Below are 56,608 nucleotides of genomic sequence, written 5' to 3' on the forward strand. Positions count from 1 at the left end.
GACTCGAAGAGCCGCTGGTACGACCGGAGGATCCGTCCGTGGTCGTAGCCGACGAACGCCTCGTTGACCGACGCCGGTTCGTGCGCGGCCGCGGCGGCGACCTCGTCGGCGAGCTCCTGCGGGCTCGTCACGCGCGCGCCGCGATCGAAGTTCTCGACGAGTTCGTGCGCGCTCGATCGCGCCTGATACTCGACGATTCCGACGCAGCCGCAGGCGAGCGCCCAGAGCAGCTCGCGGGCGAACGGCTCGACCGTCGCGGTCTGGGCGAACACGTGCGCGCCCTTCAGAATCGGGACGAACTCGTCGGGGTCGAGATCGCCGAGGAAGGAGACGCGGTCGTCGATTCGGAGGTCGGCGGCGGTTCGCTCGACGGAATCGCGCTCGGGACCGTCACCGACGACGACCGCCCGCCACTCGCGGTCGCGGAGTTCAGCGAGGGCGAGCAGGAACGTCTCCGCGTTGGCGTGCTCGTCGAGCCGGCGCGCGTAGACGAGGTCCGCGCGGCTGTCGACATCGCTCTCGCGGACGAGGTCGAAGTCGATCGACTCCGGGACGAGCGTGATCGAGTCCGCGTCCGCGCCGCGTTCCCGAGCCGCTGTCTTGACCAGCCGCGACGGGGCGATCACGCGATCTGCGCCGCCTGCGGCCCGGCGGGCCATTCGGTCGGTATCGCCCTCGCGCTCGGCCCACCAGTCGACGACGACCGGGACGCGGAGGATTCGTGCGGCCGTCTTGGCGGCGACGACCTGTGACGGCGGACTGTTCGCACAGTGGATCACGTCCGGTGAGACGCGTCGGAGGGCGAACGGCAGCTTCGATGTGAACGATCGAACTGCGGGTGACTCCGTGACAGCGACGTACTCGACGCCGTGCTGCTCGAACGCGTCGACGGGGCCCTCCCACCACTTCGCACAGCAGAAAAACACCTCGTGGCCGCGCGAAGCGAGTCCTTCCGCGACCCGGCGAAGGCGTTGCGTCGCGCCGTCGGAACGCCGTTGATCGGTGTACAGCGAGACGAACGCGACGCGCATACCCGACGGTTTCGTCGCGGTGATAAAAATCTTCGACATTCGACGGGCGGTCCCGCGTCCGTCCCCGGGGAACGGACCGGACGGAGGGATCAGTCCGTTCTCTCAGAGGATCAAAACCGCCGCCGCGGCGGTGGATTCGACGTACTCCCAACTGAAGGCGTGGTTCAAGAGCAGGTAGGTGAGCACGCCGAGCGCGAGCGAGAGCAGCCACGCCGAGGCCGCGATTCTGCCGACGCGCCGGTGTGGCGTCTCGCTCCTGAGTTCCGCGGGCGTGTGCGTGACCCCGAGAACCAGCGCGTACAGCACGACCGGTACCGACACGATCGAGAGCACGATGTGAATCGCCAGCATCGCGAGATACGGGTAGTAGACGAAGGCCGGTCCGACGAACTCCTTCGTCCCGCCGCCGCCGATCTTGGTGAGATAGAGGACTAAGAACACGAGGATGAGAGAGAAGGACGTCACCATCGCCGCGGCGTGCTTTCTCACCTCGTCGCGGCGGATCCAGCGCCAGCCCGCGGCGATCACGAGCACGTTTACGGCGTTCACGACGGCGATGGCGTCCGAGAGGCGGTTCACGGCCCACAGCGACAGGTCGGGGAACACGCGCCCGGGAACGACGCCGAGGAAGGTGCCGACGACGGCCGCGTACCCGACGACCGAGAGCAGGGCGGTCACCGCGAGCGGGTGGCGCTTGAGCGCGTTGTCGGCGCTGGAGGTTGCCATACCCCGCGTTGGCAGCCGTTCCTAATCGGTCCTTCGGATCCGATCCGCTCGGTCGCGTGAGCCGACGGGTGCCAGCCTCAGAGGACGCCGGTGAACGTCGCCGCTTCGAGCGCGGCCGCCTCGCTGACCCCGTCGCCGAGGATCGTGTAGCGGTCCCGGATCGTGTGGGCCGTCGTCAGCGCTTCGAGGAACGTGTCGTCGTCGATTCCGAGCTCCGAGGCGGTCGTCGGCGCGCCCATCTCGCCGAGCGCGTCGCGGATGTCGGCCCACTCGCCGCGCTCGCCGGAGTGGAGGTACTCAGTCACGATGGCGGCGACGCCGACTTGGTGGCCGTGCAGCGCGCGGCCGGGCACGAGTCGATCGAGTTGGTGTGAGATGAGGTGCTCCGCGCCCGAGGCGGGTCGCGAGGAGCCCGCGATCGACATCGCGACGCCCGAGGAGACGAGCGCCTTCGCGACCAGCCACGCCGACTCCTCGAAGCCGGGCTTGACGGCGTCGGAGGCCTCGACGAGCATCTCTGCGGTCATCTGCGAGAGCGCCCCGGCGTACTCGCTGTACTCGACGTTCTTGAGTCGGTGCGCGAGTTGCCAGTCCTTTACGGCGGTGTAGTTCGAGATGATGTCCGCACAGCCCGCGCTCGTGAGCTCCCACGGGGCCTGCGCGAGAATCTCCGTGTCGGCGACGACGGCCAGCGGCGGGTCGGCGGCGACCGAGTGGCGGGTGTCGCCCTCGGGGATCGACGAGCGGCCCGAGACAATGCCGTCGTGGCTGGCGGCGGTGGGCACGGAGACGAGCCCGCAGTTCAGCCGATCGGAGGCCATCTTCGCGGTGTCGATCGGCTTACCGCCGCCGAGCGCGATGAGATAGCCCGCGTCGGCGTCTTCGGCGGCGGCGGCGACGCGCTCGACCGCGTCGAAGCTCGCCGTCTCGACAATGATCGTGCCGGCCGTCTCGATCTGGGCGCGAACGCGGTCGCCGACGAGATCGTTCGGCGTCGGACTCGTGACTACGAGCGGCCGCCCCGAGAGGTAGAGTTCCTCGACCGCCGCCGAGAGGTCGTCGAGGACGCCGTGACCGACGAGGACGTTCCGCGGGAGCTTGATCCACGTCGTCTTCTCGAACATACCGCCCGTTTCGTCGGGTCGCTCAAAGTGTTTCCCGTTCGGGGAGTGAGGACGCACTGCCGACAAACACTGCAGTCGATAAGTGACGTTACAGCAGGATTTGCGCGCTCTGCGCCACGAAGAGGATACCGAACGCGGCGAGGACGACGGCGCTGATGCCTGCGACGATCGGCGCGAAGCTGTCGACGCGGCGTTCGGCACCGACGAGGGCGGCCGGGAACCCGGTGATCCACACCACGATCCCGCCGAAGAAGCCCGCGATGAGAGCAGGAGAGCCGGTTTCGACGACGAGGAGGTCCGCCAGCGACTCGCCGGCGTAGGGCGTCTGCGCGAGGACGTCCACCTGACCCGGCTGAAGCATCCCGACGCCGATCGTGAGCCAAAAGAGGATCTGATACGGGTTGGTGAGCGCGAGCACGAACGCCTTGCGAAAGCCCGTCGCGGCGCGTGGTTCGGGAGCGTCGGTGTCTCCACTTCCCCGGAACGACGACCGGATGTCTGCGATCGCTCCATAGGCGAAATACAGCATCAACCCGCCGCCGAGGCCGATCATCGCCGCGCGGGCGAGGGGGAACCGCTCGACGAACGCGACGACGCCGAGCAGCGCGAGGACGAAGAAGATCGCGTCGGCGGTCATCGCCCCGAGACCGGCCTTGAACCCGGCGAGCCAGCCGCCGAGAACGCTCTCTTCGGCGATGATCGCGTTCATCGGCCCGGGCGGTGCTGCGAGCGCGACGCCGAAGACGAGGCCGGCGGCGAGCGTCACGACGAGATTCGTCATTACACTAACAAAGGTGAACGGACGAGAAAAAAGGTCCGAAACGGCGAGGCGGGTGATCCGACCGGAGTCGGTTCCAGTCGCTAGAGGAGGCCGAGCGCGGCGGCGCTGACGGCGTCGATGAACGAGTCCCACAGCGAGATTCCCGTCAGGATCGACAGCACCGTATCCAGCCCGAAGAAGGCGAACAGCGCGGCCGCGCCGAAGTGCGCCTTCCGCATATCCACCCGGTGGGCGAACGTGTGGAAGAAGTACGCGTTCGCGAGGCTGATCGGGATGATCGCCAGCATCTCGCCGACCCAGATCGCCGAGGTCGCCCCGTACTGAACGGCCAGCCCGATCGTGATCAGCTGCGTTTTGTCGCCGAACTCACCCGTCACCATCAGCGCGAAAATCGGGAGGAATCCCCCGAAGGAGCCCGAGTAGCGATCGAGCGGCTTCGGGAGCGTCAGCGCGTCGAGATCGGCGACCCCGCCGTCGGTCGTCGCCAGCGTGGCCTCCCCGTCGCTCGCCGAGGGGGCCGAGCGATACAGCAGCACGGCGAACGTCAGAAAGAGCGCCGCCGTGACCGCGTCGAGGACGGTCGGCGAGAGCGCCGACTGCAGCGCGCGGCCGAAGAGGATTTCCAGCGCGGTCCAGCCCGCGAACGCCGAACCCGCGGCCGCGACGACGACTTTCGGATCGTACCGGGTCGACAGCCCGGCGATGATGAACTGGACCTTCTCACCGGGGAGCACGGCCAACTGCGCGACGAACGCGATGACGGCGATTTCGAGGTATGTGCTCACGCATCACTCACTCCGCTGTGTCCGTCCGACTCCTCTCCTCTCCGATCCGGTTCGACGGCGGCCGCGTCAGCGATGACGTATATCGCCTCGGCGATCGATTCGGGGAGGCTCTGCTCGCCCCCGTCGTCGGTCTCGACGGTGATCATCCCGAAGGGGGCGACGTCGACGACGTCCAGAGCGGTCCCGGGCGTAATTCCCGCCTCGGCCAGATACTCCAGTTCCTCGCGGTCCCGATCGCTGACGCGGGAGACGACGACGTGATCGCCGACCTCTTTCGTCGACAGCGGCACCGCCTCGTCGTCTTCCAGCGGCGCGAGATCGGCCGACGGGATCGGATCGCCGTGCGGATCGACCACGGGGTCGTCCAGCGCGGCCGCGACGCGCCGCTCGAACTCCTCGCTGATGTGGTGCTCTAAGGCGTCGGCCTCCTCGTGGACCTCGCTCCACGAGTAATCGAGCTGTTCTGCGAGGTAAGCTTCCAGCAATCGGTGGTGTCTGAGCACCTCCAGCGCCACCGTTTCGCCCTCCGGTGTGAGCTCTGCGCCTTTGTACTTCTCGTGGGTGATCAGCCCGCGCTCTTCGAGGTTGCCGAGCATACTCGTCACCGTCGCGGGCGTCTTATCGAGCGCCGTCGCGATCGCGGACGTGGAGACGGGCGGCCCCGAGCGGGCCTGAATCTGGTAGATCGCCTTGAGGTAGTCCTCCATCACGTCGCTCAACATAGCCGGATTTAGATCGGTCTAAAACAATAATCTGACGGTAGTGACTTTCGAGACCTCGGCTCTCGAACCGGGCCAGTGAAGCTCGCTCCGGGCTAGACTCCCTTCCCCATCAGGTGACTCCGGAGCACGTCGGCGGTTTTCACGCCGGACGCCGTGTTGAGGACGACGACATCATCGTCGCTTCCGAACGTCCCCTCGTCGGCCAGCGCCGCCGCGCCCGCGAGCGCGACGCCGCCCGCAGGACTGGCTTCCACGCCCACTCGCTGTGCCGCGAGGACGGCGCTCTCCAGACTGTCCTCGTCGTCGACGGCGACGACGCCCCCACCCGTCGATTGGACCGCGTCGAGCGCGACGTCACCGCCCGCGGGCTGGGGAATCTCCAGTTCGCCGACGATCGTATCGGGCGACTCCCACGGCTCGATCGAATCAGCCCCGCGCTCGTGGGCGGCGACGATTGGCGCACAGCCCGACGGCTGTGCGAGGTAGATCGGCGGCACGTCGTCGATCACCTCGATCTCGCGGAGCTCGCGGAATCCCTTTTCGACTCCGGCGACGACTTCTCCGGTTCCCGCCGGGACGACGACGCCGTCCGGAACGGACCACGAGCGCGACTCGGCGATCTCGAAGGCGACGGTCTTGATCCCGTCGTGACGGTGCGGGTTGTCGAACGCTTCGAGAGTGTACCACTCCGACTGCAGTTGCTCGTGCAGGGCGGCCTCGGCGTCGGGATAGCGCCCCCCGACGACGCGCATCTCGCCGCCGTGGACGTTGATCATCGCCTTGTTCGAGAACGGGGCCCGCGACGGGACGAACGCGTACGAGCGCAGGTCGGCCATCCCGGCGTACGAGGCGGCCGACTGCCCCGCGTTCCCCGGTGAGGCGAGCGCGACGAGGTCCGCGTCGGCCTCGCGCGCGGCCGTCACGGCCGGGGCGAGCCCTCGATCCAGCACCGTCCCGGTCGGATTGCGCCCCTCGTCTTTGATCCAGAGAGATCCGAGATCAGCCTCTTCGGCGAGCGCCGGCGCGGAGACGAGCGGGGTTCCCCCCTCGGCCGCGGTGAGCGGGTCCGCGAAGGCCAAGAGGTCGGCGTAGCGCCACATCGAATCCAGCTCGTCCGCGAGCGCATCGCCCGCGTCGCCCGCCCAATCGACGGCGTCGTAGTCGTACGCCGCTTCGAGCCGCGCGCCGGCCCCGCTGCGGCCCGTCGCGGTCGCGTCGTCGCGTTCGCCGGTCCCGGTACAGACGAGTCCGAGAAACGCCTCGTTGGTCGACATACTCCCCGTTACGATCCGACGAACAAATCCCTATTCACTTCGCGGCAGGGACACAGTCTCTTTGTGGCCACCGGCCGAAGTCGGCGTATGGCCGGAGATTCTGTCGTGGTCGTCGGGGCGGGGCTGGCCGGTCTCGTCGCCGCGCGTCGACTCGCGACCGCGGGCGCAGACGTGACCGTCGTGGAGCGACGCCGGACGGTCGGCGGGCGGGTCCGTACCGAGCGGCGGGACGGCTTCACCCTCGACCGCGGGTTCCAAGTGCTCTTCACCGCCTACCCGGCGGTCCGTCGCGAACTCGATTTGGAGGCGCTCGACCTGCGGTTCTTCCGCCCCGGCGCGGTCATCGCGCGTCCGGGGTCGCGATCGGTGCTCTCGGACCCGCTGCGCGACGTTCGCGCCGCCGGGGCGTCGCTCCGGAACGGCGAGGTGACGCTGAGCGACAAACTTCGGACGCTGCTTCTCAGACAGCACGTCGGGACTCGGACGGAGTCGGAGGTCTTTCGATCGTCGGATCAACCGATCCGGTCGTACCTCCGAGAGTGGGGCTTTTCCGATGACTACATCGACAACTTCATCGCGCCGTTCTACGGGGGCATCACGCTCGATCGGTCGCTCTCGACCTCCAAGCGCGTGTTCGAGTACACGTTCAAGGCGCTCTCTGCGGGTCGGATTGCGGTCCCGGCGGCAGGGATGGGCGCGATCCCCGAACAGTTGGCCGAGCGGGCCCGCGACGCGGGCGCGTCGATCCGACTCGACGAGCGGGTCACGGCACTCGACGACGAGGGCGACGGGAACGAGAACCGCGACAACAGCGGGCGCGAAGACCGCGACAACGACGGCGACGAGGGCCGTGACAGCGGCGACGTCACCGTCGAAACGGAGTCGGAGACGCTCGCGGCCGACGCGGTCGTCGTCGCGACCGATCCGAAGGAGGCTCGCCGGCTCACCGGCGTCGACTCGATCCCGCGGGAGGCCCGAAGCTGTGTGACGCAGTACTACCGACTGCCGGCTGCATCGGCTCCGCGGACGGGGCGCAAGCTCCTGCTCAACGCGGCGGATCCGTCGCCGAACACCGTCGTTCCGATCTCCGGGATCGCGCCCGAGTACGCGCCGGAGGGGTCGGCGCTTCTCAACGCGACGTTCCTCGGCGATGCCGCGCTGGACCGGGACACCGACGCGTTGGCCGAGGAGACGCGGCTGACGCTCGAAGCGTGGTACCCCGCGCGCGACTTCTCGGAACTGGAGCCGGTTCGGACACATCGCATCGAGTTCGCGCAGTTCGCACAGCCGCCGGGCGTCCACGAGACGCTGCCGGACGCGCGCGCACCGGGCGATGCGACGTATCTCGCCGGTGACTACACCGCGTGGTCCTCGATCCAAGGCGCGCTGCGAAGCGGTCGCGAGGCCGCGCAGGCCGTCGAGCGCGACCGCTGAAGCGGCCTTTTGACAGCGCGTAGCCCCGCAAGCGACCGTCGATCGCTCACAACAGCAGACGGAACGATCCCAACGGCGGGAACGCCAGCGCCTCCTCGCGGCCCTCGTCGTAAACGACCGGTCGAACGTCGTCCAGATCGTCAAGCAGCGGCGACAGCAGGTCGTCGGCTCGGGCGTCGTTGATCTCGACGCCGGGTGCGAGCCGGGAGAACGCGGGCAGCATCAGGACGTCGGCTCCGCGGTACGCTTCGGGCGCGACGAGCGCGCAGGGGCGGCGGCGGCCCTCGATCCCGATCGCCGGGTGGTCGTGGCCGATCACGTAGCGATCGGCGTCGACGGTTGGCTCCTCGTGCCCGTGACAGACGACAGTCCGCGGCTCGTCGCAAACGACGTAGTACTCGCGGATGTCGTCGACGGCAGTATCGAGCGCGTTGTCGTGGTTCCCGCGGACGAAGACGGGGTCACTCTCCGCGTCCGCACAGCATCGTCTGAGCGCCTCGACGGTCTCTCGGCTCCGCTCGGTGACGGCTCCGAACCGGTGAAGGAGGTCGCCGGCGAAGACGGTCGTCGCCGGGTCGGTCCTCGCGAGCAGCGCTTCGAGTCGCTCTCGGAGGTCGCGTCGCTCGCCGACCGGGAGGGTCACGTTCGACGCGTCGCCCCGACCGACGTGGAGATCCGCGAGAACGAGCGCGTCGGCTCCTCGGAGGTAGACCGCCCGCGGGAGGACCTCGATGTCGTCGGCGACGGCAGTCGGGGCGATGTCGTCGTCCACGACCGTCGTTGGGGCGATACCGTGAAATCGCTGACGGCCCGCGATCGTGCATCGTCTGCCCTTCCGGGCGTGCACGGGCAGCGCACACTGCCCCATCTCGCGCCGTGATTCCGTTGGGGTTTTTCTCGACGGCGACCGAGGGGCCGGTATGAGCGGCGCGCTCGAAGACAAACGAACGGCGACGCGGTTCCGGATTCTCGTCGAGATCGCCGACCGGCAGCCCGCAGTGAGCCAGGGCGAGATCGCCGAGGCGGTCGGCGTGACCAGCCAAGCCGTCAGCGAGTACATCCGTGCGCTCGTCGACGACGGCTACGTCGACAAGGAGGCGCGCTCTCGCTACCGGGTGACGAAAGAGGGCGTCGACTGGCTCTTTCAGGAGGCGAAGGGGCTCCGACGGTTCGCCGAGCACGTGACCGACGACGTCTTAGAGAGCGTTCAGGAGGACGCCGCCATCGCCACCGAGCGGATCGAGAGCGGCGACACGGTGACGCTATCGCTCCGTGACGGACTGCTCCACGCCACGCCGAGCGACGCCGGACCGGCGACCGGCGTGGCCACTACCGCCGCCGACTCCGGCGAGGACGTGAGCGTCACCGGCTTCGAGGGCGTCATCGAGATCGATCCCGGGCGCGTGACGGTAATCCAGATCCCCTCGGCGCGGTCCGGCGGGAGCCGAGCCGTTTCGGCCGACGAACTGGCGGCGCGCTGCGCGGACGCGGACGTGGTCGTCGCCGCGGGCGTCGAGGCAGTGGTCGCGCTGCGCGCGGCCGACGTCGAGGTGGAGACCTCCTTCGCCGCTGGCGACGTCGCGGCCGCGGCCGCCGCTCGCGGCGTCGACAGCGTCGTCGTCGCGACGGCGGATTTCGTGGGACGGGTGACCGACGCGCTGCGCGACGCGGAGGTGCTGTACGAGGTGACCGAAACGACGGACGGGGCCGATGGTGTCACGGCCGAGCGCTAGCGAGAGCCGGTCGCGTAGTTCGGGTCGAGCGCTGGGGCGAACAGGCGGCACTGGGTTCGATCACGACGCGGTGTGCCACACAACCGCTTTCGCGCGCCGTGGCGGGGGTCAAATCACAGCGGGGCTGGCCCCGTGATCCGATAAAAACGCTCGTGTCCGCTCCGTCACTCCGCGGCGTGTTCGCGCGCCGTCGCGTACGCTTCTTGGAGCCGCTGGAACTCTGATTGCGACCCGCCGTGGTCGGGGTGAACGGATTTCACGCGCTCGCGGTAGGCGTTTCTGACCTCTTCGGGAGCCGCCGTCGGAGCGAGATCGAGGTAGTCGAACGCCTCGGGGACCGGACCGGACCGCTCGGTCCGCCTGCGGCCGAACTCGACGCTCGGGACGTCGAAGGGGAGCCGCCGTCCGAGCGCGTGCGCGGGCATCTCGTGTTCGCAGAGGACCGTGTAGGTGCCGGCGCGTTCGAGCCGGAAGTACGCCTGCGCGTCGAAGGTGAGCGCGACGCCCCGTTGCGGGAGGTAGAATTCGACGGTCTCGTCGCCGATCGAGTGGTCCTCGACGAACGGTTCGGCGATCGCTCGGAGGTAGCCGCGGATCTCCAGTCGACGCCGCGACGGCCCGCCAATACGGTGGGCACTCGACGTCGGCGCGTTCGGGAACAGCCGGTCGCCGACGAAGAACACGCCGGCGACGACGACCGAGGCGAGGCCGCCGCCGAGAAGCCCGAACACGAGCCACGGCGGCAGCGAGGAGACCCATTCCGGGAACACGGCCGAACGAAGGGCTCCGGCGGTAAAGAATGTCTCGCTGGCATCCGATTTCACCGCTCGTTTCCGGCGTGTCACAAACGGTGTACTCAGTTCTGAGTACGTTTTATTCATCGTTGCACCCTCCGGAAAGTACTTTAAGGATATCCGCGGAACTTCACACGCTAATGGCTGTAGCTTGGCTGGACGACGTACGGTCCGCCGACATCGATCGGGTCGGTGGCAAGGCGGCTTCACTGGGCGAACTCACAGGTGCAGGGCTACCCGTGCCGTCGGGATTCGTCGTGACTGCCGGAACCTACCGCGAGTTCATCGAAAACGCGGGTATTGACGAGGAGCTGTTCTCGGCTGTCGACGTCGACCACGAGGACACCACGGCGCTCCGCGAGGCGCACGAGCGCGCTCACGAACTCATTATGGAGACGCCGGTGCCCGACGAAGTCAGAGACGAGATCCTCTCGGCGTACGGGAGCCTCGGCGACGGCGAGCGCTTCGTCGCGGTCCGGTCCTCCGCAACCGCCGAAGACCTCCCGGACGCCTCCTTCGCGGGCCAACAGGAGACGTTCTTAAATATCCAAGAGGGCGCGCTCGTCGAGCGCGTCAAGGAGTGCTGGGCGTCGCTGTTCTCCCAGCGCGCGATCTACTACCGGAACCGTCAGGGGTTCCCCCACGACGAGGTCGACATCGCGGTCGTCGTACAGGAGATGGTCGACGCCGAGAAGTCGGGCGTCCTCTTCACCTCTCACCCGTCGACGGGCGAGCCGCAGATCATCATCGAGGCCGCGTGGGGCCTCGGCGAGGCGGTCGTCTCCGGTTCGGTCTCCCCCGATAACTACGTCGTCGACAGAGAGAGCGCCGAGGTGCAAACGGCCACCGTCGCCGACAAGAAGATGATGATGATCAAAGACGAGGCGACGGGCGAGACCGTCGAGCGCGAGGTTCCTGACGAGAAACGGAGCGCTCGGGTGCTTTCCGACGAGGAGATCGGAGAGCTGGTTGAGATCGGTCGGCGCGTCGAGGAACACTACGGGACGCCGCAGGACGTCGAATGGGCGATTTACGACGGCGATGTGTATATGCTCCAGTCGCGTCCCATCACGACCATCGACGACGAGGAGGCCGAAGAAACCGCCGAGGCCGCGACCAACGGCGGTGACTCCGACAGCGGCGACGTGCTCCTCCGGGGGCTCGGCTCCAGCCCCGGGATCGCCTCCGGCAAGGCGCGCATCGTCACGAAGCTCGACCACCTCGATCAAGTCGGCGACGGCGACATCATCGTGACCGAGATGACGATGCCGGATATGGTCCCGGCGATGAAGCGCGCCGCGGGGATCGTCACCGACGAGGGCGGGATGACCTCCCACGCCGCGATCGTCTCCCGCGAACTGGGCGTCCCGGCGGTCGTCGGCGTCGGGTCGGCGACCCGCGAACTCGAAGACGGCCAACCGATCACCATCGACGGCGACAAGGGAACGATTCGCGAGGGTGTCGAACCCGAAGACGAACAGCACGAACCGATCGAGGAGGCGCGCCCGAAGACGCCGGTCAAACCGATGACCGCGACCGAAGTGAAAGTCAACGTTTCGATTCCCGAAGCGGCCGAGCGAGCCGCCGCGACCGGCGCGGACGGCGTCGGGCTCCTCAGGACCGAGCACATGGTCCTCTCGCTCGGCAAGACGCCGACGAAGTACATCGCCGACAACGGCGAGCGCGCGTACGTAGACGAGCTCGTCGACGGCATCCGAACCGCGGCCGAGGAGTTCTATCCTCGTCCGGTCCGCGTGCGGACGCTCGACGCGCCGACCGACGAGTTCCGGCAGCTCGAAGGCGGCGAGGACGAACCGCGCGAGCACAACCCGATGCTCGGCTACCGCGGGATCCGCCGCTCGCTCGACAACCCGGGGCTGTTCAAACACGAACTGGAGGCGTTCCGCCGTCTCTTCGATATGGGCTACGACAACGTCGAGATTATGTTTCCCCTCGTCAACGACGCCGAGGACGTCTCGCGCGCCCGAGAGCTGATGAAACAGGCGGGAGTCGACCCCGAGAAGCGTCAGTGGGGCGTGATGATCGAGACGCCCGCGGCCGCGCTCGAAGTCGAGTCGATGGCCGCAGAAGAGATCGACTTCGTCTCCTTCGGGACGAACGACCTCACGCAGTACACGCTCGCCGTCGACCGGAACAACGGGCGCGTCGCCGACAAGTTCGACGAACTGCACCCGGCCGTCCTGAAGCTGCTCGGAGATACGATCGAGACGTGTCGTGAACTCGACGTGAAAACGAGCATCTGCGGCCAAGCGGCGTCGAAGCCGCGGATGGTCCAGTTCCTCGTCGAGCGGGGCATCTCGTCGGTGTCGGCGAACATCGACGCCGTTCGCGACGTCCAACACGAGGCCAAGCGGGTCGAACAGCGGCTCCTCCTCGACTCGGTCCGCTGAACAGGCGGCTGACCGCAGTGGATGACCCGTCCCCAGCCGCGGACGACTCGTCCGTTTTGGGCGGGCTACCTTCGCACCCGCCCGTGCCGTAATCGACGATGCGCGATCGAGAACAGGCGACGCGACCACGAAGAGACTGCACGACCGAGAACAGAATGACTAAACGCGACCGGACCCTAACCGACGCTATGCAGCGGGCGGCCCCGCAGACGTTCGAGCGCGTTCTCTCCTCGATGTGCACGGAGCCACATCCGGACGCCCGCGAAGCCGCAGCGCGGTTTCTCGCGACGAATCCCGGCGATCCGGCGACGTACGCCGAGATCAGCGAACTCGAAGCTCGCGCCGTCGCCGGGCTCGGCCGGCTCGCCGGGTTCGACGTGCCAGAACCGGGCAGTGTGACGGTCGATACGGGGTCCGGTATCCGGACGACGGCCACGCCGGACGCCCCGAACGGCTACATCACAAGCGGCGGGACGGAGGCGAACATCCAAGCGGTCCGCTCGGCGCGAAACCGCAGCGACGCCGCCGACCCGAACGTCGTCGCCCCCGAGAGCGTTCACTTTTCAATCACCAAGGCCGCCGACGTTCTCGGCGTGGAGCTGCGGACCGTCCCGACCGACGAGGACCACCGCGTGGACGTCGACGCCGTGTCGGCCGCGATCGACTCCGAGACCGTCCTCGTCGTCGGCGTCGCCGGCACGACCGAGTACGGTCGGGTCGATCCCATCCCGGCACTCGTCGATCTCGCGCACGACGCCGGCGCGTACTGTCACGTCGACGCCGCGTGGGGAGGCTTTCTCCTCCCGTTCACCGACCACGAGTGGAACTTCGCCCACGCGCCGATCGACTCGCTGACGATCGACCCCCACAAATGCGGGCGGGCGGTGATCCCCGCCGGCGGGCTGCTCTTCCGCGACGCCGCGGGGATGGACGCGCTCGCGGTCGATACGCCGTATCTCGAATCCACCTCACAAGCGTCGCTGACGGGGACCAGAAGCGGCGCGGGCGTCGCGAGCGCCGTCGCCGCGATGGACGCGCTGTGGCCCGACGGCTACCGCCGCGAGTACGAGCGCGCAGATCGGCTCGCTCGGTGGTTCGCCGCGAAACTCCGTGAGCGGAGCGTGGACGTCGCCGACGTCGAACTCCCGATCGTCGTCGGCGACCTCGACGGACAGACCTTCCACGCGCTCCGGGATCGCGGCTGGCGGCTCTCGCGCACGGGCGACGGGCTCGTTCGGGTCGTCGTGATGCCGCACGTGACGCGGGAGATGCTTCGGGCGTTCCTCGGCGATCTCGACGCGGTTCGGTAGCAGTTCCGACCGGAATGCCCGATCCGCTCGGGACACTGGGTCAACGCGGGGCGCTCTCGATCGGTGCGCTCGCCGCCCCGTCGACGGCGACTCCGAATCAGCGGGATTTTGGTGCCGCCGCTACGAGTGTGCCCTATGAGTCACGAGGAGTTCCCCACCGGGGACCCGGCGGTGGTGACCTGTGGGCTGCCGTACGCCAACGGCGACCTGCACATCGGCCACCTCCGGACGTACGTCGGCGGCGACATCTACAGCCGCGCGCTGAAACGACTCGGCCAGGAGACCGCGTTCGTCTCCGGGTCGGACATGCACGGCACGCCGGTCGCCGTCAACGCGGCCGAGGAGGGCGTCACGCCCGAGGAGTTCGCGCTCCGACACCACGAACAGTACGAGCAGACGTTCCCGAAGTTCGACGTCGAGTTCGACAACTACGGGCACACCCACGACGCGACGAACCTCGAGACGACCCAAGAGATGGTCCGCGCGCTGGAGGAGGCGGGATACGTCTACGAGAAGGAAATTCCCGTCGCCTACGACCCCGACGCCGACCAGTGGCTCCCGGATCGATTCGTCGAGGGGGCCTGCCCGTACTGCGGCGAGCACGCCCGCGGCGACGAGTGCGACGAGGGCTGCGGCCGGCACCTCGAACCCGGCGAGATCGAAGACCCCGTCTCGACGATCACCGGTAACCCCGCGGAGTACCGAAACAGAGAGCACAAGTTCTTCGCCGTCTCCGACCTGCAGGAGTACCTCGGCGAGTTCATCGATCGCCTCGAAGGGACGTCGAACGCGCAGAACCAGCCCCGCGAGTGGATCGAGGGCGAACTGCAGGACTGGTGTATCACCCGCGATATGGACTGGGGCGTCGACTACCCCGGGGAGGAGGACCTCGTCCTCTACGTCTGGGTCGACGCGCCGATCGAGTACATCTCCTCGACGAAGCAGTACACCGAACGCGTCGGGAGGGACGTCTTCGACTGGGCGGAGGCGTGGGGTGCGGGAGGCGAAGAGGGCGGCGAGATCGTCCACATCATCGGCCGCGACATCATCCAGCACCACACCGTCTTCTGGCCCGCGATGCTCCGTGCTGCGGGCTACGCCGAACCGCGGGCCGTGATGGCCTCCGGCTTCATCACGCTCGAAGGCAAGGGCTTTTCGACCTCGCGGGACCGCGCGGTCTGGGCCGACGAGTACCTCGACGAGGGCTTCCGGCCCGACCTGCTGCGCTACTACCTCGCGACCAACGGCGGCTTCCAGCAGGACGTCGACTTCTCGTGGGGGCGCTTCCGCGAGCGCGTGAACAACGAACTTGTCGGCACCGTCGGGAACTTCGTCTACCGCTCGCTGCTGTTCGCCGCCCGCGAGTTCGGCGGCGCACCGGACGTGGACGTCTCCGACGACGTCGAAGCGCGCATCGAGCGCGCCATCGAGGAGTTCGAAGCCGGCGTCAACGAGTACTCGGTGCGCGAAATCGGCGAGAGCGCGGTCAGGCTCGCGCAGTTCGGCAACGAGTACATCCAGCGTAACGAGCCGTGGAAGCTCGACGACGACGACCCCGAGAAGGCGCAGGTCATCCGCGACTGCGTCCAGATCGCGAAGGCCGTCGCCGTGCTCTTCGAACCGATCACGCCCGAGGCCGCGGAGAACATCTGGGGCGATCTCAACGAGGACGGCGACGTCCACGCGGTCGGTGTCGACGCCGCGCTCGACGTCACGACGCGGGAGTTCGAGGAGCCGACCGAACTGTTCGAGAAGATCCCCGAAGCGCGCGTCGAGGAGCTCAACGAGAAGCTCGAAGCGCGCGTCGCCGAGGCCAGCGACGATGAGGACGCCGACGCGTCGGCTGCGGCAGACGACACGGCCGCCGATGCGGGTGAAGCGGCCGCCGACACCGGCGGCAGCGTCGACGCCGCGGCGGCGGACCTCGAACCCATCGCCGACGAGCGCATCGGCTTCGAGGACTTCCAAGAACTCGACATCCGCGTCGGCGAGATCCTCGCCGCCGAAGGGATCGAGGGCGCGGACAAACTCGCGAAGCTGACCGTCGATATCGGCGTCGAAGAGCGCCAGATCGTCGCCGGGATCAAACAACTGCACGACCTCGACTCGCTTCCGGGAACCAAGATCGTCGTGGTCGCGAACCTCGAAAAGGCCGAACTGTTCGGCGTCGAGTCGAACGGGATGTTACTCGCGGCGGGCGAGCAGGCGGACCTGCTGACGACGCACGGCGACGCTGAGCCGGGCACGAAGGTCCAATAGGGGCTACCGGCACGACCGGTACGACCACAACGCTTTTTGTATCAGACAAGAGAGTTGTTCCGAATGTACTTCGGCCTCACGAGTGCCGACGTGGCACTCACACGTGGTCCGCCGATTCGGCTCTCACCACGTCTCGCAGTGGCAAATTTCCGGTTTATCTCGAACGTTCCCAAGGGCATCCGTGACGGCGTCCGCCGCGTCGCCGTCCACGATCAGGGAGACGGGTCGTTCGAGCTTCGGTTCACCGGTCGGACGGACGGCGCGTACGTCGTAGACCGCGGCGTTCTCGCGGACGTCGTCCGCTCACTGGAGGACGAAGACGAGTACGGAGAGTGGCGGGCCGACTGGGAGGGCACGCGTCCGGACTGGATCCCCGCGACGATGCCCCAGCAGTGAGACGACGTCGGAATCGGACGAGCCCCCGCCGATATTTTTACCACGATCGTAGTCCCCTGTCGGATCCTTTTTACCCGCTCGCCTGTAGACCGGGTTATGCGCAAGGCCAAGATCGTCTGTACGCTCGGCCCGGCCTCCGACACCGAGGCCACGATCCGCGGCCTCGCGGACGCGGGAATGAGCGTCGCGCGGCTCAACGCGAGCCACGGGACGCCGGATCACCGCCGCGAGGTGATCGACCGTATCCGCGCGGTCGATAACGCGATCGACCGGCCGCTGGCCGCGATGGTCGACTTACAGGGACCCGAAGTCAGAACAGCTCCCCTCGAGGAACCGATCACGCTGGAGACCGACAGCGAGGTCCGGTTCGTCGAGGGAGCGGAGGCGACGCCCGAGACGGTCGGGCTCTCGTACTCTATTTCCGCCGCCGAACCGGGAGACACGATCCTGCTCGACGACGGCCGGATCGAGGCCACGGTGCGACGCGTCGAGGACGACACCGTCGTCGCGCGGATCGACTCCGGCGGGAGCCTCGGCGGACGCAAGGGCGTCAATCTCCCCGGTGTCGACTTGGACATCGACCTCATCACCGAGAGCGACCGGGCGGAACTCGCCGTCGCCGCCGAGACCCGAGCGGACTTCGTTGCGGCCTCCTTCGTCCGCGACGCCGAGGACGTCTACACCATCAGCGACGCGCTCGACGAACTCGGAGCCGACATCCCCGTCGTCGCGAAGATCGAGCGCGCGGGCGCGGTCGAGAACCTCGACGAGATCATCGACGCCGCCTACGGCGTGATGGTCGCCCGCGGCGATCTGGGAGTAGAAATGCCGCTCGAAGACGTCCCGATCATCCAAAAGCGGATCATCCGCAAGTGCCACGCGACGGGCACGCCCGTCATCACGGCGACGGAGATGCTCGATTCGATGATCCACGCCCGGCGGCCGACCCGGGCGGAGGCCTCGGACGTCGCCAACGCGGTCCTCGACGGGACCGACGCGGTGATGCTCTCGGGGGAGACCGCGATCGGCGACGACCCCGTCCGCGTCGTCGAGACGATGGATCGGATCGTCCGCCAAGTCGAGGCCAGCGAGGAGTACTCCGAGGGGCGCGAACAGCACATCCCGACCGCGGACGCCGACTCCCGAACCGAGGCGCTCGCCCGCTCGGCGCGTTACCTCGCCCGCGACGTCGGCGCGAGCGCGATCGTCGCCGCGAGCGAGTCCGGCTACACCGCGCGCAAGACCGCGAAGTTCCGCCCCGCCGTCCCGGTCGTCGCCACGACGCCGACCGACCGCGTGCGGCGACAGCTCGCGCTCTCGTGGGGGGTCGTCCCGAAGTACTCCGCCTATCGGAAGGGCATCGACGCGATGATGGAAGACGCGGTCGACGCCGCCCTCGACGCGGGGGTCGCCGAATCCGGCGACACCGTCGTCGTGCTCTCGGGGATGATGACCGAACTGGAGGGGACGAACACGACGAACATGCTGAAGCTCCACGTCGCCGCCGAGACCGTCGCCAACGGGCGAAAGGTCGTCGGCGGCCGCGTCGCCGGACCGCTGGCGGTCGTCGACGACGGCGACCTCTCGGCGGTCCCCGACGGCGCGATCCTCTCGCTTCCGGCGCACTTCGAGGGCGAGTTCGAGGGCGACACCTCGAAGATCGCGGGGATCGTCGACGCGCGGCCGGGAATGACCGGTTACCCGGCGCTCGTCGCCCGAGAGCTGGGAATTCCGATGATCTCCGGCGCGCCGCTGCCCAGGCGGCTCTCGGACGGCGCGACGCTGACGTTGCACGCCGAGCGCGGCGTCGTCTACGAGGGCGACCTCATCAGACACCGCGGGCAGTCCGCGGTTGAGGAGTGACTTCGAGCCGCATCCGATTGCAGCGGCAGGTCTTTTTCGACGCGGATCGTACCGCCGCTAATGACTGCGCGAGACGATTCCGGCGGGGTCGACCGAGAGGGCTCGGACGAGGTCAATCGGGAGGATTCCGGCGGGACTGTCGTCGAGAGCGACGATGGCAGCGACGGCGACTCGGCCCAAGAGGACGGCGAATCGGCTCAGAAGAGTAGCGAGTCGACCTCAGAGCGTGGAGAGGTGATCCCCCGGCCGCGAATTGCCGGCGAATCGCGGACGCCGGCGACGGATTCCGATGTCGCCGACGAGCGCGAGTCGGCGTTCGTTCGCCCCCCGATCGAACCCGAAGAGCCCGCAGCGGAGAACGCGCTGTTCGTCGTCCTCGGCGTGATCGGAACGGTTCTGCTGTTCGTGAGCGCGGTCGTTCCCGGCGTCATCTGAGAGCGACCTCCTGCGCGTCGTCGACGGAGAACCCCCGACGCGAACGAATCTGTTATCAGATTTGATGGTTTGACCGCAGTGCTTTATGTAGCGTGGTTGGTACCGTGGACAACGCACCCGCCGATGCCTCACGCGCCCACTTCGCTGGTCCTCGTCCTCGCCCTCTCGCTCCTTCTCGGGACCGCGACGCCCGTCTCGGGTGTCGCAGTCGCTCCCGACAGGGAACGGCCAGCAGCGGTTCTCGACGACGCTTCGCCCCCCGCGTCGATTTCGGGGCCGGGAACCGCTGGCATCGGCGTCTCTCACCAGGTCGACGACGCCTCCGGGTCGTTCCCCGAGGGCAACGTCAGCGTGACGCGCGGCGACGAAGTGACGATCACCGTCTCACATTCGGACGCCGCGACCGTCACGATCGGCGGCCCCGAGTACGGGTTCCACGTCACCGTCGACCTCGGCGGCAGCGGGACCGACGAGATCGTCATCGACACCCGAAGCACGACCGATTCGGACCCGAACGCCTTCATCGAGGGCGGGTCGGCGACGCTGCACTCTCGGCCGCTCGACGAGCCGTTAGAGCCCGAAGACTACCTACTCCGCCTCGACGTCGACGGCGTCGAGCGCGACGTCGGCACGCTCACGGTCGAACCCCGTGGCGAACTGCGCGCGGAATCCTTCCGTGCACCGGGCGCGTTCGAGCCCGACGAGTACCTCGGCGGCGGCGAGGACGGCGACGCCGACGTCGGCCCGTTACAGTCGACGATGACAGCCGGGACGACCGTCGCCCGCGGCGACTACGCCGTGATGCGTATCGAAGAGAGCGGCCTCGAGACGGCGCTGAACACGAGCGATCTCACGGGGAGCGCCGCGGCCAACGGCCTCGAGGTGAACTTCACGCAGACGGAGCCCGGACCGAACCACGCCGCTCGCGCTCTCGTCGCGACCGACTCGGCGAACGTCACGGTGTACCCGAACTTCGCGAACGACGAGTTCTACGTCATCTGGGATACCTCCGGCGTCGACATCGAATCCCAGTCGGAGCGAAACCGCTACCGCGCGACGCTGACGCTCACAGAAGAGAGCGGCCTCTCCGAGGGGTCGACGACGGTCGCGACGACGACGTTTACCCTCCAACGCCAGTCGGTTTCGCTGTCCCCGACGAACGACTCTGTTCACTACCCGTGGGACGACGCGACGTTCGCCGTCGAGGGGTCGACGACGCGCGCGCCGAACACGGAGTTCGAGGTGCGGTTGCGCTCGACGGACCCGAACGCCTTCCTCGAACTCGCCGATACGACCGTCGACGAGGACGGAAACTTCGAGGCGTCCTTCGATCTCTCCGACGTCTCTCGCGGGACGAACGCGACGCTGTGGGTCCGCGATCACTTCTTGGAAACGGCTCAGGAGGTGCATCTCGTCGCGCCGGATCCGACGGTCCGCATCGAGAACCAGACGGTGACCGGTACCACTGTCGAAATCGAGAGGGCCGAGGTCCCGAACGGCGGGTTCGTTCGAATCGAAGACGAGAGCGGAGAGTCGGTGGGACGGAGCGACTACCTCGAACCCGGCCGGCACGTGAACGTGTCGGCGGAACTCGGTACGCCGTTGTTCGAGACGCAGCGGCTCCGCGCAGAACTGGTCCGCGCGGGCGACGAGGACGCCTACGACCCGAGCGCGGCGGCCTACGCGATCGACGGGAACGTCGTGAACGACACCGCCGTCGTCGACTTCCCGGAGGCAACGACCGAGACCGTAACGCCGACGCGGACGGCGACAGAGACAGAAACGAGCACGCCGACCGCGACGCCGTACCCCGTCGTGACGCGGACGCCGCTCGCACCCGACGGGGCGTCCCAGTCGAGTCTGCCGCTGTCACCCGGCGTCGCCATCGCGGCGGTGCTCGGCGCGGCTCTCCTTCTCGCCCGTCGGGGTGACGCATCGTGATCCCCGAGTTGGAGCCGCCGGCGTTCGTCGCGTTCCTCGCGGACCTGTGGGACGCGCGCGGCTGGGAGACGTCCGTCCGAGAACGCGCCGACGAGACGCGCTTCGTGATCGGCAAGCGCGGCGACGGCAAGCGCGGCGTCATCTACGTCTTCCCGACGACGACCGCGACGGTCACCGAGCGACATCTCAAGCAGTTCATCGGCTTCTGCCGAAAGCGCGGTATCGACGTCGCCGTCGTGGCGACGCAGGGTGCCTTCGCGGAGGGTGCAAAGAAGATCGCCGCGCAGCGGAGCGTCCACCTCCTCGACCGATCGAAGCTCGCAGGCACGGTCGAGGAGGGCGGGCTCGACGACGTGTTGGCGCGGTACACGAAGACGGGGCCGGTCGAGTCCGCCGTCGCGCGACTCCGGGGGCTCGGCCTGCCGCTCCCCGAATCGCTGCTCGAGCGCGCGTCCGACGCCGACGAGTCGCTGGCGTCGCTTCGAGCGAAACTGGGACGCGGCGACGACGCGAGCGGGGATTCGGACGGGGGTGCCGGCAGCGACGATCCGACCGACGGGGGGGATACGACGAGCGGCGACGACGGGTCACGGTTGCCGAGTTCCGTTCTCCCCGTCTCGGCGCTCCGCGGGCTCTCGAACCGCTCGATCCCCGCGGTCGTGCTGCCGGTGATTCTCGCCGTCGCGTTCGTGTTCGGGGCGACGATGGGGCCGGCGGTGGGTCTCGGCGCGCCCTTCGGCGTCGGAAGCGATAGCGGACTCGACGTCTCGGCGATGTCGACCGCGGGCGAGAACGCGACCGTCGACGTCCGCTGGAACGCGCGGACGACGGGGTCGATACAGGTCAACGGTACGACCTACGACGCGCCCGAAGGAGAGACGTTCCTCCTCGTGCGGATGAACGTCACCAACGGGGCGGAAAGCCCGACGCAGTTCGATCAGCCGTCGCTGAGCGTCGAGGTCGCGGGCGAGCGCTACGGCCACCAGCCGCTCGACGGCGTGACCGGCTTCCCGAGCGCCGGGTTGTTCGAGCCGGGCGAGACGCGCGAGGTGTGGACGGTCTTCAGCGTCCCCGCCGACGGCGAGAGCGCGACGCTGTTGACGACTAGCGAGGCGAGCGTTCGCTTCGCCCGAGACAGCGCGCTCACGCCGGAAGCGACCGTCGCGAGCGACGAGAGCTGATCGATAGCCGCCGTCTTCACCGGATGAACGGGATTCGGGTCCGTAATTTTATACCGGCCACGTCCTTCCTGAGTGACGTCCGTGTTCTCCTCGTTCCCGTGGTTGGCGGCTGTCTCCTTGCTCTCGGGGGTGATCTCGCTGGGATTTATGTGGTATCTCTGGCCGTACCGGAACCGCTTGGGCGGTCGGTTCTTCATCGCGACGATCGCCTGTGAGGCGCTGTGGGCGCTGTCGTACGGCGTCGCACTCTTTGTGTTCGATCCCGCTCTCCGAGAGCTGTTCGAGATCCCGATCTGGTTCAGTATCAATTTCATCGGGGTGCTCTTTCTCGCGTTTGCGCTGGAGTACACCGGCCGCCAGAACGTCCTCCGTTCGAAGGCGATGGCCGGCGTCGTCGGCCTACAGGTGTTGCACACGCTCGTCGTCATCACGAACTCGCTGCACCACATCGCGTGGAGCGGATACCGGATCGAGCCGACGCTCGGCGCGGCCACAGTCGTCTACGCGCACCAGCCGTGGCTGTTCGTGAACGCCGCGGGATTCATATTGATGATCGCCGTCGGCTCGTTTCTCCTCGCGGATACGGTCTTCAGCTACGGCCCGCTGTACCGATCGCAAGCGGCCGCCATCGCGGTTTCGCCGATCTTCCCGGGGGTCCCGTTTCTCCTCTGGTTGGCGGAAGTCGGCGCGACGCCCCCGCTGAATCTCACCCCGCTCGTGTTCCCGATTCACTTGGCGTTCGATATGTACGCCTTCTTCTCGCGGGAGATGTTCGAGATGGTTCCAGCGGCGCGTCGAACGGCCGACCGCGCCGCCATCGAGAACCTCGGCTCACCCGTCATCATCGTCGACAGCGGCGGCCGGATCATCGAATGCAACGACGAGGCCGCTCGACTCGTGGACGTGAAAATCGGCGACCTGCTCGGACGGCGCTTCGAGGAGGTCCTCCCGGAGATCGATCCGGCCGGTGGCAAACAGACGTTGTCACGCCAGCTAGACGGACGAAACCGGACGTACGCGGTTACGACGGCCCCACTAACCGATGCCACCGGAACGTCCGTCGGCGACACCGTCGTCTGTCAGGACATCACCGAGGAGCGACAGCGCGAGCAACGGCTCGCGGTGCTCAATCGCGTGCTCAGACACAACCTCCGGAACGATCTCAACGTCGTCCAAGGGTACTTGGACATCGCGGCGGATCGGACGGAAGACGCCGAGACGACGGAGATGATTCGGACCGCCGCGGAGAACACCGCGGGCGTCGTCGAACTCGGCGAGAAGGCGCGGCAGATCGAACAGGCGCTACGGGCTGACGCCGCGACGGAAGCCGTCGCGTTGCGGCCGCTGTTGGAGACGATCCGTGAGGAGCTTGCGGCGACGTATCCGAACGCGAGCGTCGACATCGACGTCCCCGAATCCGCCGCGGTGCGCGGGACTCGACCGCTCGTCGACGTCGTGTTTCGGAACGTCCTCGAAAACGCGCTCGAACACGCCGACTCGGCGTCGCCGACAGCGACTGTTCGGGCTGTCGATTCGGCCTCCGACGGACCGTCTCTGACCGTCGAAGTCGGCGACGACGGCCCGGGAATCCCGAAACACGAACTCGCCGTTCTCGACGACACCGAGGAGACGGCGCTCGAACACGGCAGCGGCCTCGGGCTGTGGATCGTCACGTGGGGTGTCGACGCGCTCGGCGGAGGCGTCGAATTCGACGTCTCCGAGCGCGGGACGCGCGTCTTTCTCGAACTTCCGAGGGCCGCTCTCCGGTCTGGTGGGGCCGTCTCGGACGGGGATGCGTGACAACGCTTAATCCGCCGCCAGCCTAACCTCGCGTATGATCGACGGACTCCTCCCGGTCGCCCTGCAGCTCTCGATTCCGCCGGAGACGCTGCCGCTGCTGCTCGTCGCCGCCGGGCTGGGACTGAGCGTCCTCGAAGCGCTCGCGCCGGGGGCGCACTTCGTCGTCCTCGGGGTCGCGCTGCTCGCCGCGGGACTGGTCGGCCTGATTCTCGGTCCGCTGGCGTCGCCGGTCGTCCTCGGTGTCCTCGTCCTCGTCTTCGGCGCGATCGCGCTCTACGGCTACCGCGAGTTCGACTTCTACGGCGGAAAGGGAGCCGGACAGACCAGCGACTCGACGAGCCTTCGCGGTCGCACCGGGCGGGTTACAGAGCGCGTCACGCCGACGGCGGGCGAGGTCAAACTCGACGACGGCGGGTTCAATCCCCTCTACGCCGCCCGCTCGGTCGACGGCGAGATCGACGTCGGAACCGAGATCGTCGTCATCGACCCCGGCGGCGGCAACGTCGTGACCGTCGAGTCTCTGTCGACGAACTACGACGAGATCGACCGCGAGCTCGCGCGGGGACGTACCGAGGAGGAGGTCGACGACAGCGAGGCCGCGGGCGATGGACCGGAGTCGACGACGGAAGACAGCGAGACCGACGCTACCGACGACGAGACCGACGCTACCGGCGACGGGACCGATATCGACCCCAACGACAGTGGCCGAGACGAGGACGTCGAAACCGAGACCGAGCGAGCGTAGTCGGGAGCCAAACCCGGGCAACCGCACTCAACGTAGGCCGTAGGTTGTCACTCGATTACTGACTGGATTCTGCTCCGGGTGGGACTGGAAGGGGTCGCGCGCTCGTCAGCCGAGACGAAGTAAGCACGTGAGCGGAGCGAACGCGCGCAGCGAGTCGCAGACAGCGAGGAATCCGGATTCCTCTGGCAGTCGGCGCTTAGCGCCGCCGACGACGAGCGCGCGGGGGCTTCCGAGGGCATCTCTCCCACAGTACCCGGTGTCTCCTCAATATCTGAACAACACTCTTCGTATAGGGGCCAACCCTTATGAGAGCGACACACTAAGGCCGAATATGGCACTTGGTCCCATATCGCTACAGGCAGGTATCGGTATCCCGACGATCGGGATACTGGTTCTCCTCCTCGCGATCGTCACCGTCTATCAGATGGTCGAGATCGTCGACGCCTACGAGAAGAAGGCGCTGACGGTGTTCGGCGAGTACCGCAAACTGCTGGAACCGGGTATCAGCTTCATCCCGCCGTTCGTCTCGCGGACGTACGCCTTCGATATGCGGACGCAGACGCTCGACGTCCCGCGACAGGAGGCGATCACGCGCGACAACTCCCCGGTCACCGCCGACGCGGTCGTCTACATCAAGGTGATGGACGCCAAGAAGGCGTTCCTCGAGGTCGACGACTACAAGCGGGCCGTCTCGAACCTCGCACAGACGACGCTGCGCGCGGTCATCGGCGACATGGAGCTCGACGACACGCTCAACAAGCGCCAAGAGATCAACGGGCGGATCCGCCGCGAACTCGACGAGCCGACCGACGAGTGGGGCGTCCGCGTCGAGAGCGTCGAGGTCCGCGAGGTCAACCCCTCCCAAGACGTCCAGCAGGCGATGGAGCAGCAGACGTCCGCCGAGCGTCGCCGCCGCGCGATGATCCTCGAAGCCCAGGGTGAACGCCGCTCCGCGGTCGAGCAGGCCGAGGGTGAAAAGCAGTCGAACATCATCCGCGCGCAGGGCGAAAAGCAGAGTCAGATCCTCGAAGCCCAGGGTGACGCCATCTCGACGGTGTTGCGCGCGAAGTCCGCCGAATCGATGGGCGAGCGCGCGATCATCGAGAAGGGGATGGAGAGCCTCGAAGCCATCGGGCAGGGCGAGTCGACGACGTTCGTCCTCCCGCAGGAGCTCACGAGCCTCCTCGGCCGCTACGGGCGGCAGTTGACGGACTCGGACGTGCAGGAGTCCGCCGGTCTGGACAGTCTCGAATTCGACTCCGAGACCCGGGAGCTGCTCGGCCTCGACGACATCGAGGAGATCCTCGGGCAGATCGACGCGGCCACCGAGATGGACGTCGAGGAGCTCGAACAGGAAGCGGAAGCGATCAAGCAGGGCGGCGGCACCGACATCAGGAGCCCAGAGGAGGTCGTCGCCGAGGCCGACGCGGCCGACGAATCGACGATCAAAGACCCCGACGACGTCGTCGGCGACGCGACGGACGATGTCCCGCCGAACGACTCCGCCGAGAGCAACGACGCCGCGAGCGAGGAAGTCGAGAGCGAAGACGCCGGAGAGGCCGACCCCGCGGTCGAAACCGAGAAAGAGTAGCACGACAGCCGCCGCGGCACAAACCGGTTTCTCTCGCGTTCGACGCACAGCGTCGACCACCCCCGAAACTGACCCGAACGAAGCGCTTTTGACTGAATCGGCCGTTTACCGAAACGTAACAGATGGGGGATCGCAGGATCGACGAGGAGAAGCGGGCAACGCTCAGGCGCTTCGCGGCGCTGGGGGCGGCGTCGCCGCTCGCGGGACTCGGTGCGAGCGGGAGCGCCGCGGCCGATACCGACACGACGAGCGACGCTCGTGACGCGATCGTCGGCTACGTCACCTCCACGCCCGGTGCGCACTTCTCGAAGATCCGCGACGACCTCGGCCTCGGAACGGGCGAGACGCAGCATCATCTCGGGCGACTCGTCGACGGCGGGGTGCTCGTGTTCTCTCGCGACGGCGACTACAAGCGCTTTTTCGCCGCCGATCGGTTCTCGGCGTTCGAGAAAACCGCGCTCGGGTACCTCCGCCGTCGAACCCCGCGCGGGATGTTGATCGAACTCCTCCGCGACCCGGGAACGTCGGGGTCGACGCTCGCGGACCGACTCGACGTGTCGCGGGCGACGGTGAGCGGCTACGCCCGCGAACTCGACGAGGCCGGACTCCTCTCCAGAGACGACGCGTACGCGGTCGAACGGCCGGAGACGGTGCTCACGCTCGTCGTCAGGTACGCCGACTCGTTCGGCCCCGAGGCCGTTTCGCTGGCCGCAGACGCCGATTCGCTCGTTCGATACGATCCCTGATCGCCGAACGAGGAACGCCATCGGGATTCTCGTACGTCCGCTAGCGTCCCCGCCGGACGGTGTGGCGAGAATCGATAGACAGGTACGATACTCCCGCTCAGTTGGCCGTTTCCTGCGTCGACTGCATCTGCGCGTCGAGATCGGCCTTCGAGACCAACGCGCTCACCGACTCCGCGTCGAGGATGCGCAGAACCGCTCGCGCGTTCCCGCTGACCGTCACCGCCCCCAGCGAGCGGTACTCGTCGTCGACAGACACGCCCTCGGTCTCTTCGACCGTCCCGGTGAGGTTCGTTATCGCCTCGCCGACGTACTCCTCCTGCAGCGTCGAGAGCTCCTCGCGGGCCTCCTCCTGCGTGAGATTCCCGTTCCGGAACTCCTCCTGTAACTCCGCCTGTTCTTCCTGCAATGCGGCCTGATCGACCGCGACGATGGCCGCGACACTCGCGGTGCTCCCGTCAGATCCCGCAGTCACTTGCTCGTTAGCGTCGCCGCCCTCGCTACCGACATCGAGTTGGTCTGTACAGCCGGCGAGAAGGGTCGCGCCGCCAACGCTCACGCCCTCGAGGAATCGTCGACGGTTTGTCGGGGTCGGATCGTCCATTAACGCAAAACAGTCACACTCCGCGACGGATAACGCCTGCTGTTCGTCGCCTCCGTCGTCGGGGTCCGCGAACTACCCCGCCGTTCACGGCGGGGAGGATGTCATCGCGTCACTTTCCACGTCGTCCCCGAGGAGTAGCCCCACTTCTCGACGCTGAGGCCGATGTCGCCGTCGAGAAGCGCGCGCATATTCGCGCCGACCTCCTTCGCCGAGAGGCCGAGGTCCTCGGCGATCAGCCGCGATTTGAAGTAGGTCCGATCGTCGACGTTCGACCGGAGGTACTGCAGGATTCGGCGCTGCTTCTCGCTGAGGTTCGGTGCGGTCGTCGCGGTGGCGGTCGCGCTCATACATCCCGTCACGGGAGATCGACCTAAGAGCGGTTTGGTACGGGAAGTTAACACCGCGCAGTGATGCGTTCTCCGGGGGTTCCCCCGAGAGATCGTCAACCCTGAACGCGGCTGGGGGTACGGTCGCCTAACGCGAGGTGGTCGGATCGAAAACGGTAGCCGTCCGAGAAAGCGCCAATAAACGAGACAGAAAGTTCATACCGTCCGATGCGTCAGATACGCCTAATGACTGGTCCCCGACGCGAAGCGGCGCACGAGACGACTTCGGAGCCCGGGGACCCGGAGAACGGCCGATCACCGACGCCGGATGGCCAGCCCTCGTGTGCGTCTACGGCCGTGAGCGTCGTCCTCCCCGCGTACAACGAGGAGGCGACCATCGAGGCGACCGTGGAGACGACGCTCCGGACGCTCGCGGCGTTTCTCGACCCCGGGACGTTCGAGGTGATCGTCGCCGAAGACGGCTGCGACGACCGGACGCCCGAGATCGCCGACCGCTTGGCCGATATGGACGACCGCGTCCGACACGTCCACAGCGACGAGCGTCTCGGGCGCGGCGGCGCGCTCGAACGGGCGTTCGAGGCCGCCCACGGCGACGTGCTCGTCTACTTCGACACGGATCTAGCGACCGATATGCGGCACCTCGAAGAGCTCGTCGAACGGATCCGATCCGGCGAGGCCGACGTCGCAACCGGTTCGCGGTGGATGTCCGAGAACGTCGCAGACAGACCGGCGAAGCGAGGGATTCCGAGCCGCGCGTACAACGGACTCGTGCGCACGTTCCTCGGCTCGGACCTGAGAGACCACCAGTGCGGATTCAAGGCGTTCAGCCGCGAGGCGTTCGAGACGCTGCGGGAGGACGTCGAGGACGAACACTGGTTCTGGGACACCGAGATGCTCGTCCGGGCGCAGCGACGCGGTTTCGAGGTGGCGGAGTTCCCCGTCGATTGGACGCCGAAGGGCGACACGAAAGTCGACCTCGTCCGCGACGTGCTCGGGATGGGGAGTCAGATCCTCCGGACGTGGTGGCAGCTGTCGGTGCGCCCGCGTCTGTCGCGTCGCGTCGGGATGGTCGCCGGAGCCGGATTAGCCGTTCTGGCGCTCGTCCTGATGACGCAGTACATCGATTTCGGCGCGGTGCTCTCGGAGATGGGCGATGCCGACCCGGTGCTCGTCGCCGCGGGCGTCTTCGTGTACATCCTCTCGTGGCCGCTCCGCGGACTCCGCTACCGCGACATCCTCTCGGAACTCGGATTCCGCGAGCGGGTCGGCTTCCTGACCGGCGCGGTGTTTATCAGCCAGACCGGGAATCTCGTCTTCCCGGCGCGGGCCGGCGACCTGATCCGCGCCTACGTGGTCAAAGCGCGGCGCGACATCCCGTATCCCTCCGGGTTCGCGTCGCTCGCCGCCGAACGGGTGTTCGACCTGCTCACCATCGCCGCGATGGCCGGCGTCGTCCTCATCGGCTATACGGTGACCGGGCAGACGGCCCAGCTCGCGGAGACGATCGTCGGTGCCGACGGTGCCGGTCGCGTGGCCGTCGTCGTCGCAGTCGCCGTCAGTCTCGCCGCTCTCGGCGCGGTCGGCGTCATCGCGCTCTCCGCTCGGAGCGACCGGGATCTCGTCACGGCGTTTATGCACCGAATCAGCACGGATTCGTACGCGGACTTCGTCGCCGGGATCATCGGTCGCTTCGTCGGCGACCTCCAGACGGTGGCCGGCACGCGCGAGGGGTTCGCCCGCGTCGGCGCGACGAGCGTCCTCATCTGGACGCTCGACGTCGTGACCGCGCTGTTCGTCCTCGCAGCGTTTTCACCGGGACTGCCGGTCGTCGAACTGGTCGCAGTGAGCTTCTTCGCCGTCAGCGTCGGCAACCTCGCGAAGGTGCTTCCGCTGTCACCCGGCGGCGTCGGTCTCTACGAGGGCGCGTTCACGCTCCTCGTCGTCGCGCTGACGCCGTTGGGACCGGAACTCGCGCTCGGTGCGGCCGTCCTCGATCACGCGGTGAAGAACATCGTCACCGTCGTCGGCGGGTACGGGTCGATGCTCGGACTCAACGTCTCGCTGACGACCGCGGTCGAGGAGACACGAGACGTGCGCGAGGAAGCGAAAGAGCCCGCCAAGCTCGACTAGCTCCAGTCACACCCGACTGAGCCGCTGACCGCGTTCAGTACAACTCGCTGAGAAACGGCGATGCGGCCGCGGTCACCGCGGCGTCGAGCGCGTCGGTGCGACTCATCAACCCGCTGGTGAACGCCCCGGCCGCGCCCTGCTTTTTCGCGACGTTCGACTCGCCGAGGACGTCGTCCATCACCGGTCCCAACTCCTCGCCCGTTCGGACTCGCGCCGCGATCGAATCCGGGAGGAGAAGGCTCGGACCCGCGCCGACGCCCCAGCGCTTTCCGTCGGTGACGGCGGCCCACATCACGAGGAACAGGTCGTCGGCGTCGGCGACCCCCGACCCGCCGAACGTCGCCACGCCGCCCTCGATACCGACGCCGAGGTCGTAGGCGTCGGCACCTAGCGCCGCATCCGCTCGGTTCCGTGCGCCCGTTTTCGTCTCCTCGTGGCCCATCGGTTGCTCGGCGACGCCCGACGGAACCGACTCGGCGATCACCGTCGACTCGGCGAAGACGCGCGCGGTCGCCTCGCGCTTGACCGGGTTGCCGCTTCCCACTGCGATCTGCATACCTGTGCGTGTACAGCGCGATGCAAACGTGTGTCGCTTCCGGATGCCGGTGCGCTCGTCATTAGTACTCGTCTGAGCGACGCTATCCGTCGCCGTACAACAGCGCCGCGAGCGTCTCGATCCCGTCGCCGAGCGCGGGACTCGGCTGATTCAGGAGGTCGTCGTCGAGGACGTGGATCGAGGCGTCCAGCTCCCAGCCGCGCTCGGTCAGGAGGTCGGAATCGACACGGTCGCCGCGCCCGCAGTGGTGGACGACGACGTGGTCTGGATCCGCTCGCTCGACGCGCTCGCGGGTGACTTCTCGTGAGCGCGCCCCGGGCTCGCAGAACGGGTACCGCCCGCCCGCGGCGGCGACCGCGTCGGGGACCCAGTTTCCGGCGGCCATCGGTGGGTCGCCCCACTCCTCACAGTAGACGACGGGACGCTCGCGGCCGTCGGTTTCTACCGCTGCCTCGACGCGGCGGCGGACCGCGTCAATCCGCTCGCGGGCGTCGACCGCGAGGGCCGACCCGGCCTCCCGGAGGCCGACCGCGTCGCCGAGCGTCTCGAAGGAATCGATGACAGCGTCGAGGGTGTCGGGCTCGACGTGGCAGACGTCGTAGCCGCGATCGCGGAGGTCGTCGCGTATCTCCGCCTGAAGGCCATCCGCCGTGCAGACGAGGTCGGGGCCGAGGTCCGCCAGCCGGTCGTAGTCGGGGTTCAACCACCCGCCGACGACCGGGCGGTCGAGCGCGCAGTGGGCGGTTACGCCCTCGATGCGCTCCCCCGCGCCCAGCGCAGCCAACGTCGCCGTCGCGCTGGGAGCCAGCGAGACGACCGTCGTCTCGGCCGCCGAGCGTTCCCCGACCGATGCTGCCGTTCGCCCGCCCTCCACAGTCATACACGAACCCGCGCTCGCGACGACAAAATGCGTTGTGGAGGAGTTCGTCCCACGCGTGAACGAGTTCGCGTGTGAACGAGTTCGTCGCGTACGACCGTCGTCGCGCATCACTGGGCTTCGTCGCGTGTGTACGATTTCGTCCCCCGTGTAAGCGAATCCGTTCGAGTCGGCGGGAGCGTTCGCCCCGATATATAAATCCTAACGGTTGTTTTCGAAAGATGCCTCATATCGGGGCTGTGCGTCCTCTTCGCGCGAGCGATTCCGAACCGCTTTTATATTCTCCGTCGGTGGGGATGATACGGACCGCTCCGGGCCTCTCTTACCCGTATCTGTGGCACGGAGCATTCGTCGCTATACCGATGAGCGAGAAGAGTACGTATACTCGCGTGAACGCGAGAACGAGAGACGAATCGCAAACGAACGACCGAAGCGGAACCTCGGCCGGTCAGCGGTGGGTTCGACCCGACCAAGAGGAAGAAGAAACCGAGACCGAATCCGAGACCGCCGACGAGGAACTGGTGTGCCCCGAATGCAGCGGTAACGTCGTCGTCGACGACGAGCACGGCGAGACAATCTGTGACGACTGCGGCCTCGTGATCACCGAGGACTCCGTCGACCGCGGGCCGGAGTGGCGCGCGTTCGACGCCAAAGAGAAGGACCAGAAGTCCCGCGTCGGCGCGCCGACGACGAACACGATGCACGACAAGGGGCTGTCGACGAACATCGACTGGCGCGACCGCGACGCCTACGGCAACTCGCTGTCGTCGAACCAGCGCCAGAAGATGCAGCGCCTCCGCAAGTGGAACGAGCGCTTTCGAACGAGAGACTCGAAGGAGCGCAACCTCAAGCAGGCGCTCGGCGAGATCGACCGGATGGCCTCCGCGCTCGGCCTCCCCGAGAACGTCCGCGAGACCGCCTCGGTCATCTACCGCCGCGCGCTCGACGAGGACCTCCTCCCCGGCCGCTCCATCGAGGGCGTCGCCACCTCCTGCGTTTACGCCGCGGCGCGAATGGCCGGCGTCCCGCGCTCGCTCGACGAGATCTCGGAGGTCTCGCGCGTCCCCAAGAGCGAGGTCGCGCGCACCTACCGCTACATCGCCCGCGAACTGTCGCTGGAAGTCAAGCCCGCCGACCCCGAGCAGTACGTCCCGCGCTTCGCCTCCGAACTCGGCCTCTCCGACGAGGCGAAGCTCCGCGCGCGCCAGCTCCTGAAGAACGCCAAGGAGAAGGGCGTCCACTCCGGGAAGTCGCCGGTCGGCCTCGCCGCCGCTGCGGTGTACGCCGCGGCGCTTCTCACCAACGAGAAGACGACGCAGGCGGCCGTCAGCGACGTCGCGGACATCTCCGAGGTCACGATCCGAAACCGGTATCACGAACTGCTCGAAGCCGAAGAGAGCATCGGCCTCGCGTAACGCCTGTTCTCACCCGGCGGGCGTTTCGGATTTCTCCCCGCCATCCGGCCGTTCTGACCCGCCGTCACCGATTCTGGGACGAGATATCCGATTCCAGAGATTTATACACCCCCACGCCGTCGTCACCGGATATGACCGGAACGCGCCGTCGTGCGATGATCACGGCGCTCGTCGCCGTCCTCGGAGCGAGCCTCGGCGTCGCCGGTGCCGGACACCTCTACCTGCGTCGCTGGCGTCGCGCCGCGGCGTGGTTCTCGTTCGTCATCGGCGCGGCGATTGTGCTCCTCTGGGCGTTCGTCGACGCCTCGACGATGGCGACCGCGGACCTCGCGGCGCTGGCGTCGCTCGATCCGGGTTCGTTGCCGCCGACCGTCACCGCGCCGATCTTCGGACTGCTGATGGTCAGCACGTTCGACGCTTACCGACTCGCCGTGCGGGGACCGCAGGTGTCCGACGGGCCGCAGTGCCCGAGCTGCGGGGGCGAGCTCGATCCCGAAATCGACTTCTGTCCGTGGTGTACGATCGAGTTGGAGTGGGAGTATCCGGAAACGGAGCAATAGAGCGACTCGTACGGGCGGTGTCGTCGGCGTCGCCGACACCGCGCTGACTCCCCCCGACTACTTCTCGATGATACTCTCTTCGACGGCCTCGCCGAAGTGCCGCGCGGTCTGCTCGTAGTATACTCGCACCTCATCGCCCGCTTCGAGGTCGGTGACCGACTTCCGTCCGTCGCGAGTCGGGACTTTGATCGTCTCGGCGTTCTGCAGCAGGGTCTCGATGCGGTCGTCGCCGATCTCGGCCTCCACGCGGAACATCGGTCGCTTCTCGATCTTCACGCGGCCGACGACGGCCTCGCGGGTCTTCCCGTCGGCGTCGACGATCTGGACCTCGTCGCCGCTTTTGAGCTCTGACAGGTACTTCGTGCCGCCGTCTGGCGTTCGGACGTAGGCGTGGACCGCCCCGGCGTTGACGCGGAACGGCCGGGAAGCGACGTACGGCGACTCCGCGGTCTCGGCGTGGACGAAGAACAGCCCGCGGCCCATACTGCCGACGAGCATTCCCTCGTCGTGTTCCAGCAGGTTCCCCGTGTCGACGCAGACGCGGTCGGCCATCCCGGTGCGTTCGACCGCCGTGACCGTCGCCCACTCGAGGTCGAGGGTCTCTCGCTCGGCCTCGTCGCGGATCTCAACTGTCCGCCGGATCTCGTCGGGATCGTCGGAGTCCAGTAGAACGCCGTCGGACCCGATTTCGAGCGTCTCGAAGGCGGTCTTTGCCTCTTCGGCGCTGGTGACGCCCGCGATGAGGTCGGTCTCCTCGCCGATGCGCGCGATGAGGTTCTCGAGGGGGATGATCGTCCAGTCCTCGCCGACGACGATGGTGTAGTCGGCCTCTGTGGCGGCCTCCTCCGCGAAGGACTCGTACTCTTTCGAGAGGATCCGGACGTACGCGCCCTGCGCGCGCTCGTCATCGCGGCGGAGCGTCGTCAGGTCCGCCGAGCCAGAGAAGTCACCCGGCAGGTCGACGGTGCCGTCGCCCTCGCCGTCCTTGCCGACGATGTAGGCGTCGGCCGCCGTTCGCTCCTCGTCGCTCTCGTCGGCCTCGACGTCGTCGATGAGGCTGCTGTCGGCGTTCCTGCGGAACGCGGCCACCGAGACGTCGCCGAGCGATCGCACGCGGTCGACGTCGGCCTCGTCGACGAGCACCCAGTCGACGCCCGCTTCGAGGCCGGTCGTGATCCGTCGCTTCCGTGTCTCCCAGTCGCCGACCGCATCGTCGGCTTTGAGCCAGACGCTTCGTGTCATCGTTGTCGGCTCCACTCGGCCGGAGCGCTTGAACGTGGCGACTCTCCGGAGGTTTGCCGGGGTGACGGGCTACCCCTCGGCCGGGCCGTCGGCCTCAAACGCGCTGTCGACTGCAGAGACCGGCCGCGGGTCGTCGGGTTCGCCCTCGGGGTCGCGCAGCCGTCTGTGGTACCAGACGACGTCGTGCCACTCGCCGAGTTTGAACCCGGCGGCGGGGAACGTCCCGATCCGCTCGAAGTCGTAGCGCTCGTGGAACGCCTCGCTCTCGGGGTTCGGCATTCCGAGGGCGGCGTACGCGCCGCAGTAGCCCTGCTCGCGGAGCGTGTCCAACAGACGGTCGTAGAGGAGCGTTCCGATCCCGCCGCGGTGCGCGTCGGGGTCGACGTAGATCGACGTCTCGACGGCCCAGCGGTAGGCGCAACGACCGCGGAGCTGACTAGCATAGGCGTAGCCGAGGATTCGATCCTCCCCACTTCGCTCGTCGACGGCGACGTACCACGGATACCCGTCGTCCGCGCGCTTCTCGCGGATCTCGTCTTCGATGTGTTCGACGGGGGGGACTTCGGTGCGGAACGTCGCAGGAGTGTCGCGGACGAAGGGCGCGTAGATGTCGCGCACGGCGGCCGCGTCGGCCGGACGGGCAGGGCGAAGCCGGATATCGTCGGTGTTGTCGGTCATATCTGTCGGGTCGGTATCGCTGGTAACCGGTCTTACGATTCGGGGGGATACTCAAAAAATATAGACGAACCCTTGTGGGTTTCTCTTAGCGGCGTGGGCCACGAGCCGTAGGCGACCGCTGTGAGTGATATCAGATCGGTCCAACCCGGGTCAGTGCCGTCCGATTCGAAGGGCTTGGGAGCGACTCGGAATCGACTCGGAGTCAGTACTCCTCATAGGCGAGGTTCATCAACCACTGAGAGAACGCGTCGCTGTTGTGGTTGACCTCCTCTTCACCGATGAATGGCGAGAGCATATCGCCCGCCATCAAAAGCGAGAAGTCGAGGTCGCGCGCAGCGGGTTCGAGGTGGTAGGTGTTGTGCCCGTCGTACACCGTCTCCTCGCGTTCGATGAGGCCGAGTTCTGCGAGTTTCTCGGCGATTCGACTTCCCTTTCGGGAGGAGATGTCGAGCTCCTTCCAGAAGTCGCTCTGGTGGATCCCTCCGGTCTCTCGGATGAGTTCCAGTGCTTCGTGTTCGTCCTCCGAGAGGTCCGCTTCGGCGGCACCTGCGCTCATACTCGCTCCGATGCCCGCGAGTCGTTTAAAGGTGACCTTCGACCGGTCGGAACGGCGTCTCACACGGCGGGCCGTCGGCGAACTGAAAGTCTGACGTCCCGTCGGCGAACAGCGTCACGAGCGACGACGACCGAGTCCCGAACCGCCGCTCGGGGTCGTGCACGCAGACGCCGTAGTCGTGATCCGCGAGGACGTCGGCCGCGCGGTCGCGCCACGACTCGGGCCCCTCCGTCGTCCCCGGCGCTAACGCCTCGCGAACCCGTTCTGCGTTCTCCGCCTGTTCGGCCCCCCGTTCGGGACCACTCTCGGGCTCGAAGTTCTCGCCGTCGACGCCGACGTTGACGACGACGTGAACGCCCGGTTCCAACTCGCGGACCCGAAGCTCGCCGTCCCACTCGAAGAGGTAGGCTCGGGGCGTCCGACCGCTCTCCCCCGTCCCCGTGCCGTCTCGAACCGCCGCTCCGCGCTCGGCGACGACGAGGTTGAACCCATCGTAGGTGTCGGCCTCGACAGCGGATTCGACGACCCGTCTGGCTTCGTCGGCACGCTCCGCTTCGAGCACGTCGCGCACGAGCAGCCCGCGGGATCGCTCACCGCCGCCGGGGACGTCGACCCAGCGGTTCGTGACGCCGCAGAATATGCCCGATTCGTTGTAGCCGATCCACGTCCCGCCCGCCTCGAGGTCGCGCGGGGCGACGAACTTCGGATCTCCGTCGCGAACGGCGGGGGCTTCCGACTCGCGGTCCAGCAGTTCGTCGCGGTTCGCGGCGACGACGACGGGGGCGTCGGCGAAGACGCGCCAAGCCAGCGTCAGTGTGCACACGCTCGGGTCTTAGTGTGACGGAGAAATAGTAGTAGCGTTTGCAAGTCTTTTCTCGCCCCGCGTCGAGCGGGTCGCCGTCGCCATCGAGGCCGCTCCCGAGAGCCGGGAAACCGTTCAAGAGGGTTCCGGACGAAGGCCTCTCCGTGATGTACGACGACGTACTCGTTCCCACCGACGGCAGCGACGGCACGATGCAGGCGCTCGAACACGCGCTCGACATCGCCTCGACGCGGGACGCGACGATTCACGCCCTTTCCGTGATGGACAGACGGCTCTATCTCGCCGCGGGCGACGAGCAGAAAGCGGAGCTGAAAGAGACGATGAAAGCGGACGCGCAGTCGGCGGTCGAGCGCATCGCCGAGGCGGCCGACGAGGCGGGCGTCGACTTCACGACCGCCGTTCGCGACGGGATCCCGTACCGCGAAATCCTCGAGTACGCCGACGACAACGGCGTCGACTTGGTCGTGATGGGGACGCACGGTCGGTCCGGTCGGGACAAACTCGCGAACCTCGGCAGCGTCACCGAGCGCGTCGTCGAGAACACCGACAAACCGATTTTAGTCGTCCGGATGACCGACGAATAGCGTCGTTATCGTCGTCGACGTCGGCGGCGACGACAGCGACGAGCGTTTATATATGAGGGCGGGGACACACCCCGCGTGCGCTGAAAACTGTCCCGCGTCGGGCCGCGGTTGTTCGGCACGTCGACGCGGGGATAACGGCGATCTCGGGGTGGTTGACTCCGACGACGTCGCCGACGCGGGTGCCGACTGTTCGCTCTCTGCCTCCAAGCGATAGCCGCGGCACCGGTCGGGGCTGCCGTGAGTTTCCGTCACTCCGGTCAGTCGTGCCGGAAGTCGCGTGAGACTCACTTCGTTCGTCTCACTGACTTTCGGCACTCCTTCGCTGCGCTCAGTCGTGCGGAAAGCACCACGTCATCGCTGCGCTCAGTCGTGCGGAAAGCACCACGTCATCGCTACGCTCAGTCGTGCGGAAAGCACCACGTCATCGCTACGCTCTGCCGCGAGTTTCAGACAGATTTCGCTTCGCTCAATCGTGTCTGAAACACCGCCGCCCGGTGAACACCATCGGAATCCCGCGCTCGTCGCAGGCGGCGATCACGTCCTCGTCGTTGACGGACCCGCCGGGCTGGATGACCGCCTCGATGCCCGCTTCTGCGGCCTCCACGACGCCGTCGGGGAACGGGAAGAAGGCGTCCGAGGCCATCACGGCCCCCTCGGCGCTCTTGCCTTCGGCATCGGATTCGGCCTTCATCGCGGCCAGTTTGACGGCGTCGACGCGCGACACTTGGCCCATTCCGACGCCGACGGTCTCGGTGCCGTCGGCGAAGACGATGCCGTTCGATTTGACGTGCTTGAGCACCTTCCAGGCGAACAGCATCGTCTCCAGCTGTTCGTCGGTCGGCTCGGTCTCTGTGGCGACTTCGACGTCCTCGCGGGTCGGTGCCCAGAGGTCGCGCTCTTGAACGAGTCTGCCACCGACGAGCGGCTTCTCCGTCAGTCGGTCAGTCCGATCGGCGAGGTCGCCGACGGCGAGGATGCGGAGGTCCTCCTTCGCGCAGAGGACGTCGAGCGCGGCGTCCGTGTAGCTCGGCGCGACGACGACTTCCTTGAACGAGTCGACGATCTCCTCGGCCGTGGCCGCGTCGCAAGGGCGGTTTAGTGCGACAATACCTCCAAAGGCGCTCATGGGATCCGTCGCGAGCGCGTCGGCGTAGGCGTCCGCGAGCGTGTCGGCCGTCGCACAGCCCGCCGGGTTGGTGTGTTTGATGACCGCGGCGGCGGGTTCGTCGAACTCCTTGATCAGGTTCAACGCGGCGTCGGCGTCGTTGTAGTTGTTGTACGAGAGGCCCTTCGCGCCCTCGTTTCGCTGCGGCGCGTCGACGACGCTCGCCTCCTCGGTCGCGGCGTCGGCGTACACCGCGGCTGCCTGATGGGGGTTCTCGCCGTAGCGCAGCTCCGCGCGGCGGTCGTCGGAGACGACGCGGCGCTCGGGGAAGTCTCCGCCGTCGTCGCCCTCGACGGTCACGGTCAACTCCGTTCCGTCGTCGGTCTCGCGCTCCTCGACGGCCAGTCGGTCCTCGGCGAACCACCGGACTGCCCGCGGGTAGGCGGTGAACTCCGCGTCGGAGAGCACGCGCGATTTCAGCGAGTCGAGGTCGTCGTCGGCGTACACCGGCACCGATTCCTGCGTGACGACCGGTCCGTCGTCGACCGCCTCGGTGACGACGTGAACGGTACAGCCAGTGACGCTGACGCCAGCGTCGAGCACCTGCTCGTGGGCGTCGTCCCCGGGAAAGGAGGGGAGCAGCGACGGGTGGACGTTCAGCGTCGTCGGCGTCGCGTCCAGAAACGTCTCCGTGAGGACGCGCATATACCCGTCTAGACAGACGAGATCGAAGTCGTAACTCGACAGGGCGTCGAGGATGCGCGCTTCGTGCGATTCCCGAGACTCCTCGGACTCGCGCTCGACGACTTCCGTCGGAATACCGCGTTCGGCGGCGGCGTCGAGAATCGGCGCGCCCTCGCGATTCGAGAGGACGACCGCCAGTTCGGTCCCGCCCGGTCCGCTGTCGTGGATGTGTCGGAGGTTCCGTCCTCGATTGCTCGCCAACCCGGCAATCTTGGTCATACCCGTGACCCCTCGCGCAGACAGTAAGTCAGTTGCGGTCTCCTCGGCGTTGATATACACGATCGAGGATAGGTTGGGTGACAAAAGCCACGATACGGACCTTATCTATGCACGGGAATGAGTCTCGCCATCGACACGCTTTTTTAGCGCCTCGGGGAGGGTTCGCGTATGGACGATCTCTCTCGCTCCGACCCACTCGCCGCGGTGTCGCCACTCGACGGGCGATACGCCGGCCGAACCGAACCGCTCGTCCCCTACGCCAGCGAGGCGGCGCTGATGCGGGGGCGACTGCGCGTCGAGGTCGAGTACCTGCTCGCGCTGGACGACCTCGACGCGACGCCGCTGTCGCTCTCCGAGGCCGAGCGCGACGAACTCCGCGCCGTCGTCGACGGCTTCGACGGCGACGACGCGCGGCTCATAAAGCGCCTCGAAACTGAGGGCGCGGCGGGCTACAGCGCGACCAACCACGACGTGAAGGCCGTCGAGTACTTCCTGCGCACGGAGACCGACGAGCGGATTCACCCGTGGATCCACTTCGGGTTGACCTCCGAGGACGTGAACAACCTCGCGCACCGACTGCTCGTGAAGCCGGCCGTCGAGGAGGTGCTGTTGCCCGCGCTCGCGGCCGTCAGAGACGAACTCGTCGACCTCGCCCACGAGCACCGCGACACGCCGATGATGGCGCGGACGCACGGCCAGCCCGCGACGCCGACGACGTTCGGCAAGGAGATGGCCGTCTACGCCGCCCGTCTCGGGACGACGATGGGACGCGTCGACGACGCCACGGGCGATATCTCCGGCAAACTCGCGGGCGCGTCCGGAACCTACGCCGCGCACGTCGCCGCCTATCCCGACGTCGACTGGCGGGCGTTCTCCCACTCGTTCGTCGCCGACTTGGGGCTGGAACACGCCGCGCTCACGACGCAGGTGAACCCCTGCGACGACCTCGCGGCGCTGTTCGACGCGCTCCGCGGCGTCAACAACGTGCTCGTCGACCTCGATCGCGACGTCTGGCTCTACGTCTCGAACCGTTACTTGGGACAGGAGGCCGACGCGGGCGAGACCGGTTCCTCGACGATGCCGCACAAGGTGAACCCGATCGACTTCGAGAACTCGGAAGGGAACCTCTCGAAGGCCAACTCCGATCTGACGTTCCTCGCGGACTACATCACTACCTCGCGACTCCAGCGGGACCTCTCGGACTCCACCGTCAAGCGGAACATCGGCGCGGCGTTCGCACACTGTCTCATCGGCTACGGGAAGACCGAGGCCGGACTCGGGAAGGTCGTCCCGAACGAGAACGTGATGCGCGAGGAACTCGACGCCCACCCCGAACTGATCGGCGAGGCCGTCCAGACGATTCTCCGGCGCGAGGGCGACACCGATGCGTACGAGCGCGTCAAAACACTCACGCGCGGACAGAACGTCACACTCGAAGACTTCCGCGATCTCTTCGCGGACCTCGACGTCGACGATGCGGTGAAAACGGAACTCCGCGCGCTTTCCCCGGCGACCTACGTCGGTCTGGGCGACGACCTCGTCGATGAACTCGACGCCGACCTCGGTGAGTGATCCGCACGCGAAGAATTAACTCAAAATAGAATAAATCTTTTATCGCGCGGTGACATACGTCCGCGTATGCAGGCCATCGCAGTCGAGCGCGGGACGAACCGGCCGGTTCTCGTGGATATCGCGCGACCGGACCGCGCACCCGGTGAGGCGCTCGTCCGCACGCTTCGGGTCGGCGTCGACGGGACCGACCACGAGGTAATCGCCGGCGGCCACGGTGGCTTTCCCGACGGCGAAGACCGGCTCGTTCTCGGCCACGAGGCCGTCGGCGTCGTCGAGGACTCCGGAGACACCCGGTTCTCTCGGGGCGACGTCGTCGTTCCGACGGTCCGTCGCCCGCCCGGGGAGACGAACGAGTACTTCGAGCGCGGCGAGGCCGATATGGCTCCGTCTGGTGCGTACTACGAACGTGGCATCGAGGGCGCACACGGGTTTATGGCCGAGTACTTCACGAGTCCCGAGGAGTGTCTCGTTTCCGTCCCCCGTTCGATCGCCGACATCGGCTTCCTCATCGAGCCGCTCTCGGTCGCCGAGAAGGCGCTCGAACTCGCCGCCGCGTCGCGGTCGTCGTTCGGGTGGACCCCCGAATCCGCGCTCGTACTCGGCAACGGCAGTCTCGGGCTGCTCGCGCTCGCACTGCTCGATGAGCGCGCCGACTACGACCGACTCTACTGTCTCGGCCGCCGCGACCGACCCGATCCGACGATCGACGTAATCGAGGGGTTGGGCGCGACGTACGTCGACTCTCGGCGGACGCCGCTTCCGGACGTCGCCGACGCGCACGAGCCGATGGACTTGGTTTTCGAGGCGACCGGCTACGCGAAACACGCCTTCGAGACGATCGAGGCGCTCGCGCCCAACGGCGTCGGCGCGCTGCTCGGTGTCCCCGGCCCGTGGGAGTTCGAGATCGACGGCGGCGATCTCCACCGGGAGTTCGTGTTGCACAACAAGGCGCTCGTCGGCAGCGTCAACTCGAACGTCCGGCACTTCGAGGCGGCCGCGGCGACGCTCGATCGCCTTCCGGCGTGGTTCACCGACGCGATGGTCTCCGGCGTGTACGGTTTCGACGACTTCGAGGCGGCGTTCGACGACGACGACACCACTATAAAAACTGCCGTCCAATTCAGCGCGTATGAAGAACGTCGATGACCTCATTTCGAGTGCGGCGGAACTCGCCGAGCGGGGCCTATCGAAGGGCGAGATCGCCGACGAGTTGAACGTCTCCCGCGAGACGGCGAGCTGGCTCGTCGAACGAAGCGGCACTGACAGCCACGAACCCGACCCCCAGCCGGTCACGCCGAACAGCAACGACAGCAGCGGTCCGCACGACATCCACGTCGACTGGAGCGCCGTCGGACGCGACTCGCGACGGCTCGCGCACATCGGGCGCGCGATGGCCGACCTGCTCGTGAAGGAGGGCGAGGAAGTCGACCTCACGATCGGAATCGAGAAAGCGGGCGCGCCGCTCGCGACCGTCGTCTCGACCGAGCTCGATACCGACCTCGGGTCGTACGCGCCCGCGAAGCACCAGTGGGAGGAGGGCGATATCGAGGAGCTCGGGGGGTCGTTCTCGCGGAACTTCGCACAGATCCGCGACAGAGAGTGCTACGTCGTCGACGACACGATCACCTCGGGAACGACGATGAAAGAGACGATCGAGTCGATCCGCGAGGAGGGCGGCGAGCCGGTCGCCTGCGTCGTCATCGTCGACAAGCAGGGCGTCGACGAGCTCGACGGCGTGCCGGTGCACTCGCTGATCGACGTCGTCCGCGTCGGCAGCGAGTAACCCACCCCCTCGAACGTCTTCGTCAGGCCACGAGCGCTCGCGCCGCTCGCGCTCCGACGCAACCCATTTCACCGGTGATCGCCTACGGCCACCTATGACGTTCCAACCCGGCACGGATCTGAGCGAAGAGGAGGTACAGGAACGAGTCGACGACGCGATCGAGTCGAACGACGTCGTCCTCTTTATGAAGGGGAACCGACTGATGCCGCAGTGCGGCTACTCACAGCGCGCGGTGAATCTCATCTCCCAGTACGTCGAGGAGTTCGAGACGATCGACGTGTTGCCCGCGCTCGATCAGTACCGCGGCGCGCTCGAGGCCCACAGCGGCTGGGAGACCATCCCGCAGACGTACGTCGACGGCGAGTTCGTCGGCGGTAGCGACATCCTCGCGGAGCTCGACGAGCGCGGTGAGTTGGAAGCGACGCTGCAGGGCTAATCGACGACATCGCCGCTGCCGCGGCGGACGCGCGACCCGACCGACAGCGACGCGTCCGCCTCCGCCTTGCTCTCGGTGGCACGAATCAAAGAGCAGACCCTATAAGGCCCCGGTGCGTACCAACACGCAGGTACCGGCGTCCCGTTGCGTCCGGCTCGTACGGGTACCACTCAAAGTAACTATGTCAGGCCGCGTATACCGACTTCACTCGACACTGGAACTGCCCCTCGAAGAGGTCGAAGAGTACCTGAACGGTGACCCGGACCTGCCGCCCGAGGTCACGGACGTCGAGGTGACCCGTCGGAACAACACGCTCATTCTGAAGGCCGTCGCGGCCGAGGACAACCTGAGCAAGTACACTCCGACGGCGCAGTTGAAAGCCAGTATCACGGAGAACCGCGTGTACGAAGAGGAACCGCCGCGCGCGGGCGCACCGCGCTGGGACGAAGAAGAGGAGGAAATCCCCTCCGAACTCGTCGAGTTCGCCTGTTTCAAGGGCGACCGCGAGACGGTGTTACAGAACACCGCGCTGCAGTACCCGATGTTTCTCGTCCTGCGCGAGATCGCTCTCCTCGCCGAGAAGGGCACGCTCACCGCGATCACCGAGATCGACGGCGAACTCACCGCCCACCGCATCGTCGAGGGCGAAGAGCGTCCCGCGAGCATCGAAGTCGTCGAGAACCCCTCGAAGAACGATAACGGCTCGAACGGCGTGAACTGGCGCGATAATAAATTCATCTCGGACTGACGATTCTCGAATCGGCGACGCTCTTCGATCGAACTATCGTCGCGTTTGCAACTGATTACTCATCCGATCGCACGCAGTCGTGCGAACGAGCGAGCGAAGACTTGCAAGCGCTACTACATTGTTCTCGAAAACAGCTTTTCGCGGCGCTCTACCGACGGTCCTGCTTGTACGGCGCTTTCGCGACTGTCGCGGTGATTTCGGTCTTCTCGTGGCGTTCGACGCTCTTGTTTCGGGTCCCGTCGGCCTCGCCCCACGTGAGCGTGACCTCCGTCCCGGGCTCGGCGTACTCGGTGTCGACGAGCGCGAGCGAGAGCATCTCCCGGTGGTTGTAGATGTAGCTCATCCACTTCGAGACGCCGACGACGTCGCCGTCGGCTTTCACCTCGTCGTAGTGACACGCCGAGGAGCGCGGTGCGGGCATATTCATGAATTTCTTCGTCTCGCCCTCGCGGAATAGCGAGGCGAACACGTCGACGACGTCCTCGTCGTCCCAGACGAGCGTGACCTTCTTGCGGTCGGGGTCGTCGATCTCGGCCTCTAACGCTTCCTTGCCGACGAAGTCGTGATCGAAGTCGACGATGTGGTCGTAGCCGACCTCGATCGGCGTGACGTAGTAGTCCTCGATGTCGTCGGAGTCGTAGCTGCCGCCGATCGAGATGAGCCCGCGGCGAAGCGAGAGCCACTCGCGGAAGTCCGCCATCTCCTCGCCGGAGTAGATCGCCGGGACCGGCAGGGGAAGCCATCCGAGGACGGTGTTGGCGCTCTGGTAGCTCTTCGATCCGAGGCGTCGGATCCCGTACTCCTCACCCGCGTCGAGGATCGACTCGCGGACGTCGTCGGCGTCGTTCCAGTCGCCCCAGAACTCGAAGCCGGCCTCGCCGGCCATCCCGTGTCGCAGGAGGAACATCTCGGTGCCGTCGACGGTCACTTCCTCGAAGCGGAAGAAGCCGAGATCCGGAATATCGCCGTCGATCGCCTCCTCCATCACGGCGACCGCGTCGGGACCCTGTACCTGATAGCGGAAGTTGTTGGGATCCTCGCCGGTGCCGACGGGGCGGGGTTGGTACTCCGTCTCGACGTCGTACTCGCCCCGCTCGGCCTGATACAGCAGCCAGTTGTGCGCCGCGGCCGCCCCGACGCTCAGGAAGGAGTCTTCGGCCTCCCGAAAGAGGATCGCGTCGCCGATGAGGTAGCCGTCGGGGTTGGCGACGACGAGCTGTTTCGCCTGTCCGACGTCGAACTGTCGGAAGTTGTTGACCGCGTAGTCCGAGTAGAGGTCGATCGCGTCGGTTCCGTCGATCCGCAGATCCGTCATGTGGTACGACTGATCCGCGAACGCCACGCTCTCGGCCCACGCGCGCTGCTCTTCGATCCAGTGAGTGAACTCGTCCGGCAGGTCGGTGAACCGCGCGAGTCCGAGATCGCGAAGGAGGTCGACCGTGCTGTCGGCGTCGTCGAGTGCGTCCTGTAACGTCGTGGCTGACATACGTGTACGTCAGTCAGTGTGTGCAGATCGAGATAATTCTTTACAAAAAATTGTTTACTCTATTGTGGATTGTTATTTTCAGATGTCTTCGCGATCGGCGGCACTCACGTTCGTTTGCTCGCGGGCGAACCCGACAGTATACTTATTTCGATCCCGTAGGTTGATGTCACTATGCACACGTCGACCGGGGGTCGATCTACCGATGAGTGACGTACAGACGGACGTTCGTGCGTACACGCTCCGGTTAGAACTCGTCGATGAGCCGGGGGAGCTCCTCCGTTCGCTCCGTCCGATCGCCGAAAACGGCGGGAACCTATTGTCTATCTTTCACGAACGGGGGAACGTCACCCCGCGCGGGCACATCCCCGTCGAGGTCGATGTCGAAGCGACGCCCGCTCGGTTCGAGAAGATCATCGACGGGCTCAGAGACGCCGGAATCAACGTTATTCAGGCGGGGACCGAACGGTACAGCGAAGGCCTGACGGTGATCCTCTCGGGACACGTGATCGACACCGATCTCTCCGATACGCTCTCTCGGATTCAAGAGTCGGCGAACGCGTCGGTGACGGACCTGTCGCTCGCCGCACCGGAGGGGACGGCGAACGTGTCGAGCGCGCGGATTTCGATCGCGGCGGAAAAAGGTGCGACTGACGTGGTACTGGACAAAATCCGAGCCGTCGCGGACGAGAAAGAGCTTCGACTCGTGGAACCGCTCGCGAATTGACTCTCGCGTCCGACGCCGACCGTCGCGGAGAACAGACTCAGTTCGGAAGCGTCAGTTCCGAGGGCACGGCGACGTCGTCTTCGATCGCACCGATCCGCTCCAGTTTCGTTCCATCGATCCGCGTCGCCTCGATGAGCGCCCGGAGTTTTCCAAGCGAAATCTGTCCCGGCGCGTAGTCGCTGTCGTCGTCCAACAGCGGGGCGTAGCCGAGTTTCGAGCCGTAAATGTGGCCGACGACGCGGGTGTGGCTCCCGGTCTCACCCATCGCGATTCCGGCGGCGTCAATGCCGGATTGGGTGGATTCGTGAAGCGCCGAGAGGAGAACGAGCGTGTCTGAGAGATCTTGCGGGTACGTCGCTACCTTCGCGATGTCGCCGTAGTGTGCGCACTGATCGATGATCGCCGTGAGAATCTCTTCGTCGGGCGTCGAATCGAAGTCGTGATGAGAAATGATGAGGCCGACGTCGTTGTCGCGGAACTCATCGAGGATCCACTCTTTCGCTCGGGCGGTCTCCAGTTCGATGTCAACGTACGCGACACTGTCGAAACGCGATGCTGCGAAAAGCGTATCCAAGCGTCCGGTGTCTTTCGCTTTCCCGCCGAACCACTGGTTTCGGTTCGTCGCGATTATGGGAAGTTCGCCGTCGTAAGATTCGAGTTGTTCGATCGGGTTCTCTGCCTTGTCGATCCGAAATTCGACGATGTCCGCCGCCTCTCGGGCGTCTTGCTCTCGTGTTAGGTCATTTGTTGTGGCCGCGAGAGCGAAGTCGTCGATCCTCATTGTCACGCGGTAGCATCCAAGCGCATATAAATTTGGTTATCGGTTCGAGCGGAATATCGAACTACATACAGACCAGAATTGAACGGACAGAATATCTAGAGGTTTTCACAAATATCTTAAATATTATCTAAATAAACGAGAAAGAGGATACGCTGCTAGCAACTATTAATATCATAAAATAATCATTAAACAGGAATACTTAAACCTATAATTGAAATAGTTTAAATAGTTTATGTATGATCTGAATTAGCACGGACAGACTACAACCTCGAAGCAACCAAATATTACATAAGAAATCATACTATGTGCTATTTCAAAGTATTCTTGGAAAAGAGCGGTGGGTGCTTCAAAAAATAACACTATTGTATTGTTGGAATTACTCACTCTTTTTCTCTTGGCCGGCCCATCGGACCAGTGTCTATCCGACCGACCACAGACAACTTCGATCGAACAGGCGAGCGTGACGGTCTTCCGCCGGAACTGACCAGTGTTTACTCGAAAATGGGGAGTGTTACATCATTATTGAAATCACAGAGTCCCGCGGTGACTTGACATCGCATTCGGCGAGTGATAGTCTGAAAGTTGCTACTTGATGTGGGGACAGTTCTCACATCAGGTCTGCGAAAACGCTTGTCACCTGCCGCTGATACCGTTAGTTGATACTGACGCATCGAGAGTGTTTTTAACAGTAGTGAAACGAAATTGGACCTTTTGGATAGATATAACGTATGTACCTCTGTTATCCGTCCCACATCTAGAGGGATACTGAGACGGCGTTTCAATAATATTGAAACAATTATTCGAAGTGGTACCATTCACCATATTTGCAGCCGTACGAACGTTTCTGACGGCAGGTGGTTTCGCCCGTTGAATCGTCGACCTTTCTGACTGCGAACACAGTTTTTATATATCACTACTCCCGATTTTCACCCAAGGTATGAGCGTCAGCAACGTCGTCGAAGGTATCGACCAGATACAGTTCGAGCACGTTCGCGTGTTCGTGTTAGAGGATATGCCGGTCGAGGGGCAGATCACGCTCATCGACACTGCGTTCGACGAGAACGCCGAGGAACTCGTCGAGACGCTCCGCGAGGAGTACGGAACCGTCGATCGAGTCATCCTCACGCACGGCGATCACGGCCACCACGGCGGCCTCGCGCACGTCGTCGAAGCGTTCGATCCCGAGATCGCGATGCCAGCCGACGAATCCAAACTCTACGCGCATTTCGAGGAGGCCGGTCTCGATATCGAGCCCGACGTGGCCTACGAGGACGGCGACGTCCTCGACGGCAACATCCGGGTCATTCAGGTACCGGGCCACACAGAGGCGACCTCGGCACTCCTCCTGCAGGACCGCGATATTCTGATTTCGGGAGACGTCCTCGACGGCTCGGACCGCGGTGGACTCCCCGCCGGATACCTGCTCCCGCCACCCGCGCTGTTCAACGATAACCACGCGGACGCGGAGCTGAATCTCTACAACCTGCTCGACTTCGACTTCCACACGCTGCTCGTCTTCCACGGCTCGCACGTCTTCGAGGATCCAAAAGGGAAACTCGACAACTACCTCGTCGAGCGAGAGTGGAACGAGTGGGATCCCCGGAACAACTGAGTCGGGCCTCAGTGCAATTGAACGGCGGAAACCGTCCTTTTGTCGGCCGTAACTGCGGACGCTGATCGCTGCCTCCTGAACCTACGCGACACCGGTTATTGACAGCGACACCAGTCGCCGATAGTACCACCAGTCGCGGACGGCGGTCGTTACTCCCGCAGAACCGAGATATCGAAGACGGGTTTGCAGGTCTCGCCGGCGAGGAACGCCTCGAACGCCGCTTCCGGGTCGAGGAGGCTGAACCGGTCGTCGAGGAACGTTTCGTGATCCAGATCGCCGCTCGCCATCAGTCGGAAGGCGTTGTGGAAATCCCGATACAGCGCGCTGTAGGAGCACTGGAGGTCGACTTCGGCGCGGACGAGCGGGGTGTAGTCGAGCGACGCTTCTCCGGGCTGACCGACCAACACGATCTGACCGCCCTTTCGGACCTCCTCGGCCGCCATCGAGAGACCCGAGGGATGGCCGGTCGTATCGAAGACGACGTCGAAGCCGATGCCGTCGGTGTGTTCCTCGCGATAGGCTTCGAGATCGGTCTCCTCGATGTTGAGCGCGGTAAATCCGAGTTTCTCAGCGAGCGGCAGTCGATATGCGGTGTCCGGTCCGATCCCCGCGACGGTGACTGTAGCACCCTGCGCGTCGGCCACCTGTGCGGTGAGGAGGCCGATCGGACCCGGACCGGCGACGAGCACGTTGTCGCCGGCTCCGACCCGTGAGTTCTCGATCACGGCGCGTGTACAGACGGCGGTCGGTTCTGCGAGCGCCGCGTGACGGGGATCGACGTCATCGGGGACGGACTGCAACGAGTCGGCGGGAGCGGCGATGTACCCCGCGTACGCGCCGTCGTGATCGATGCCGGTCAACTCGATGTTTTCGCAGATGTTCTCCATCCCGCTCTGGCACTGATAACACTCGCCGCAGTTCCGGATCGGTCGCTCGACGACGCGATCGCCGGGCGAAAACCGCGTGACGTCGTCGCCGGTTTCGACGACGCGGCCCGTGTACTCGTGGCCGATGATGGTCGGCGGATCCATCCGCTCGAACGCCGGTTTAAACTGGTAGATCCCGGCGTCGCTGCCGCAGAGGCCCGCATAATCTACTTCGATCAGCGCTTCGTCCGATGCAGGAGCCGGTCGGTCGACGTCGACGAGCTCCATACTCCCGGACTCGCGCTTCGTCTTTGCTAGTCCGCGCATACGGATGGGTGGCAACTCTCGTATTATAATCTTTTGGAAAACGTGATCCCGTTACGGTCGCTCGGCCGTCGCGAGTCCCGCGGCGTGCATTTGCTCGTGGCTGTGCGAGTAGATCTCGATCAGATTCCCGAACGGATCGCGACAGTACGTGAGTCGGTATTTCTCGGAGTCCTCGTAGAGTCGCCAGACCTCGGCGTAGTGATCGCCCCCGGCGCGGTCGATCCGCTCAGCCAAGCCGGCAACGTCGGGGTCGACAACGCCGACGTGAAAGAGTCCCGGTCGTTTGGGATCGACCTGTTCGGACGGTTCTGCGGGCTCGAACTCGAAGAGTTCGACAGCAACGCCGTTGCTGGTGATTAGGTGTGCAACCGTCATCGAATCGAATTCACCGAGGAGATCCGTGGCGCGCTTCGCGGCGTAGCCGTCGCCTCTGGTCGCTGTGCGCGGACCTTTGAGCCGCCGCCAACCCAGAACGTCTTCGTACCACTCGAGAGCCGCCTCGATATCTGGGACCGTGAGGCCGACGTGTGCAAACTGCCGTGGATAGTGGGACTCGTCCATACCACGGTCTCGACTGAGTCGGTCTTGAGTGTTCGGGTGCACTGGAGACGCTGGTGCCGTGCGAATTCGGTGGTGTGTGCTGGTCGAAAAGGCTCCTAAAGGCGTTTGCAAAGGGTTTATGATAGTTGGTGATTTTTACCCGAATATGGGATCGGACTGGTTTGACAGAGTCACCGTCGGGATTGGTGTTATTATGCTGAATATTATGTTGGTGGTGGGCCTCCTCCAAGTAGTCAGTCGGTACGTCGACCTCCCCGCATCGCTTCCGTGGACGTACGAAGTCGCCAGAACCACGCTCGCGCTGATGACGATCATCGGACTGCCGTATCTGTTCAAGAACGATTCGGACATCTCGTTTCTCCCCGTTCTCCAACGAATTACGACGCGCACTGACCAGCTGCTCCTCGCCAGAAACGTGCTGATGGCGTTCCTCTCTGTACTCCTCGTCTGGTCCGCGTACGTCGCGGCCCAAACAGCGGGAGATACCGGCCTGCCACTGATCAGTTGGTTCAAAGTCGGCTGGGGCTACCTGCTCTTCGGCGCGTCCTCGGCGGTCCTCTTCGTCGTCGTGGTGAACGATACGAGAGAGCGAGTGGGTGACATTCTCGGAGGGAACAATGTCTGAAGTACTTCTCGTCGCGTTCATCGGACTCCTGATGGCACTGTATGGGATCGGCGTCCCCGCCGCGTACTCGCTCGGGCTGACAGTCATCTTCATTATGTTGCTGCCGATCGGCCCCGAGTTGAACTTCATCGTCATCACCCAGCGGTTCTGGGCGGGGATGAACTCGTGGGTGCTGCTCGCCGTCCCGTTCTTCCTGATGGCGGGACGGATCATGAACATCACTGGAATCACCGACGATATGTTCAATTTCGCGACGGAACTCGTCGGGCCGATCCGCGGCGGGTTGGCGCAGGTGAATGTCGTCGTGAGTCTGATATTCTCCGGAATGAGCGGCTCCGCGGTGGCGGACGCCGCGGGCATCGGGAGTGTCGAGTACGAGGCGATGACGAACAACGGATACGAGGGCGACGATGCCGTGGGTATCACCGGAGCCTCCTCGATAATCGGGCCGATCATCCCTCCCAGCATTCCGATCGTCGTGTACGCGGTCTTAGCGCAGGAGTCGATCGGGACGCTGTTCATCGCCGGTGTCGTCCCCGGTCTGCTGATGGCGCTCGCGATGGCCGGAACCGTGTATTACCTGGCCCGCAAAGGCGACTGGCCGACCGAGGGGTCGTATGACTTCCCGCAACTGTTCGAGTCGTTCATCAAGGCTGTTCCGGGGCTGATGGCTCCGCTCATCATCATCGGTGGCATCCTCGCGGGCGTGTTCACCGCCACCGAGGCCGCACTCGTCGCCGTGGTGTACGCGATCTTCTTGGGCTTCTTCTACTACCGTTCGATCACGCTGTCGGACCTCTACCACGTAAGCAAAGAGACGTTCGAGGACACAGTCAGCATCGTCGTTATCTTCGGATTCGCGAACCTCTACGCCTACTGGCTAACGCTCGCCGGAATTCCGGATATGATCGGTAGCATCGTCACCGGACTCGGGGCCAGCACCGTCGTCACGATGTTGATCTTGGCGTTCGTCCTCTTGGTCCTCGGGACGTTTATGGAGGGGATGGCGGTGCTCCTCATTATGGTCCCGATGTTGGTCCCGCTGTATCCCGAGCTCGGCATCGACCCGATCCACTTCGGCATCGTGATGGTGGTGACGTTGATGTACGGGCTGATCACGCCCCCGTTCGGACTCATCCTCTTCGTTCTCGAACGGGTAACGGACGAATCGCTCGATAAAATAATGCGTGCCGTGCTGCCGTATTACTTCCCGCTGGCAGTCGTCATACTGCTACTCATCGTCTTCCCCGAACTGTCTCTCGCACTCCCCCGCACGTTCGGTCTGCTCTGAGGGCGCAGTCGTTTTCGCTCGGGATTAGATAACGAGTCCGGACTTCAGTAGCGTGACCGCGACCGTCACCACCGGAATCGAGACGAGCGTCGTCACGAACACGTTCGCCGAGACGAACTCCGGATGCGTCACGCCTCGGACCGTCTGTTCGCTGGCGAACTCGACGACGAAGATAATCGGGGCCACTGCCACCGGCATCGCCGTCAATAGGACGAACACCTGCGCGACGTCGCTGTTTTGAAACCCGAGTGCGAGCGCGACAGCGATGCCGACGAGCGGCGAGACGAGAAACCGAAAGATCGTCGGCGTGATCGTCATCGAGAGGGCACCGCCGTACTCGGTCTCCGACAGTTGGATACCCAAGATGAGTAACATCACCGGAATCGACGATTCACCGACGAGTCCCAGCGTCCCCATCAACGCCGAATCGGCCGACGGCACGACACCGGCGGCGCGGGCGACGACGGCGACGACGACGGCGTACACGAGGGGGTACCGAAAGACCCGCTTGAGGTTGCCGTAGCCCGACTGCTGATCGGACCGCAGGGCGATCAAGAGCCCGATGGTGAACACCAACGCGCCGTGGACCGCGGCGAAGAGCACCGCCGTCTGCCGACCGATGTCGCCGTACGCGAAGTCCGCCAACGGGATTCCCAGCGCGCCCGTGTTCCCGAAGACGGCAACCAGAACGAAGGTGTTCTGGACCGGTCCGGTCTTTCCGGTGAGACATCCGAACAGACGCGCCACGACGAGAAGACACAGGACGAATCCGAGCACGCCGAGCGTCACTTTCACCAGTGCGTCCGTGCCGAGTTCGGTGAGTGTGATACTGTGGATGATGAGTGCGGGCGTCAACACGAACAACGAGAGGGTGTTGAGCGGCCCCGGATCGATTTCCTGAAATCGGTTCAACAGAGAGCCTGCTCCCAAGATCAGAAAGATCGGAAGGATAGAGGACGTGATAATCGACAGCGTAGATTCCATCGTGATCGGGAATCATCTACGAGTTGTAAAAGCGTTACCGTTAGCGTATCTTTCGGATCGAGGCAGTTAGGCGACCGCGGGCGGGAGAACCCCATCTAACCCTACTGTCGCGGTCGCCAGTAAAATTATATGAATGATGAGGTTCTACGGTGGCGTATGGTTATCGTGGCTGCAGTCGACCGTTCCGATCAAGCGAGCGCTGTACTCGAAGAAGCCGACGTTCTCGCACAGCAGTTCGACGACGTCGTGCACGTGCTGCACGTGATGAAGCGGTCGGAAGCGATACAGGCCGAAGAAGATAGCGTGGGTCACGGTGACGACGGCATTCCGGTTTCGAAGCTGCGAGACAGAGCGGCACAGATTGCATCGGCGCTCGTCGACGACCATCAGTTCGGAGCCGAGGCGAAAGCCGTCGGCCGTGTTGGCGATCCCGCGGCCGAGATCGTCGATTACGCGGAAGCACAAGATGCGCGGTACGTCGTCGTGAGTCCGCAACAGCGCAGCCAAACCGGGAAGATTCTCTTCGGAAGCGTCGCCCAGTCGGTTCTTTTGAACGCGCACTGCCCGGTCGTTTCGCTGCGCGCAACGTCTCTCGAGTAGTAACGAGCGCCGTTCGACTCAAAAGAGAGTCAGCGGAGAAGGCGAAACGAGAGCTCCGGGTTCAGGTGGAACACCCGGATCTGGCCGGTGGATCGAACGAAGGGATTCCTCGCAGACAGGCCCGCGTCTCTACGCGAGGTCTTGGATGTCGGCGATGTTGACCGCCCAGTTGGTCTCGGAGAGTTCTTCGAGCGCGGGCTGACCGGCTTCGACGAACGCGTCACGGTCGACTTCCTCGGCGGTGACGACGGTCGTGCCCTCCTCGCGGGCCTGCTCGTACAGCGACTCCTCCTCGGTCTTGATGTCCTCGGTCATCGACTGGACCGCCTCATTCGCGGTCGTCGTGATGAGGTCGCGGTCCTCGTCGCTGAGCCCTTGGAAGAACTCGTCGTTGTAGAGGAAGTGCTTGGTGTCCAGCAGGTGGTTGGTGACACTGAAATGCGACTGCACCTCGTAGAGGCTCACCGACAGGAACTGCGAGATCGGGCCCTCGGAGGCGTCGACGACACCGGTCTGCAGCGCCGAGTACAGTTCGTCGTAGGCCACAGGCGTCACGTCAGCGCCGATCTCGTCCCAGACTGCGGTCCACGTCTCGTACTGCGGGAGACGAAGTTTGAGCCCCTGCACGTCTTCGGGAGAGGTGACCGGCGTGTTGCTGGTGAAACAGCGGTTGCCGACGTAGAAGGCCGGACCCAGTCGAATGCCGTTGTCCAGCAGGATGCCGTTGAGCCCGTCTTCGGGCATCAGGAACTCCTGATTCACCGCGCGGTAGTGTTCCATATCCTCGATGACGAACGGGTCGCCCGCGAACGAGTACTCGGAAGCGAACCGCTGGGACAGTGCCGTCGGGCTCTCGTTGAGGACGTCGACGGTTCCGGCCTCCAGCGCGTCGAGGTTGTCCTCGGTCCCCCCGAGCGTCGCCGCTTGGAGATCCACGGTGATCCGGCCGTCCGTCTCCTCCTCGATGGCGTCGATGAAGTATTCCTGTGCCGTCTGCACGGAGATGTTCTCCGGCGGCTGAGTCGTCGCGAAAGTGAGCTCGAACTCCTCTGCGTCACTTCCGCTACTCGTGGTCGCACCTCCACTGTCACCGTTGCTATCGCCACTGCTGTCTCCGCTGCCGTCGCCGTTGTCCCCCATACAACCGGCGAGGCCCATTCCGACACCGAGGGCGATACCGCCGCTTTTCAGTACACTTCGACGTGACGTTGGCTTGTGCTTACGAGCCATACTTGCACGAATCTGACTAATTAGTAATAAAGATTGTGTTGTATTAGCAAGGTTCTGCGCGCGTAGTACGTACTATACATAACCTACAGCCGGATCGAACCGGAACGTATAACCTACCCCAGCGAAGTGTTCACCAGCGTATGTTAGTCGAGGGAAAGGTAGCAGTCATCACCGGTGGAGCCTCGGGTATCGGCGAAGCGACGGCGAAGACTTACGCCGAGCACGGGGCCAGCGTCGTCGTCGCTGATATCGACGAAAACGGCGGCAAAGAAACCGTAGACGACATCGTCGAAGGCGGTGGCGAGGCGACGTTCGTCCGGACGGACGTGTCCGATGAGAACGATGTCAAACGGACGATCGAACTCGCCGTCGAGGGGTACGGCGGACTCGATGTCCTGTTCAACAACGCGGGTACCGAGGGTGCGCTCGCCGATTTCGCAGAGTACGAGACCGCGGATTTCGAGCACGTCGTCGACGTCAACCTCCGGGGGACCTTCTACGGAATGAAGTACGGCATCCAAGCGATGCTGGCCGACGGCGGCGGTTCGATCATCAGCACTTCGTCGGTCGCCAGTGCCACCGGCATAATGGGTCGCGCGGGATACAGCGCTTCAAAGGCGGGCATCAACGGGATGACTCGGGCCGCGGCGATGGAGTACGCCGAGGAGGGGATCCGAGTGAACGCGATTCTCCCGGGCATTGTCGCCACCGCGATGCAGGACCGCGTGGCCGTCCAGCGACCGGACACGACCGACCGCTACGAGATCACGGAGGCGATGCCCGGACGGGCGGCCCCCCGTGAGCTCGCGAACGCGGTGCTGTTCTTGGGCTCTGATCTCGCCTCGCGCATCACCGGTGTTGCGCTCCCGGTCGAGGGAGGGTTCCTCCTGCAACCGTAGGCGGTGAAACCATAGCCCACGCGGACGCTTCGTGAGGCTTTATATCTCGCCGGGTGAGCAACCGCTATGATCGACCGGAACGCCACGCGGGACGCAGACCCGGCCCACGAGGTCGCCCTCGATGCCGTCGAAGCCGGTATCGGGGCCGCCCAGCCGCGCGCGGTCCTCGAACGAGTCATCACGGTAGAGGGAGGGACCCTACGGATCGCCGAGGAGGCATACGACTTGGCCGCGTACGATGAAATCGTCGTTCTCGGGGGCGGTAACGCCGCCGGACAGGTCGCGACCTATCTCTCGGAACTGCTCGACGGTCGGCTTGACGGGGGAGTCGTCGTCACCGACGATCCGGAGCCAGCGGATCCGATAGAGGCGGTCGTCGGCACTCATCCCGTCCCGAGCGAGGCGAACGTCGACGGGACGCGGCGCGTGCTCGACCGAGCGCGCGCAAGCGACGAGAACACTCTCGCAGTCGTTGCCGTGACCGGCGGCGGGAGCGCGCTCTTGGCCGCCCCCGTCGAGGGCGTCTCGCTGGCGGACCTGCAATCGCTCACCGACGGACTGCTC

At 65.7% G+C, this 56,608-nt stretch carries 54 protein-coding genes (2 of these 54 cut by a window edge); 30 read left to right on the forward strand and 24 right to left on the reverse strand.

Annotated elements, in window-relative coordinates; translation table 11 throughout:
• The 7 genes from U5919_RS03705 to U5919_RS03735 all read right to left on the reverse strand — a co-directional run.
• Window positions 1–1,031, reverse strand: partial view of a glycosyltransferase gene (locus U5919_RS03705; protein ID WP_336022193.1) — the 5' portion only. The gene continues 28 nt to the left of window position 1, outside the view; only the first 1,031 of its 1,059 coding nucleotides appear in the window; it begins with the start codon at window positions 1,029–1,031; the stop codon falls past the left edge of the window.
• 102 nt (window positions 1,032–1,133) lie between these two features.
• Window positions 1,134–1,757, reverse strand: coding sequence for a DUF420 domain-containing protein (locus U5919_RS03710; protein ID WP_336022194.1), 624 nt, complete (start codon window positions 1,755–1,757; stop codon window positions 1,134–1,136).
• A gap of 77 nt (window positions 1,758–1,834) precedes the next feature.
• Window positions 1,835–2,881 carry an NAD(P)-dependent glycerol-1-phosphate dehydrogenase gene (locus U5919_RS03715; protein WP_336022196.1) on the reverse strand — a complete coding sequence of 349 codons (1,047 nt, stop codon included), beginning with the start codon at window positions 2,879–2,881 and terminating at the stop codon, window positions 1,835–1,837.
• An 88-nt stretch (window positions 2,882–2,969) separates the two neighbouring features.
• Entirely contained in the window at window positions 2,970–3,662 is a 693-nt protein-coding gene (locus U5919_RS03720) for a LysE family translocator (protein WP_336022198.1), read from the reverse strand.
• An 80-nt stretch (window positions 3,663–3,742) separates the two neighbouring features.
• Entirely contained in the window at window positions 3,743–4,447 is a 705-nt protein-coding gene (locus U5919_RS03725; protein WP_336022199.1) for a TMEM165/GDT1 family protein, read from the reverse strand.
• Window positions 4,444–5,169: a metal-dependent transcriptional regulator gene (locus U5919_RS03730; RefSeq protein ID WP_336022200.1), complete on the reverse strand. Its 726-nt coding sequence runs from the start codon at window positions 5,167–5,169 to the stop codon at window positions 4,444–4,446. The genes U5919_RS03725 and U5919_RS03730 overlap by 4 nt, the downstream gene beginning before the upstream one ends.
• Window positions 5,170–5,261: 92 nt before the next feature.
• The gene (locus tag U5919_RS03735) at window positions 5,262–6,443 is read right to left on the reverse strand and encodes a pyridoxal-phosphate dependent enzyme (RefSeq protein WP_336022203.1); all 1,182 of its coding nucleotides are present in this window, start codon (window positions 6,441–6,443) and stop codon (window positions 5,262–5,264) included.
• Window positions 6,444–6,530: 87 nt separating this feature from the next.
• Between U5919_RS03735 and U5919_RS03740 the strand changes: the two genes are divergently transcribed.
• The gene (locus tag U5919_RS03740) at window positions 6,531–7,877 is read left to right on the forward strand and encodes an NAD(P)/FAD-dependent oxidoreductase (protein WP_336022204.1); all 1,347 of its coding nucleotides are present in this window, start codon (window positions 6,531–6,533) and stop codon (window positions 7,875–7,877) included.
• A gap of 46 nt (window positions 7,878–7,923) precedes the next feature.
• Here U5919_RS03740 and U5919_RS03745 read toward each other — a convergent pair whose 3' ends face one another.
• Entirely contained in the window at window positions 7,924–8,649 is a 726-nt protein-coding gene (locus tag U5919_RS03745) for a metallophosphoesterase (RefSeq protein WP_336022206.1), read from the reverse strand.
• A gap of 148 nt (window positions 8,650–8,797) precedes the next feature.
• Here U5919_RS03745 and U5919_RS03750 point away from each other — a divergent pair, with 148 nt between their 5' ends.
• Window positions 8,798–9,610 (forward strand): DUF7839 domain-containing protein, encoded by an 813-nt coding sequence (locus tag U5919_RS03750; protein WP_336022208.1) that lies wholly within the window; start codon window positions 8,798–8,800, stop codon window positions 9,608–9,610.
• A 164-nt stretch (window positions 9,611–9,774) separates the two neighbouring features.
• Here U5919_RS03750 and U5919_RS03755 read toward each other — a convergent pair whose 3' ends face one another.
• Window positions 9,775–10,380, reverse strand: a complete 606-nt coding sequence (locus tag U5919_RS03755; RefSeq protein WP_336022210.1) for a J domain-containing protein — start codon at window positions 10,378–10,380, stop codon at window positions 9,775–9,777.
• A gap of 164 nt (window positions 10,381–10,544) precedes the next feature.
• On the opposite strand from U5919_RS03755, the gene ppsA reads away from it, so the two are divergent.
• From ppsA to U5919_RS03815, 12 genes are all read left to right on the forward strand, one after another.
• Window positions 10,545–12,815 (forward strand): phosphoenolpyruvate synthase, encoded by a 2,271-nt coding sequence (ppsA, locus tag U5919_RS03760; protein WP_336022213.1) that lies wholly within the window; start codon window positions 10,545–10,547, stop codon window positions 12,813–12,815.
• A 188-nt stretch (window positions 12,816–13,003) separates the two neighbouring features.
• Window positions 13,004–14,125, forward strand: a complete 1,122-nt coding sequence (gene mfnA / locus U5919_RS03765) for a tyrosine decarboxylase MfnA (protein WP_336022215.1) — start codon at window positions 13,004–13,006, stop codon at window positions 14,123–14,125.
• Window positions 14,126–14,260: 135 nt separating this feature from the next.
• A complete protein-coding gene (gene metG / locus U5919_RS03770) occupies window positions 14,261–16,384 on the forward strand; it encodes a methionine--tRNA ligase (protein ID WP_336022217.1) in 2,124 nt (707 codons plus the stop codon).
• Window positions 16,385–16,447: 63 nt separating this feature from the next.
• Complete coding sequence (locus U5919_RS03775) at window positions 16,448–16,780, forward strand: hypothetical protein (RefSeq protein ID WP_336022218.1); 333 nt, start codon at window positions 16,448–16,450, stop codon at window positions 16,778–16,780.
• Between the two features lie 96 nt (window positions 16,781–16,876).
• Window positions 16,877–18,643: a pyruvate kinase gene (gene pyk, locus U5919_RS03780; protein ID WP_336022220.1), complete on the forward strand. Its 1,767-nt coding sequence runs from the start codon at window positions 16,877–16,879 to the stop codon at window positions 18,641–18,643.
• A 60-nt stretch (window positions 18,644–18,703) separates the two neighbouring features.
• Window positions 18,704–19,078, forward strand: a complete 375-nt coding sequence (locus U5919_RS03785; protein ID WP_336022222.1) for a DUF7312 domain-containing protein — start codon at window positions 18,704–18,706, stop codon at window positions 19,076–19,078.
• 123 nt (window positions 19,079–19,201) lie between these two features.
• Window positions 19,202–21,019 (forward strand): DUF7282 domain-containing protein, encoded by a 1,818-nt coding sequence (locus tag U5919_RS03790; RefSeq protein WP_336022223.1) that lies wholly within the window; start codon window positions 19,202–19,204, stop codon window positions 21,017–21,019.
• Window positions 21,016–22,200: a restriction endonuclease gene (locus tag U5919_RS03795; protein WP_336022224.1), complete on the forward strand. Its 1,185-nt coding sequence runs from the start codon at window positions 21,016–21,018 to the stop codon at window positions 22,198–22,200. The genes U5919_RS03790 and U5919_RS03795 overlap by 4 nt, the downstream gene beginning before the upstream one ends.
• An 81-nt stretch (window positions 22,201–22,281) precedes the next feature.
• Window positions 22,282–24,000: a histidine kinase N-terminal 7TM domain-containing protein gene (locus U5919_RS03800; protein WP_336022226.1), complete on the forward strand. Its 1,719-nt coding sequence runs from the start codon at window positions 22,282–22,284 to the stop codon at window positions 23,998–24,000.
• 34 nt (window positions 24,001–24,034) lie between these two features.
• Window positions 24,035–24,745, forward strand: a complete 711-nt coding sequence (locus U5919_RS03805; RefSeq protein WP_336022227.1) for an NfeD family protein — start codon at window positions 24,035–24,037, stop codon at window positions 24,743–24,745.
• 331 nt (window positions 24,746–25,076) lie between these two features.
• Window positions 25,077–26,336, forward strand: a complete 1,260-nt coding sequence (locus U5919_RS03810; protein WP_336022228.1) for an SPFH domain-containing protein — start codon at window positions 25,077–25,079, stop codon at window positions 26,334–26,336.
• Window positions 26,337–26,458: 122 nt separating this feature from the next.
• Window positions 26,459–27,082, forward strand: coding sequence for a winged helix-turn-helix transcriptional regulator (locus U5919_RS03815; RefSeq protein WP_336022229.1), 624 nt, complete (start codon window positions 26,459–26,461; stop codon window positions 27,080–27,082).
• A 97-nt stretch (window positions 27,083–27,179) separates the two neighbouring features.
• Here the strand turns inward: U5919_RS03815 and U5919_RS03820 are convergent, their stop codons facing one another.
• The gene (locus tag U5919_RS03820; RefSeq protein WP_336022232.1) at window positions 27,180–27,683 is read right to left on the reverse strand and encodes a hypothetical protein; all 504 of its coding nucleotides are present in this window, start codon (window positions 27,681–27,683) and stop codon (window positions 27,180–27,182) included.
• Between the two features lie 101 nt (window positions 27,684–27,784).
• Window positions 27,785–28,030, reverse strand: a complete 246-nt coding sequence (locus U5919_RS03825; protein WP_336022233.1) for a DUF7123 family protein — start codon at window positions 28,028–28,030, stop codon at window positions 27,785–27,787.
• 225 nt (window positions 28,031–28,255) lie between these two features.
• Here U5919_RS03825 and U5919_RS03830 point away from each other — a divergent pair, with 225 nt between their 5' ends.
• Window positions 28,256–30,160 (forward strand): flippase-like domain-containing protein, encoded by a 1,905-nt coding sequence (locus U5919_RS03830; protein ID WP_336022235.1) that lies wholly within the window; start codon window positions 28,256–28,258, stop codon window positions 30,158–30,160.
• A 34-nt stretch (window positions 30,161–30,194) separates the two neighbouring features.
• Here the strand turns inward: U5919_RS03830 and yjjX are convergent, their stop codons facing one another.
• Both yjjX and U5919_RS03840 read right to left on the reverse strand, forming a co-directional pair.
• Window positions 30,195–30,716: an inosine/xanthosine triphosphatase gene (yjjX, locus tag U5919_RS03835; RefSeq protein ID WP_336022237.1), complete on the reverse strand. Its 522-nt coding sequence runs from the start codon at window positions 30,714–30,716 to the stop codon at window positions 30,195–30,197.
• Between the two features lie 82 nt (window positions 30,717–30,798).
• A complete protein-coding gene (locus tag U5919_RS03840) occupies window positions 30,799–31,596 on the reverse strand; it encodes a helical backbone metal receptor (RefSeq protein WP_336022239.1) in 798 nt (265 codons plus the stop codon).
• Between the two features lie 359 nt (window positions 31,597–31,955).
• Between U5919_RS03840 and U5919_RS03845 the strand changes: the two genes are divergently transcribed.
• Both U5919_RS03845 and U5919_RS03850 read left to right on the forward strand, forming a co-directional pair.
• On the forward strand, window positions 31,956–33,008 hold the full coding sequence (locus U5919_RS03845) for a transcription initiation factor IIB (protein WP_336022241.1): 1,053 nt from the start codon (window positions 31,956–31,958) through the stop codon (window positions 33,006–33,008).
• A 131-nt stretch (window positions 33,009–33,139) separates the two neighbouring features.
• Window positions 33,140–33,568, forward strand: a complete 429-nt coding sequence (locus tag U5919_RS03850) for a DUF7575 domain-containing protein (protein ID WP_336022243.1) — start codon at window positions 33,140–33,142, stop codon at window positions 33,566–33,568.
• A 57-nt stretch (window positions 33,569–33,625) separates the two neighbouring features.
• Here U5919_RS03850 and U5919_RS03855 read toward each other — a convergent pair whose 3' ends face one another.
• From U5919_RS03855 to U5919_RS03870, 4 genes are all read right to left on the reverse strand, one after another.
• Window positions 33,626–34,810, reverse strand: coding sequence for a 3-dehydroquinate synthase II (locus U5919_RS03855; RefSeq protein ID WP_336022245.1), 1,185 nt, complete (start codon window positions 34,808–34,810; stop codon window positions 33,626–33,628).
• 69 nt (window positions 34,811–34,879) lie between these two features.
• Entirely contained in the window at window positions 34,880–35,488 is a 609-nt protein-coding gene (locus U5919_RS03860; RefSeq protein WP_336022248.1) for a GNAT family N-acetyltransferase, read from the reverse strand.
• Window positions 35,489–35,690: 202 nt separating this feature from the next.
• Complete coding sequence (locus U5919_RS03865; RefSeq protein WP_336022251.1) at window positions 35,691–36,044, reverse strand: helix-turn-helix transcriptional regulator; 354 nt, start codon at window positions 36,042–36,044, stop codon at window positions 35,691–35,693.
• A gap of 25 nt (window positions 36,045–36,069) precedes the next feature.
• Window positions 36,070–36,867: an NRDE family protein gene (locus U5919_RS03870; protein ID WP_336022254.1), complete on the reverse strand. Its 798-nt coding sequence runs from the start codon at window positions 36,865–36,867 to the stop codon at window positions 36,070–36,072.
• A gap of 146 nt (window positions 36,868–37,013) precedes the next feature.
• Here U5919_RS03870 and U5919_RS03875 point away from each other — a divergent pair, with 146 nt between their 5' ends.
• Window positions 37,014–37,451, forward strand: coding sequence for a universal stress protein (locus U5919_RS03875; RefSeq protein ID WP_336022257.1), 438 nt, complete (start codon window positions 37,014–37,016; stop codon window positions 37,449–37,451).
• A gap of 466 nt (window positions 37,452–37,917) precedes the next feature.
• On the opposite strand, the gene purH is transcribed toward U5919_RS03875, so the two are convergent.
• Window positions 37,918–39,519, reverse strand: coding sequence for a bifunctional phosphoribosylaminoimidazolecarboxamide formyltransferase/IMP cyclohydrolase (purH, locus tag U5919_RS03880; RefSeq protein ID WP_336022259.1), 1,602 nt, complete (start codon window positions 39,517–39,519; stop codon window positions 37,918–37,920).
• Between the two features lie 168 nt (window positions 39,520–39,687).
• Between purH and purB the strand changes: the two genes are divergently transcribed.
• From purB to U5919_RS03905, 5 genes are all read left to right on the forward strand, one after another.
• Window positions 39,688–41,091 (forward strand): adenylosuccinate lyase, encoded by a 1,404-nt coding sequence (gene purB, locus U5919_RS03885; RefSeq protein ID WP_336022260.1) that lies wholly within the window; start codon window positions 39,688–39,690, stop codon window positions 41,089–41,091.
• A 66-nt stretch (window positions 41,092–41,157) separates the two neighbouring features.
• A complete protein-coding gene (locus tag U5919_RS03890) occupies window positions 41,158–42,237 on the forward strand; it encodes a glucose 1-dehydrogenase (protein WP_336022261.1) in 1,080 nt (359 codons plus the stop codon).
• On the forward strand, window positions 42,221–42,874 hold the full coding sequence (gene gfcR / locus U5919_RS03895; RefSeq protein WP_336022263.1) for a transcriptional regulator GfcR: 654 nt from the start codon (window positions 42,221–42,223) through the stop codon (window positions 42,872–42,874). Before U5919_RS03890 ends, gfcR begins: the two co-directional genes overlap by 17 nt.
• Before the next feature lie 94 nt (window positions 42,875–42,968).
• Window positions 42,969–43,310 (forward strand): glutaredoxin family protein, encoded by a 342-nt coding sequence (locus U5919_RS03900; RefSeq protein ID WP_336022265.1) that lies wholly within the window; start codon window positions 42,969–42,971, stop codon window positions 43,308–43,310.
• Window positions 43,311–43,491: 181 nt separating this feature from the next.
• Window positions 43,492–44,058 carry a DUF7110 family protein gene (locus tag U5919_RS03905; RefSeq protein WP_336022267.1) on the forward strand — a complete coding sequence of 189 codons (567 nt, stop codon included), beginning with the start codon at window positions 43,492–43,494 and terminating at the stop codon, window positions 44,056–44,058.
• A gap of 148 nt (window positions 44,059–44,206) precedes the next feature.
• On the opposite strand, the gene U5919_RS03910 is transcribed toward U5919_RS03905, so the two are convergent.
• Window positions 44,207–45,544: a hypothetical protein gene (locus tag U5919_RS03910; protein WP_336022269.1), complete on the reverse strand. Its 1,338-nt coding sequence runs from the start codon at window positions 45,542–45,544 to the stop codon at window positions 44,207–44,209.
• Between the two features lie 202 nt (window positions 45,545–45,746).
• Between U5919_RS03910 and U5919_RS03915 the strand changes: the two genes are divergently transcribed.
• The gene (locus tag U5919_RS03915; protein ID WP_336022270.1) at window positions 45,747–46,268 is read left to right on the forward strand and encodes an amino acid-binding protein; all 522 of its coding nucleotides are present in this window, start codon (window positions 45,747–45,749) and stop codon (window positions 46,266–46,268) included.
• A gap of 37 nt (window positions 46,269–46,305) precedes the next feature.
• Here U5919_RS03915 and U5919_RS03920 read toward each other — a convergent pair whose 3' ends face one another.
• On the reverse strand, window positions 46,306–47,049 hold the full coding sequence (locus U5919_RS03920) for a type I 3-dehydroquinate dehydratase (RefSeq protein WP_336022272.1): 744 nt from the start codon (window positions 47,047–47,049) through the stop codon (window positions 46,306–46,308).
• 937 nt (window positions 47,050–47,986) lie between these two features.
• Between U5919_RS03920 and U5919_RS03925 the strand changes: the two genes are divergently transcribed.
• Entirely contained in the window at window positions 47,987–48,661 is a 675-nt protein-coding gene (locus tag U5919_RS03925) for an MBL fold metallo-hydrolase (RefSeq protein ID WP_336022274.1), read from the forward strand.
• A gap of 149 nt (window positions 48,662–48,810) precedes the next feature.
• Here the strand turns inward: U5919_RS03925 and U5919_RS03930 are convergent, their stop codons facing one another.
• Both U5919_RS03930 and U5919_RS03935 read right to left on the reverse strand, forming a co-directional pair.
• Window positions 48,811–49,854 (reverse strand): zinc-dependent alcohol dehydrogenase, encoded by a 1,044-nt coding sequence (locus U5919_RS03930; RefSeq protein ID WP_336022277.1) that lies wholly within the window; start codon window positions 49,852–49,854, stop codon window positions 48,811–48,813.
• 51 nt (window positions 49,855–49,905) lie between these two features.
• Window positions 49,906–50,415: a VOC family protein gene (locus U5919_RS03935; RefSeq protein ID WP_336022280.1), complete on the reverse strand. Its 510-nt coding sequence runs from the start codon at window positions 50,413–50,415 to the stop codon at window positions 49,906–49,908.
• 145 nt (window positions 50,416–50,560) lie between these two features.
• Here U5919_RS03935 and U5919_RS03940 point away from each other — a divergent pair, with 145 nt between their 5' ends.
• Entirely contained in the window at window positions 50,561–51,040 is a 480-nt protein-coding gene (locus U5919_RS03940; RefSeq protein WP_336022282.1) for a TRAP transporter small permease, read from the forward strand.
• Window positions 51,033–52,331 carry a TRAP transporter large permease gene (locus tag U5919_RS03945; protein WP_336022283.1) on the forward strand — a complete coding sequence of 433 codons (1,299 nt, stop codon included), beginning with the start codon at window positions 51,033–51,035 and terminating at the stop codon, window positions 52,329–52,331. Before U5919_RS03940 ends, U5919_RS03945 begins: the two co-directional genes overlap by 8 nt.
• Before the next feature lie 24 nt (window positions 52,332–52,355).
• Here the strand turns inward: U5919_RS03945 and U5919_RS03950 are convergent, their stop codons facing one another.
• On the reverse strand, window positions 52,356–53,315 hold the full coding sequence (locus U5919_RS03950; protein WP_336022285.1) for an AEC family transporter: 960 nt from the start codon (window positions 53,313–53,315) through the stop codon (window positions 52,356–52,358).
• 156 nt (window positions 53,316–53,471) lie between these two features.
• Between U5919_RS03950 and U5919_RS03955 the strand changes: the two genes are divergently transcribed.
• Entirely contained in the window at window positions 53,472–53,915 is a 444-nt protein-coding gene (locus tag U5919_RS03955) for a universal stress protein (RefSeq protein ID WP_336022287.1), read from the forward strand.
• 129 nt (window positions 53,916–54,044) lie between these two features.
• On the opposite strand, the gene U5919_RS03960 is transcribed toward U5919_RS03955, so the two are convergent.
• Window positions 54,045–55,145, reverse strand: a complete 1,101-nt coding sequence (locus U5919_RS03960; protein WP_336022289.1) for a TRAP transporter substrate-binding protein — start codon at window positions 55,143–55,145, stop codon at window positions 54,045–54,047.
• Between the two features lie 140 nt (window positions 55,146–55,285).
• Between U5919_RS03960 and U5919_RS03965 the strand changes: the two genes are divergently transcribed.
• Together U5919_RS03965 and U5919_RS03970 are read left to right on the forward strand one after the other, a co-directional pair.
• Window positions 55,286–56,044, forward strand: coding sequence for an SDR family NAD(P)-dependent oxidoreductase (locus U5919_RS03965; protein ID WP_336022290.1), 759 nt, complete (start codon window positions 55,286–55,288; stop codon window positions 56,042–56,044).
• 66 nt (window positions 56,045–56,110) lie between these two features.
• Window positions 56,111–56,608, forward strand: partial view of a glycerate kinase type-2 family protein gene (locus U5919_RS03970; RefSeq protein WP_336022293.1) — the start only. It continues 825 nt past the right edge of the window; the window shows 498 of its 1,323 coding nt (coding positions 1–498); the start codon lies at window positions 56,111–56,113; its stop codon lies beyond the right edge, outside the window.

This window comes from Halobellus sp. LT62 (assembly GCF_037031285.1).
In the GTDB taxonomy this organism is placed as follows: Archaea; Halobacteriota; Halobacteria; order Halobacteriales; family Haloferacaceae; genus Haloquadratum; species Haloquadratum salinisoli.

Excerpts from the sequence above, each read along its gene's own strand:
- U5919_RS03910 (WP_336022269.1), bottom strand. The coding sequence starts at position 45,544 with ATGTCAGCCACGACGTTACAGGACGCACTCGACGACGCCGACAGCACG.
- U5919_RS03960 (WP_336022289.1), bottom strand. The coding sequence starts at position 55,145 with ATGGCTCGTAAGCACAAGCCAACGTCACGTCGAAGTGTACTGAAAAGC.
- U5919_RS03815 (WP_336022229.1), top strand. The coding sequence starts at position 26,459 with ATGGGGGATCGCAGGATCGACGAGGAGAAGCGGGCAACGCTCAGGCGC.
- U5919_RS03715 (WP_336022196.1), bottom strand. The coding sequence starts at position 2,881 with ATGTTCGAGAAGACGACGTGGATCAAGCTCCCGCGGAACGTCCTCGTC.
- U5919_RS03790 (WP_336022223.1), top strand. The coding sequence starts at position 19,202 with ATGCCTCACGCGCCCACTTCGCTGGTCCTCGTCCTCGCCCTCTCGCTC.
- U5919_RS03900 (WP_336022265.1), top strand. The coding sequence starts at position 42,969 with ATGACGTTCCAACCCGGCACGGATCTGAGCGAAGAGGAGGTACAGGAA.
- U5919_RS03955 (WP_336022287.1), top strand. The coding sequence starts at position 53,472 with ATGGTTATCGTGGCTGCAGTCGACCGTTCCGATCAAGCGAGCGCTGTA.
- U5919_RS03930 (WP_336022277.1), bottom strand. The coding sequence starts at position 49,854 with ATGCGCGGACTAGCAAAGACGAAGCGCGAGTCCGGGAGTATGGAGCTC.
- U5919_RS03865 (WP_336022251.1), bottom strand. The coding sequence starts at position 36,044 with ATGAGCGCAGGTGCCGCCGAAGCGGACCTCTCGGAGGACGAACACGAA.
- pyk (WP_336022220.1), top strand. The coding sequence starts at position 16,877 with ATGCGCAAGGCCAAGATCGTCTGTACGCTCGGCCCGGCCTCCGACACC.
- U5919_RS03935 (WP_336022280.1), bottom strand. The coding sequence starts at position 50,415 with ATGGACGAGTCCCACTATCCACGGCAGTTTGCACACGTCGGCCTCACG.
- U5919_RS03875 (WP_336022257.1), top strand. The coding sequence starts at position 37,014 with ATGTACGACGACGTACTCGTTCCCACCGACGGCAGCGACGGCACGATG.
- U5919_RS03940 (WP_336022282.1), top strand. The coding sequence starts at position 50,561 with ATGGGATCGGACTGGTTTGACAGAGTCACCGTCGGGATTGGTGTTATT.
- U5919_RS03710 (WP_336022194.1), bottom strand. The coding sequence starts at position 1,757 with ATGGCAACCTCCAGCGCCGACAACGCGCTCAAGCGCCACCCGCTCGCG.
- U5919_RS03905 (WP_336022267.1), top strand. The coding sequence starts at position 43,492 with ATGTCAGGCCGCGTATACCGACTTCACTCGACACTGGAACTGCCCCTC.
- ppsA (WP_336022213.1), top strand. The coding sequence starts at position 10,545 with ATGGCTGTAGCTTGGCTGGACGACGTACGGTCCGCCGACATCGATCGG.
- U5919_RS03850 (WP_336022243.1), top strand. The coding sequence starts at position 33,140 with ATGACCGGAACGCGCCGTCGTGCGATGATCACGGCGCTCGTCGCCGTC.
- U5919_RS03730 (WP_336022200.1), bottom strand. The coding sequence starts at position 5,169 with ATGTTGAGCGACGTGATGGAGGACTACCTCAAGGCGATCTACCAGATT.
- U5919_RS03845 (WP_336022241.1), top strand. The coding sequence starts at position 31,956 with ATGAGCGAGAAGAGTACGTATACTCGCGTGAACGCGAGAACGAGAGAC.
- U5919_RS03810 (WP_336022228.1), top strand. The coding sequence starts at position 25,077 with ATGGCACTTGGTCCCATATCGCTACAGGCAGGTATCGGTATCCCGACG.
- U5919_RS03750 (WP_336022208.1), top strand. The coding sequence starts at position 8,798 with ATGAGCGGCGCGCTCGAAGACAAACGAACGGCGACGCGGTTCCGGATT.
- purH (WP_336022259.1), bottom strand. The coding sequence starts at position 39,519 with ATGACCAAGATTGCCGGGTTGGCGAGCAATCGAGGACGGAACCTCCGA.
- U5919_RS03915 (WP_336022270.1), top strand. The coding sequence starts at position 45,747 with ATGAGTGACGTACAGACGGACGTTCGTGCGTACACGCTCCGGTTAGAA.
- U5919_RS03945 (WP_336022283.1), top strand. The coding sequence starts at position 51,033 with ATGTCTGAAGTACTTCTCGTCGCGTTCATCGGACTCCTGATGGCACTG.
- U5919_RS03890 (WP_336022261.1), top strand. The coding sequence starts at position 41,158 with ATGCAGGCCATCGCAGTCGAGCGCGGGACGAACCGGCCGGTTCTCGTG.
- U5919_RS03860 (WP_336022248.1), bottom strand. The coding sequence starts at position 35,488 with ATGACCGACAACACCGACGATATCCGGCTTCGCCCTGCCCGTCCGGCC.
- U5919_RS03820 (WP_336022232.1), bottom strand. The coding sequence starts at position 27,683 with ATGGACGATCCGACCCCGACAAACCGTCGACGATTCCTCGAGGGCGTG.
- U5919_RS03830 (WP_336022235.1), top strand. The coding sequence starts at position 28,256 with ATGACTGGTCCCCGACGCGAAGCGGCGCACGAGACGACTTCGGAGCCC.
- U5919_RS03840 (WP_336022239.1), bottom strand. The coding sequence starts at position 31,596 with ATGACTGTGGAGGGCGGGCGAACGGCAGCATCGGTCGGGGAACGCTCG.
- gfcR (WP_336022263.1), top strand. The coding sequence starts at position 42,221 with ATGAAGAACGTCGATGACCTCATTTCGAGTGCGGCGGAACTCGCCGAG.
- U5919_RS03775 (WP_336022218.1), top strand. The coding sequence starts at position 16,448 with ATGTACTTCGGCCTCACGAGTGCCGACGTGGCACTCACACGTGGTCCG.
- metG (WP_336022217.1), top strand. The coding sequence starts at position 14,261 with ATGAGTCACGAGGAGTTCCCCACCGGGGACCCGGCGGTGGTGACCTGT.
- U5919_RS03920 (WP_336022272.1), bottom strand. The coding sequence starts at position 47,049 with ATGAGGATCGACGACTTCGCTCTCGCGGCCACAACAAATGACCTAACA.
- U5919_RS03805 (WP_336022227.1), top strand. The coding sequence starts at position 24,035 with ATGATCGACGGACTCCTCCCGGTCGCCCTGCAGCTCTCGATTCCGCCG.
- U5919_RS03735 (WP_336022203.1), bottom strand. The coding sequence starts at position 6,443 with ATGTCGACCAACGAGGCGTTTCTCGGACTCGTCTGTACCGGGACCGGC.
- U5919_RS03950 (WP_336022285.1), bottom strand. The coding sequence starts at position 53,315 with ATGGAATCTACGCTGTCGATTATCACGTCCTCTATCCTTCCGATCTTT.
- U5919_RS03740 (WP_336022204.1), top strand. The coding sequence starts at position 6,531 with ATGGCCGGAGATTCTGTCGTGGTCGTCGGGGCGGGGCTGGCCGGTCTC.
- U5919_RS03855 (WP_336022245.1), bottom strand. The coding sequence starts at position 34,810 with ATGACACGAAGCGTCTGGCTCAAAGCCGACGATGCGGTCGGCGACTGG.
- purB (WP_336022260.1), top strand. The coding sequence starts at position 39,688 with ATGGACGATCTCTCTCGCTCCGACCCACTCGCCGCGGTGTCGCCACTC.
- U5919_RS03825 (WP_336022233.1), bottom strand. The coding sequence starts at position 28,030 with ATGAGCGCGACCGCCACCGCGACGACCGCACCGAACCTCAGCGAGAAG.
- U5919_RS03720 (WP_336022198.1), bottom strand. The coding sequence starts at position 3,662 with ATGACGAATCTCGTCGTGACGCTCGCCGCCGGCCTCGTCTTCGGCGTC.
- mfnA (WP_336022215.1), top strand. The coding sequence starts at position 13,004 with ATGCAGCGGGCGGCCCCGCAGACGTTCGAGCGCGTTCTCTCCTCGATG.
- U5919_RS03785 (WP_336022222.1), top strand. The coding sequence starts at position 18,704 with ATGACTGCGCGAGACGATTCCGGCGGGGTCGACCGAGAGGGCTCGGAC.
- U5919_RS03925 (WP_336022274.1), top strand. The coding sequence starts at position 47,987 with ATGAGCGTCAGCAACGTCGTCGAAGGTATCGACCAGATACAGTTCGAG.
- U5919_RS03965 (WP_336022290.1), top strand. The coding sequence starts at position 55,286 with ATGTTAGTCGAGGGAAAGGTAGCAGTCATCACCGGTGGAGCCTCGGGT.
- yjjX (WP_336022237.1), bottom strand. The coding sequence starts at position 30,716 with ATGCAGATCGCAGTGGGAAGCGGCAACCCGGTCAAGCGCGAGGCGACC.